This is a genomic window from Nonomuraea antri (assembly GCF_013283785.1).
Taxonomy (GTDB): Bacteria; Actinomycetota; Actinomycetes; order Streptosporangiales; family Streptosporangiaceae; genus Nonomuraea; species Nonomuraea antri.
Map to the genome: position 1 here is coordinate 1 of NZ_JABCPZ010000011.1, position 57671 is coordinate 57671.

At 70.1% G+C, this 57671-nt stretch carries 51 protein-coding genes (1 of these 51 running past the window's edge); 26 read left to right on the forward strand and 25 right to left on the reverse strand.

Going from position 1 to position 57671, the window contains the following annotated elements; all coding sequences use genetic code 11:
- Positions 1 to 932: DEAD/DEAH box helicase (locus tag HII36_RS05790; RefSeq protein ID WP_328807598.1), on the reverse strand; the 932-nt coding region annotated here is incomplete at its 3' end.
- A gap of 409 nt (positions 933 to 1341) precedes the next feature.
- Here HII36_RS05790 and HII36_RS05795 point away from each other — a divergent pair.
- From HII36_RS05795 to HII36_RS05810, 4 genes are all read left to right on the forward strand, one after another.
- A complete protein-coding gene (locus tag HII36_RS05795) occupies positions 1342 to 1692 on the forward strand; it encodes an STAS domain-containing protein (RefSeq protein WP_101786510.1) in 351 nt (116 codons plus the stop codon).
- 1 nt (position 1693) lies between these two features.
- Entirely contained in the window at positions 1694 to 2113 is a 420-nt protein-coding gene (locus tag HII36_RS05800) for an ATP-binding protein (RefSeq protein ID WP_173522008.1), read from the forward strand.
- 1766 nt (positions 2114 to 3879) lie between these two features.
- The gene (locus tag HII36_RS05805) at positions 3880 to 6264 is read left to right on the forward strand and encodes a sodium-translocating pyrophosphatase (RefSeq protein ID WP_173522009.1); all 2385 of its coding nucleotides are present in this window, start codon (positions 3880 to 3882) and stop codon (positions 6262 to 6264) included.
- A 305-nt stretch (positions 6265 to 6569) separates the two neighbouring features.
- The gene (locus tag HII36_RS05810; protein WP_217369203.1) at positions 6570 to 7046 is read left to right on the forward strand and encodes a SixA phosphatase family protein; all 477 of its coding nucleotides are present in this window, start codon (positions 6570 to 6572) and stop codon (positions 7044 to 7046) included.
- A gap of 19 nt (positions 7047 to 7065) precedes the next feature.
- Here the strand turns inward: HII36_RS05810 and serB are convergent, their stop codons facing one another.
- The 5 genes from serB to HII36_RS05835 form a co-directional block, all read right to left on the reverse strand.
- On the reverse strand, positions 7066 to 8283 hold the full coding sequence (gene serB, locus HII36_RS05815; protein ID WP_173522010.1) for a phosphoserine phosphatase SerB: 1218 nt from the start codon (positions 8281 to 8283) through the stop codon (positions 7066 to 7068).
- Positions 8284 to 8546: 263 nt separating this feature from the next.
- Positions 8547 to 9125, reverse strand: coding sequence for a DUF11 domain-containing protein (locus tag HII36_RS05820; protein ID WP_173522011.1), 579 nt, complete (start codon positions 9123 to 9125; stop codon positions 8547 to 8549).
- A gap of 27 nt (positions 9126 to 9152) precedes the next feature.
- Positions 9153 to 9689 (reverse strand): DUF11 domain-containing protein, encoded by a 537-nt coding sequence (locus HII36_RS05825; RefSeq protein ID WP_173522012.1) that lies wholly within the window; start codon positions 9687 to 9689, stop codon positions 9153 to 9155.
- 100 nt (positions 9690 to 9789) lie between these two features.
- Positions 9790 to 10857, reverse strand: a complete 1068-nt coding sequence (locus tag HII36_RS05830; RefSeq protein ID WP_173522013.1) for an S-adenosylmethionine:tRNA ribosyltransferase-isomerase — start codon at positions 10855 to 10857, stop codon at positions 9790 to 9792.
- Positions 10854 to 11510, reverse strand: a complete 657-nt coding sequence (locus HII36_RS05835) for an SDR family NAD(P)-dependent oxidoreductase (protein ID WP_173522014.1) — start codon at positions 11508 to 11510, stop codon at positions 10854 to 10856. The genes HII36_RS05830 and HII36_RS05835 overlap by 4 nt, the downstream gene beginning before the upstream one ends.
- A gap of 113 nt (positions 11511 to 11623) precedes the next feature.
- On the opposite strand from HII36_RS05835, the gene HII36_RS05840 reads away from it, so the two are divergent.
- Positions 11624 to 12742, forward strand: a complete 1119-nt coding sequence (locus tag HII36_RS05840) for a GAF domain-containing sensor histidine kinase (RefSeq protein WP_173522015.1) — start codon at positions 11624 to 11626, stop codon at positions 12740 to 12742.
- Entirely contained in the window at positions 12739 to 13374 is a 636-nt protein-coding gene (locus tag HII36_RS05845; RefSeq protein WP_173522016.1) for a response regulator, read from the forward strand. The genes HII36_RS05840 and HII36_RS05845 overlap by 4 nt, the downstream gene beginning before the upstream one ends.
- Before the next feature lie 4 nt (positions 13375 to 13378).
- On the opposite strand, the gene HII36_RS05850 is transcribed toward HII36_RS05845, so the two are convergent.
- On the reverse strand, positions 13379 to 14047 hold the full coding sequence (locus tag HII36_RS05850; RefSeq protein ID WP_173522017.1) for a hypothetical protein: 669 nt from the start codon (positions 14045 to 14047) through the stop codon (positions 13379 to 13381).
- Between the two features lie 166 nt (positions 14048 to 14213).
- Here HII36_RS05850 and HII36_RS05855 point away from each other — a divergent pair, with 166 nt between their 5' ends.
- Complete coding sequence (locus HII36_RS05855) at positions 14214 to 16967, forward strand: protein kinase domain-containing protein (RefSeq protein ID WP_173522018.1); 2754 nt, start codon at positions 14214 to 14216, stop codon at positions 16965 to 16967.
- Positions 16968 to 16971: 4 nt separating this feature from the next.
- On the opposite strand, the gene HII36_RS05860 is transcribed toward HII36_RS05855, so the two are convergent.
- Entirely contained in the window at positions 16972 to 17691 is a 720-nt protein-coding gene (locus HII36_RS05860) for a hypothetical protein (RefSeq protein ID WP_328807599.1), read from the reverse strand.
- Between the two features lie 68 nt (positions 17692 to 17759).
- Here HII36_RS05860 and HII36_RS05865 point away from each other — a divergent pair, with 68 nt between their 5' ends.
- The 4 genes from HII36_RS05865 to HII36_RS05880 all read left to right on the forward strand — a co-directional run bounded on the left by HII36_RS05865 (position 17760) and on the right by HII36_RS05880 (position 20651).
- The gene (locus HII36_RS05865; RefSeq protein ID WP_173522019.1) at positions 17760 to 18548 is read left to right on the forward strand and encodes an ABC transporter ATP-binding protein; all 789 of its coding nucleotides are present in this window, start codon (positions 17760 to 17762) and stop codon (positions 18546 to 18548) included.
- A gap of 95 nt (positions 18549 to 18643) precedes the next feature.
- Positions 18644 to 19564, forward strand: a complete 921-nt coding sequence (locus HII36_RS05870; RefSeq protein WP_173522020.1) for an SPFH domain-containing protein — start codon at positions 18644 to 18646, stop codon at positions 19562 to 19564.
- 58 nt (positions 19565 to 19622) lie between these two features.
- A complete protein-coding gene (locus HII36_RS05875) occupies positions 19623 to 20378 on the forward strand; it encodes a sulfite exporter TauE/SafE family protein (protein ID WP_173522021.1) in 756 nt (251 codons plus the stop codon).
- A gap of 30 nt (positions 20379 to 20408) precedes the next feature.
- A complete protein-coding gene (locus HII36_RS05880; protein WP_173522022.1) occupies positions 20409 to 20651 on the forward strand; it encodes a hypothetical protein in 243 nt (80 codons plus the stop codon).
- Between the two features lie 54 nt (positions 20652 to 20705).
- On the opposite strand, the gene HII36_RS05885 is transcribed toward HII36_RS05880, so the two are convergent.
- The 6 genes from HII36_RS05885 to HII36_RS05910 all read right to left on the reverse strand — a co-directional run bounded on the left by HII36_RS05885 (position 20706) and on the right by HII36_RS05910 (position 26336).
- The gene (locus HII36_RS05885) at positions 20706 to 21545 is read right to left on the reverse strand and encodes an SDR family oxidoreductase (RefSeq protein WP_173522023.1); all 840 of its coding nucleotides are present in this window, start codon (positions 21543 to 21545) and stop codon (positions 20706 to 20708) included.
- A gap of 29 nt (positions 21546 to 21574) precedes the next feature.
- The gene (locus tag HII36_RS05890; protein WP_217369204.1) at positions 21575 to 22453 is read right to left on the reverse strand and encodes a Rieske 2Fe-2S domain-containing protein; all 879 of its coding nucleotides are present in this window, start codon (positions 22451 to 22453) and stop codon (positions 21575 to 21577) included.
- 63 nt (positions 22454 to 22516) lie between these two features.
- The gene (locus tag HII36_RS05895; RefSeq protein ID WP_173522024.1) at positions 22517 to 23128 is read right to left on the reverse strand and encodes an HD domain-containing protein; all 612 of its coding nucleotides are present in this window, start codon (positions 23126 to 23128) and stop codon (positions 22517 to 22519) included.
- A gap of 1 nt (position 23129) precedes the next feature.
- On the reverse strand, positions 23130 to 25322 hold the full coding sequence (locus tag HII36_RS05900) for a molybdopterin-dependent oxidoreductase (protein WP_173522025.1): 2193 nt from the start codon (positions 25320 to 25322) through the stop codon (positions 23130 to 23132).
- A gap of 152 nt (positions 25323 to 25474) precedes the next feature.
- Complete coding sequence (locus tag HII36_RS05905) at positions 25475 to 26119, reverse strand: hypothetical protein (protein ID WP_173522026.1); 645 nt, start codon at positions 26117 to 26119, stop codon at positions 25475 to 25477.
- Position 26120: 1 nt separating this feature from the next.
- On the reverse strand, positions 26121 to 26336 hold the full coding sequence (locus HII36_RS05910) for a hypothetical protein (RefSeq protein ID WP_173522027.1): 216 nt from the start codon (positions 26334 to 26336) through the stop codon (positions 26121 to 26123).
- 673 nt (positions 26337 to 27009) lie between these two features.
- Here HII36_RS05910 and HII36_RS05915 point away from each other — a divergent pair.
- Complete coding sequence (locus HII36_RS05915) at positions 27010 to 27873, forward strand: helix-turn-helix domain-containing protein (protein ID WP_173522028.1); 864 nt, start codon at positions 27010 to 27012, stop codon at positions 27871 to 27873.
- A gap of 55 nt (positions 27874 to 27928) precedes the next feature.
- Positions 27929 to 28153 (forward strand): DUF397 domain-containing protein, encoded by a 225-nt coding sequence (locus tag HII36_RS05920; RefSeq protein WP_173522029.1) that lies wholly within the window; start codon positions 27929 to 27931, stop codon positions 28151 to 28153.
- A 343-nt stretch (positions 28154 to 28496) separates the two neighbouring features.
- Here the strand turns inward: HII36_RS05920 and HII36_RS05925 are convergent, their stop codons facing one another.
- On the reverse strand, positions 28497 to 29915 hold the full coding sequence (locus HII36_RS05925; protein WP_173522030.1) for an MFS transporter: 1419 nt from the start codon (positions 29913 to 29915) through the stop codon (positions 28497 to 28499).
- 103 nt (positions 29916 to 30018) lie between these two features.
- On the opposite strand from HII36_RS05925, the gene HII36_RS05930 reads away from it, so the two are divergent.
- The 5 genes from HII36_RS05930 to HII36_RS05950 all read left to right on the forward strand — a co-directional run bounded on the left by HII36_RS05930 (position 30019) and on the right by HII36_RS05950 (position 34870).
- Positions 30019 to 30861, forward strand: a complete 843-nt coding sequence (locus HII36_RS05930; protein ID WP_173522031.1) for a helix-turn-helix transcriptional regulator — start codon at positions 30019 to 30021, stop codon at positions 30859 to 30861.
- Positions 30862 to 30921: 60 nt separating this feature from the next.
- A complete protein-coding gene (locus HII36_RS05935; RefSeq protein WP_173522032.1) occupies positions 30922 to 32004 on the forward strand; it encodes a CapA family protein in 1083 nt (360 codons plus the stop codon).
- Between the two features lie 69 nt (positions 32005 to 32073).
- Positions 32074 to 33861: an SDR family oxidoreductase gene (locus HII36_RS05940; protein ID WP_173522033.1), complete on the forward strand. Its 1788-nt coding sequence runs from the start codon at positions 32074 to 32076 to the stop codon at positions 33859 to 33861.
- A gap of 125 nt (positions 33862 to 33986) precedes the next feature.
- On the forward strand, positions 33987 to 34553 hold the full coding sequence (locus HII36_RS05945) for a TetR/AcrR family transcriptional regulator (RefSeq protein WP_173522091.1): 567 nt from the start codon (positions 33987 to 33989) through the stop codon (positions 34551 to 34553).
- A gap of 116 nt (positions 34554 to 34669) precedes the next feature.
- Entirely contained in the window at positions 34670 to 34870 is a 201-nt protein-coding gene (locus HII36_RS05950; RefSeq protein WP_173522034.1) for a DUF5708 family protein, read from the forward strand.
- Here the strand turns inward: HII36_RS05950 and HII36_RS05955 are convergent.
- Complete coding sequence (locus HII36_RS05955) at positions 34848 to 35168, reverse strand: hypothetical protein (protein ID WP_173522035.1); 321 nt, start codon at positions 35166 to 35168, stop codon at positions 34848 to 34850. The two genes, HII36_RS05950 and HII36_RS05955, sit on opposite strands and share 23 nt — an antisense overlap.
- 165 nt (positions 35169 to 35333) lie before the next feature.
- On the opposite strand from HII36_RS05955, the gene HII36_RS05960 reads away from it, so the two are divergent.
- Complete coding sequence (locus tag HII36_RS05960) at positions 35334 to 35864, forward strand: tetratricopeptide repeat protein (protein ID WP_328807600.1); 531 nt, start codon at positions 35334 to 35336, stop codon at positions 35862 to 35864.
- 134 nt (positions 35865 to 35998) lie between these two features.
- On the opposite strand, the gene HII36_RS05965 is transcribed toward HII36_RS05960, so the two are convergent.
- The 6 genes from HII36_RS05965 to dnaK form a co-directional block, all read right to left on the reverse strand.
- Positions 35999 to 36679 carry a hypothetical protein gene (locus HII36_RS05965; protein WP_173522036.1) on the reverse strand — a complete coding sequence of 227 codons (681 nt, stop codon included), beginning with the start codon at positions 36677 to 36679 and terminating at the stop codon, positions 35999 to 36001.
- A gap of 184 nt (positions 36680 to 36863) precedes the next feature.
- Positions 36864 to 39434: an ATP-dependent chaperone ClpB gene (gene clpB / locus HII36_RS05970; protein ID WP_173522037.1), complete on the reverse strand. Its 2571-nt coding sequence runs from the start codon at positions 39432 to 39434 to the stop codon at positions 36864 to 36866.
- A 6-nt stretch (positions 39435 to 39440) separates the two neighbouring features.
- Complete coding sequence (locus HII36_RS05975) at positions 39441 to 39791, reverse strand: heat shock protein transcriptional repressor HspR (RefSeq protein WP_173522038.1); 351 nt, start codon at positions 39789 to 39791, stop codon at positions 39441 to 39443.
- Between the two features lie 4 nt (positions 39792 to 39795).
- Entirely contained in the window at positions 39796 to 40977 is a 1182-nt protein-coding gene (dnaJ, locus tag HII36_RS05980; RefSeq protein WP_173522039.1) for a molecular chaperone DnaJ, read from the reverse strand.
- Between the two features lie 15 nt (positions 40978 to 40992).
- The gene (gene grpE / locus HII36_RS05985; RefSeq protein ID WP_173522040.1) at positions 40993 to 41592 is read right to left on the reverse strand and encodes a nucleotide exchange factor GrpE; all 600 of its coding nucleotides are present in this window, start codon (positions 41590 to 41592) and stop codon (positions 40993 to 40995) included.
- Positions 41592 to 43463, reverse strand: a complete 1872-nt coding sequence (gene dnaK / locus HII36_RS05990) for a molecular chaperone DnaK (RefSeq protein ID WP_173522041.1) — start codon at positions 43461 to 43463, stop codon at positions 41592 to 41594. Before dnaK ends, grpE begins: the two co-directional genes overlap by 1 nt.
- 138 nt (positions 43464 to 43601) lie before the next feature.
- On the opposite strand from dnaK, the gene HII36_RS05995 reads away from it, so the two are divergent.
- On the forward strand, positions 43602 to 44168 hold the full coding sequence (locus tag HII36_RS05995; RefSeq protein WP_328807601.1) for an RNA polymerase sigma factor: 567 nt from the start codon (positions 43602 to 43604) through the stop codon (positions 44166 to 44168).
- Positions 44161 to 45261 (forward strand): hypothetical protein, encoded by a 1101-nt coding sequence (locus HII36_RS06000; RefSeq protein ID WP_173522043.1) that lies wholly within the window; start codon positions 44161 to 44163, stop codon positions 45259 to 45261. The genes HII36_RS05995 and HII36_RS06000 overlap by 8 nt, the downstream gene beginning before the upstream one ends.
- Positions 45262 to 45304: 43 nt before the next feature.
- Here the strand turns inward: HII36_RS06000 and HII36_RS06005 are convergent, their stop codons facing one another.
- The 3 genes from HII36_RS06005 to HII36_RS06015 form a co-directional block, all read right to left on the reverse strand.
- Complete coding sequence (locus HII36_RS06005) at positions 45305 to 49111, reverse strand: LamG-like jellyroll fold domain-containing protein (RefSeq protein ID WP_173522044.1); 3807 nt, start codon at positions 49109 to 49111, stop codon at positions 45305 to 45307.
- Between the two features lie 152 nt (positions 49112 to 49263).
- On the reverse strand, positions 49264 to 53061 hold the full coding sequence (locus HII36_RS06010) for a LamG-like jellyroll fold domain-containing protein (RefSeq protein WP_173522045.1): 3798 nt from the start codon (positions 53059 to 53061) through the stop codon (positions 49264 to 49266).
- Positions 53062 to 53176: 115 nt separating this feature from the next.
- On the reverse strand, positions 53177 to 53632 hold the full coding sequence (locus tag HII36_RS06015) for a hypothetical protein (protein ID WP_217369206.1): 456 nt from the start codon (positions 53630 to 53632) through the stop codon (positions 53177 to 53179).
- A gap of 80 nt (positions 53633 to 53712) precedes the next feature.
- Here HII36_RS06015 and HII36_RS06020 point away from each other — a divergent pair, with 80 nt between their 5' ends.
- From HII36_RS06020 to HII36_RS06040, 5 genes are all read left to right on the forward strand, one after another.
- Positions 53713 to 54603 carry a proline dehydrogenase family protein gene (locus tag HII36_RS06020; RefSeq protein ID WP_173522046.1) on the forward strand — a complete coding sequence of 297 codons (891 nt, stop codon included), beginning with the start codon at positions 53713 to 53715 and terminating at the stop codon, positions 54601 to 54603.
- Positions 54604 to 54687: 84 nt separating this feature from the next.
- Complete coding sequence (gene proC, locus HII36_RS06025) at positions 54688 to 55482, forward strand: pyrroline-5-carboxylate reductase (protein WP_173522047.1); 795 nt, start codon at positions 54688 to 54690, stop codon at positions 55480 to 55482.
- A 44-nt stretch (positions 55483 to 55526) separates the two neighbouring features.
- Positions 55527 to 56876, forward strand: coding sequence for an efflux RND transporter periplasmic adaptor subunit (locus tag HII36_RS06030; RefSeq protein WP_173522048.1), 1350 nt, complete (start codon positions 55527 to 55529; stop codon positions 56874 to 56876).
- The gene (locus HII36_RS06035; RefSeq protein ID WP_173522049.1) at positions 56873 to 57559 is read left to right on the forward strand and encodes an ABC transporter ATP-binding protein; all 687 of its coding nucleotides are present in this window, start codon (positions 56873 to 56875) and stop codon (positions 57557 to 57559) included. Before HII36_RS06030 ends, HII36_RS06035 begins: the two co-directional genes overlap by 4 nt.
- Positions 57556 to 57671: the 5' end (the start) of an ABC transporter permease gene (locus HII36_RS06040; protein ID WP_173522050.1), read on the forward strand. Its footprint extends 1069 nt past the window's final position; only the first 116 of its 1185 coding nucleotides appear in the window; it begins with the start codon at positions 57556 to 57558; its stop codon lies off the right edge, out of view. The genes HII36_RS06035 and HII36_RS06040 overlap by 4 nt, the downstream gene beginning before the upstream one ends.

Genomic DNA, 57671 nt, shown 5'->3' on the forward strand with positions numbered 1-57671 from the left:
CCCGTGGAGGGGGACGGGGCGGGGTCGGGTGAGGTTGTGGGTTCTTCTGGCGCGCTGGCCCCGTCTGGCGTGCTGGTTCCGTCTGGGGAGGTCTGGTTCTTTGCGGGGGACGAGGGTTCGTCGGAGGAAGGCAGGTCGGGCGAAAGGGGCGAGTCGGGGAGCGGGGGCTGGAAAGGGATGTTCGACAGGGGAGTGGAGAAGGCGAGGTCGGCCAGTTTGGCGCGGGCCGTGAGCGCGACCGTCTCCGCGCCGCGCCGGCTGCGTACGAAGGCCAGCGTGCGGACGTCGGCGAGCACCAGATCCGCCAGCAGGTCGGCGGCTTCCGCGGTCGCGGTGCGGCGGACGGGAGCCCCGCCCTCGCCCCGGAGATCCGTCAGGGGCGGCTCCCAGAGCGCGATGGTGGTCGAACCCTTGGGCGAGGCATCTGTGGTCACCTCGTGCATCTCAAGCCCCGTCAGACGCATGGCGAACGCGCCGGGCTCGCTCGCGGTGGCGGAGGCGAGCAGGAAAGTGGGGTTCGAGCCGTGTCTGGCGCAGACGCGGCGCAGTCGGCGCAGGATCTGGGCGACGTGCGAGCCGAAGACGCCCCGGTAGCCGTGACACTCGTCCACGACGACCAGGCGCAGCCGGCGGAAGAACGACGACCACTGCGCGTGCCTGGGCAGGAGGCTGCGGTGCAGCATGTCGGGATTGGTCAGGACGTAGTTCGCGTGCTGCCTGACCCACGTGCGTTCCTCGAACGGCGTGTCGCCGTCGAAGCACGCCGCGCGCAGCTGGGTGATGCGCAGCTCGCGCAGGCCGCGCAGCTGGTCGGCGGCCAGTGCCTTGGTGGGCGTCAGGTACAGGACGGTGCCGCCGCCGAGGCAGTGCGTGACGGCGGGAGTGAGGTACGCCAGCGACTTCCCCGAGGCGGTGCCAGTGGAAATGATCACGTTTCGGCCACGGAAAGCCAGGTCGGCGGCTTCGTACTGGTGAGGCCAGAGTCCTGTCACCCCACGGTTCGCCAAGCGCGTAACGAGGAGTTCGGGTGCCCAATCCGGCCAGCTGACTTGACCCGCCTGACGTGCTGGAACATGCTCCACATGAGTGACGCGCTCATGACGTGCGGGAACACCAAGCAGGTGGCTGAGGAGTGAGCCTGCCTGGCGTGGGGAGGAAGCGGAGGAAGTCACTGTTTCCAGTCTTGCATCCATGGGCAAAGTCGTCGGGAATCGTGATTTCGTATAGACGTAAGCCAGGCGCGTGGTTGAATGCCGCGCGTCAGGGTCAGACGGTCTGGGGCCAAGCTCCAGACTGCCAGGCCCGAAAGAGTACTTTCGCAGGCGAGGCGCTGGAGGATCTGTGGATCTGAAGTTGGATCACCGCACCGAGGACGGGCTCACCATCGTGGAGGTAGAGGGTGAGATCGACGTCTACACGGCGCCGAGATTGCGTGAGCTCCTCATCGACCTGGTGAACAAGGGCAACTTCCATCTGCTGGTGAACATGGAGAAGGTCGACTTCCTCGACTCCACCGGCCTGGGTGTCCTGGTCGGTGGGCTCAAGCGGGTTCGCGCGCACGACGGCTCCCTCGAGCTCGTGTGCACCCAGGAGCGCATCCTCAAGATCTTCCGGATCACCGGTCTGACCAAGGTCTTCGGGATCTACGCTTCGGTCGACGAAGCCAAGGAAGCTCACGGCAAAGACAAGTAGCATGGCTACCGTCGAGCTGACGTTCAGCGCTCTCCCCGCGCATGTGCGGACCGCCCGGCTGGTGGCCACGGCGATCGCTCGCCGCACCGGCGTGGAGGAGTCGCTGCTGGACGAGGTCCGGCTCGCCGTGGGTGAGGCCTGCTCCCGGGCAGTGGAGGCGCACCGCGCCCATTGTCCGGGCGAGCCCATCCGCATCGAGCTTCGTGACGATTCGGGGCGGTTCGAGGTCACGGTCAGCGATCAGGCCCCCAGTGATGAGATCAAGCAGGAGCAGCCCCTCGATCTGGGGATGCTCTCTGACTCGTTCATGTCAGGCTTCGGCATCGCCGTCATCTCCGGGCTGGCCGATGATGTCGAGGTCTTCCCCAGCCCCAAGGGCACCAACATCCGGATGAGCTGGCCCGCCAACGGGCTCCCCTAGCTCATCGTTCACCGGCGGCCGGGCTGGCCTTCCCTAGGGCCGGCCCGGGACCGTTCCAGCATGTTGGTTGGCGGGACGGCGTGTCGGGCTGCCGCGTGCCTGGGGTCTTGGGGGTTCCCGACCCTTCCCTTCGGCGTGTTCGCTGCTTGGTGGGGTCTCTTGCTTGGTGCCGTCGTTCAGGGGCGGTCCTGCGAGGGTCCTGCTCCTGCTCTTGGGCGTTAGTGATGCTCGGGGGCGGTGCTGCGGCGAGGCGAGGGTGCGGTCGGTGCGCGGCGTGGAGCGACGCTGCGCTGGGGCCTGTGGCGGTACTGCGCGGCGGCACTGATCGGGAGTCGGAGCGGGCGTGGGAGTGGGTGATGCCGCTCGGCTCGCAGAGGGTGATCTGATCTGTGGCCGTGCGGGTGGTGCCGTTCTGGGGTTGGTGCGGGCGTGGGTGATGGTCGCTTGCCTCGGAGGTGGCGAGCTGGGCTGTCGTCGTGCGAGCCGCGCCGGTTCTGTGGCTGGCTTGGTCGCGAGTACTGCGGCGGGTCTGCGGGCGCGCGGTCGTGAACGGCATGTGGTCGGAGGGCGAACGAGTCCGGGCATTGAGGGACGGACGGTAGCTTCGCGCAGGCGGACGGATGAGGCTTGCCACGAGGGGCTGACAGGCGTTGCAGTGCAGGGCGGCGGACCAGGTGTTCCCCGAGTACGGCGGCGAGATGGGCGAGGGTTTCGTCACGACGGCCTGCCAGAAACGCGCGACCAGGCGATCCGCATGGAGTGGACGCGTGATTCGCCGCGAGCGGGCTGCCCATCTGTTGGGAGCGGACGGTGGTTCTCCGGGAACGGGCCGGCCTTCCGCCTGGTGTGGACGGGGGTGTTTTCGCCGGGAACGGGCCGGCCCCGGCCGGGAACGGACGGGCGGTTCTCTGAGAACGGTTTGGCCATCGGTCGAGGACGGACGGGTGATCCGGCGAGATGGGTAAGCGCGGCGCCAAGTTGGGCAGCGTGGGTGTCTGAGGCGGTAGGGCTTGGGTGGCCTGAGGTGGTGGAGCGTAGATGGCCTTGAAACGGTGGGTGGTTTGAGGCGGTAGGGGCGGCGTGCGTGGTTTGAGGGTGTGGGTGCCGCGGGCTGGTCTCGGGTCTGGAGGGTGCTTAGCGCGGTTGGCGTCTGTCGCGCGTTCCGGGGCTCCGCGACGGTAGCCCATCGCGACCGAGGAGGTCCCAGCCGTGCCGGTGGTTGCTCGTGGCAGGAGGGGCCGCGGCTGCGCGGCGGATGCGCGTGACGGGGGAGTAGGTTGCGGCTGCGCAGGCCTGGGATGCGGGTGGCGGGAGTGAAGGCCGCCGCTGTGCAGGCCGGGAGGCGCGCGGTGGTTGCGGGTGGTGCGAAGGGTTCGAAGGGCTCACGGGTGCGCGGCGACGAACGCCGGCTTCGGCTCCGGTCGTCCAGTTGAAAATCCTATGTTTCGGTCAGCCCATTTTCCTAGCCAGTCATGACCGTAAACGCAGGGAAATTCTGCTTGTCAGAACACAAATGGGGCCGCTGTCAGCGGTTTACTAGACGCGCGCACAATTGCCCGCTCGAGAGCCTTCATATCCGACCACTGCCTGCGTAGACTCCCGGCACCGGCCAAGGTGATCCGGCGGAATGCGGATTCAACCGGAAGCGGCACCCACAACCCGGATGGTGCCGCACCGCCCGCCGTTAGAAGTTCCAGGCGCTAGAAGTTCCAGGCACCGCCCGGGCAGGACGACCGGTCTTGCCGAGGAGAACGATGATCAGGCACATGCTGGCACTGGAGCCAGCGTCCAATCTGGCCCTGAGCGGAAACAATCTCACCATCGTGATCGTGGTCGCCGCGGTCGCACTCATCGCGCTAGCCGTCGCCGGCGGGCTTGTGCGCGAAGTGCTGTCCGCCGGCCAAGGCACGGAGCGAATGCAGAACATCGCGCGTGCCGTACAAGAGGGCGCAGCCGCCTATCTGACGCGCCAGTTCCGCACGGTGGCGATCTTCGTCGTCGCGATTCCGCTCCTGCTGCTCCTGCTACCGGGCGAAACCGACGTACGCGTCGGACGCTCGATCTTCTTCGTGGTCGGAGCGGTGTTCTCCGCGCTGACCGGATTCGTGGGCATGTGGCTGGCGGTGCGCGGGAACGTGCGCGTCGCCGCGGCGGCCAGCGAATCGGGCGAGAAGCGCGCCATGCGCATCGCCTTCCGCACCGGTGGCGTGGCCGGCATGTTCACCGTCGGCCTCGGCCTGCTGGGCGCGGCCGTGGTCGTCCTGACCTACCAGGGCGACGCGCCCTACGTACTCGAAGGATTCGGGTTCGGCGCGGCGCTGCTCGCCATGTTCATGCGCGTCGGCGGCGGCATCTTCACCAAGGCCGCGGACGTCGGCGCCGACCTGGTCGGCAAGGTCGAGCAGGGCATCCCCGAGGACGACCCGCGCAACCCGGCCACCATCGCCGACAACGTGGGCGACAACGTCGGCGACTGCGCCGGCATGGCGGCCGACCTGTTCGAGTCGTACGCGGTCATGCTGGTCGCCAGCCTCATCCTGGGCCGGGCGGCCTTCGGCGAGGAAGGTCTGATCTTCCCGCTGATCGTCCCGATGATCGGTGTGATCACCGCGATCATCGGCATCTTCGTCACCGGCATGCGCGACCGCGACCGCAACGGCATGGCCGCGATCAACCGCAGCTTCTTCATCTCCGCCGGGATCTCCGCGGTGCTGGTCGCCGCCGCCGCGTTCTGGTACCTGCCGAGCAGCTTCAGCGGGCTCACCGGCACGACCGTGCAGTCCGACTCCGACCCGCGGCTCATCGCCATCGGCGCGGTGCTCATCGGCCTGGTGCTGGCCAGCGCGATCCAGCTGCTGACCGGCTACTTCACCGAGACGAACCGCCGTCCGGTGCGCGAGATCGGCGAGAGTTCCGCCACCGGCCCGGCGACCGTCATCCTGGCGGGCATCAGCGTCGGCCTGGAGTCGGCCGTCTACTCCGCGCTGATCATCGGCGGCGCGGTTTACGGCGCGTTCCTGCTCGGGTTCGGCAACGTCACGATCGCCCTGTTCGCGGTGGCGCTGGCCGGCACCGGCCTGCTCACCACGGTCGGCGTCATCGTCTCGATGGACACCTTCGGCCCCGTCTCCGACAACGCACAGGGCATCGCCGAGATGTCCGGCGATGTCGAGGGCGAGGGCGCGCGCGTCCTCACCAGTCTCGACGCGGTCGGCAACACCACCAAGGCGATCACCAAGGGCATCGCGATCGCCACGGCCGTGCTCGCCGCGACCGCGCTGTTCGGCGCGTTCCGCAACTCGGTGGAGGAGCAGCTCAACCTCGCGAGCCAGGCCGTCAAGGACACTCTGGGCACGTTCGCATCCTTCAGTCTCGGCATCGACCAGCCGAACGTGCTGGTCGGCCTCATGGTCGGCGCGGCGGTCGTGTTCCTGTTCTCCGGCCTGGCGATCAGCGCGGTCGGCCGCGCCGCCATGCGGGTGGTCTTCGAGGTACGCGACCAGTTCCGCAACAGGCCCGGCATCATGGACGGCACCGAGAAGCCCGAGTACGGCCGCGTCGTGGACATCTGCACCCGCGACTCGCTCCGCGAACTCGCCACGCCGGGCCTGCTGGCGGTCATGACCCCGATCGCGGTCGGCTTCGCGCTCGGTTACGCGCCGCTGGGCGCGTTCCTGGCGGGTGCGATCGCGGCCGGCACGCTGATGGCGGTGTTCCTGGCCAACTCCGGCGGCGCCTGGGACAACGCCAAGAAGCTGGTCGAGGACGGTCACCACGGCGGCAAGGGCTCCGAGGCGCACGCCGCCACCGTCATCGGCGACACGGTCGGCGACCCGTTCAAGGACACCGCGGGCCCGGCCATCAACCCGCTGATCAAGGTGATGAACCTGGTCGCGCTGCTGGTGGCGCCGGCCGTGGTGCTGTACGCGGACAACGCGGCGCTGCGGGTCGGCATCACGCTGGTCGCGGTGGCCGTGGTGGTCGGCGCCATCGTCGTCTCCAAGCGTCGTTCGGTGACCAGCGAGCCCACCGGCACCCCGGCCGAGATCGACGGCGGCTCGGGCGGCGACAGGGGCAGCGACACCAGCGCGGACAGCGACGACGACAACGACAACGACAGCGACCGAGACAAGGAGCCCGTCGGCTCCTGACGTCCCGGTCGCGCACGTCAGGCGTGACCGAGAGCCTCGACCGTGAAGTGAAGGGGCTCGACGGTAAGAGGGCTCGTTCGTGAAGGAGCACGGCCCGCGTGGGGCGCGGGCCGTGCTCCTTTCGCGTCTTCGGTCGTCCTGCGCTCCCCGGCTCCCGGTCGGGCGGTCGACGCCGCTGGATGGGAAACTGGGCGGATGGAAGACAAGCGGCCCACTGGCGGCAAGACGCTGGGCTTGATTCTGCTGGCGATGCTCGCCATCCTGGCTATGATCGTCGGCTTGGCCATCTGGGCCACGAACTCGGGATGACACCAGTGCGGACGTTGATCGTGCTCAGACACGCCAAAGCCGACCAGGTGCCCGGGCTGGCCGACCCGGAGCGGCCGCTGACCGGGCGCGGCGAGAACGACGCCAAGCGGGTCGGCGAGGAAATCAGGGCCGCCGGGCTCAGTCCGGAGCTGGTGCTGTGCTCGCCTGCCGTACGCACCAGGCGGACGGCCGAGCTGGCCTTCCCCGACGTCGAGGTCAGCTATGAGCGTGACATCTACGAGGCGTATCCCGACGAACTGCTCGAAGTCGTCCGCCGGGTCGATCCCGAGCTGAACACCGTGGTCCTGTGCGGGCACAACCCGGGTGCGCACGAGCTGGCGCTCGGCCTGGCCGGGGGCGACTACGTGTTCCGCCCGGGCGCGTTCGCGGTGATCCAGGTGGAGTCGGCCTGGGCGGACCTGTGGCCGGGCGAAGGACGCCTGGTGACCCACTGGGATCCCAAGGAGCACTGACCCGGCGCGCGGGCCGTGGTCAGATGGTGAGCACGCCGTCCTCGGCGTCCGCCGCCTCCACCTCGTCGCGTGAGATCCCCAGCAGGTACAGGATCGAGTCCAGGTAGGGCGTGTTCACCGCGGTGTCGGCCGCCTGGCGCACGACCGGCTTGGCGTTGAAGGCGATGCCCAGCCCGGCCGCCGCGATCATGTCGAGGTCGTTGGCGCCGTCGCCGATGGCCACGGTCTGGCTGATCGGCAGGCCGGCCTCGCGGGCGAAGCGCTCCAGCGCCCTGGCCTTGCCCGGCCGGTCGACGATCTCGCCGACGACCTTGCCGGTCAGCTTGCCGTCGATGACCTCCAGGACGTTCGCCGCCGAGTAGTCGATGCCCAGTTCGTCCACCAGACCGTCGGTGATCTGGGTGAAGCCGCCGCTGACGATGGCGAAGCGGTAGTCGAGGCGCTTGAGCGTGCGGACCAGCGTGCGCGCGCCCGGCGTGAGCACGACCTCCTGACGCACCTGCTCGAACACCTCGGCGGGCAGCCCTTCGAGCAGCGCCACCCGGCGGCGCAGGGACTCGGCGAAGTCCAGCTCGCCGCGCATGGCCTGCTCGGTCACCCTGGCCACTTCGTCGAGGCAGCCCGCGTGCGCGGCCAGCAGTTCGATGACCTCGCCCTGGATCAGGGTCGAGTCGACGTCCATGACGATGAGGCGCTTGGCCCGGCGGGACAGGCCGGTGCGCTGCACGGCGACGTCCACTTCCTGGGCGGCGGCCTCGGCGGCCAGTTCGACGCGCAGCGCGTCGGGGTCGGCGCCGGAGACCGACATCTCGATGCAGGTGACGGGCCACTGGGCGAGGCGCTCGATGCGGTCGATGTTGGCGCCGGCGGCGGCGATGCGGCCGGCGATCCCCGCGATGGCGGCCGGCTGCAGGGTGGCGCCGAGCACGCTGACCGACAGACGGCCGCGGCGGCGCTGTTCCTTGGTCTGGGATCCGGTGGAGAGCTCGACCTCCATGCCGAGGTCTTCGGCGACCCGCTCGACGGCGGTCCACATGGCGCCGAGCGTGGTGCCCGTGCCCGTGGACGGTCCGCCGGCGTAGGTCACGAGCACGCCGAGGGTGAGTCGGCCGCGGATGACGACCTGTTCGATGTCCGAGACGGTCACCGGGAATCCCGACAACACGGAGAAAAGGCGCGAGGTGACGCCGGGCCGGTCGGGGCCGGTCAGGGTGATCAGGAGGGTGCGCTGGTCCACATCGAGCCACGGTACTGCGCCGGGTCCGATGCCCGCGCAGCAGGCTCAGCATTCGGACGTGAACGCCTGCTCCGCAACCGCCCTCCGGCCGGCCACTCGCAGTGCACACATACGGCCGTACCGGCCGCCTCGGAGTGCGTCTGGGCGCACTCCGAAAGGCGGCTCGGCCGTCTGTGAGGGCTGTCGGTCCCGGCTGTCGGCCGGATGGTGTCCGTAAGCCCGACCGGGCCGGCAACCCTCACCCGGAGTCCGAAAGCCCGGAGTCAGCGGACGATCTTGGTCTTGACCTTCTTGGCGAAGAACCACGTCTGGAAGCCGCCGAGGCGGTCGATCTCTTCCTTGTCCAGGTTCTCCATGCCGGTAGGCACGTCATAGACGTCGGCACCGAGCGTCGCGGTGACCGTGCCCTTGGTGCCCGGCTTCAGGGTGACCGTGATGTCCAGCCAGTCGGTGTCACCCTTCTCCAGAACCCACGGCCCCCAGCACCAGAAGCCCTCGCGGTCGAAGAAGCACTCGGTGTCCTCTTCGGCCCGCCACGTGACGGTGGACTTGATGCCCTTCGGCAGTCGTCCGCCCAGCCAGTAGCGGTCGGCCTGGTGCGGGCCGAGGTTCTCGACGTCGATCTTGTAAGTGATCTTGCGGCCGGCCTTGACGGCCTTGGGCGCCTTCACGCTCACGGCGAATTCGGAGTAGGGGTCCTCCGCCTGAACCGCGGCGGCGGTGACGGCGGAGGCAGCGATCGGGGTCGTGGTCGTGGCGGCGGCGGCCGGGATCACCGGGACGATCAGCGCGGCGGCGGCGAGCAGAGCGCCGACGGCGGTCTTGGAGAGAGGGGTGCGCATCGAAGTTCTCCTGCGACGGTCGTCCGGCTAGCGGACGATCTTGGTCTTGATCTTCTTGCTGAAGAACCACTTCTTGAAGCCGAGGCGGTCGATCTCTTCCCTGTCCAGGTTCTCCATGCCGGTCGGCACGTCCCAGACGATGGCGCCGAGCTCGGCCGTCGCGGTGCCCCTGGTGCTCTTGTTGAGCGCCAGGTGGATCGTCAGCCAGTCGCTGTCGCCCTTCTCCAGAACCCAGGGGCCCCAGCACCAGAACTGGCGGGAGGAGTACTCACACTGGGTGCCCTTGGGCGCGTTGTAGTAGACCTTGCTCTTGATGCCCTTGGGCAGGATGCCGCCGACCCAGTAGTAGTCGGCGGTGTGCGGGCCGGTGTTCGTGATCTTCAGGTTGTACCGGATCTTGTCACCGGCCATCACCTTCTTGGGGCCCTTGACGCTGACCGCCATCACGGAGAAGGGGTCGTCGAGCTTGGCGGCCGGGGCCGCGGCGGCGGCGGGGGCGGCCGGGATGGCCAGCGCGCCGGCGAACAGCGCGAGGGCCGCGGCCTTCGCGAAGGAGTTGCGCATTCAAACGTCTCCGGGGAGGAAGTGGACGGGGACGTAAGCGAACCAGCCCCCGCAAATGTCGGCTTTTCCTATCACGAAGGCAAAATGATTGCAAAGAACTTTAATCCAGGACCAAATGCGTGTCGCCGAACTCGTGCCACAGATATCCCGCCCGCAACGCCTCCTCGTAGGCCAGGGCCAGGGCGTGCTCGCCCGCGATCGCGGTCAGCATCAGCAGGTGGCTGGACCTGGGCTCGTGCAGTCCGGTGATCAACCCGGTCACCGCGCGGACGCCGGACTCGGGCGTCACGATGTGCCTGGTCCAGCCGGTGGCGGCGGCCACGCGCCCGTCCCGGCCGACCGCCGATTCCAGCGCACGGACGACCGTCGTGCCCGCCGCGATCACCCGGTTGCCGCTCCGCCTGGCCAGGTTCACCAGCCGGGCGGTCGAGTGCGGGACGTCGTAGCGTTCGGCGTACGGGGGCTCGTCCTTTTCCGGTGAGGCCACGCCGGTGTGCAACGTGATCGGCGCGATCGTCACGCCGCGGGCGACCAGTGCCGTCACAAGATCGGCGCTGAACGGCCGGCCCGCGCTGGGCATCTCCGCACTGCCCGGCACGGTGCCGAAAATCGTCTGATACGCCGAGATCGGCCAATCTTGATCGACATAGGAGTAGCGAATCGGCACGCCGTACTCGTTCAGGTACGCCTCCACGTCCCGGTCGAGCGCCGCCCGCCACAACCGGGGCGTCTCGCGGTCGATGAGCCGCAGCGTCGCCCGTCCCGGCAGCGGCAGCCACTCGCCGGGCTCGCCACCCCGGTAGGGCTCCGACGACTTCGCGGTACGGCGGCGCAGCTCCACCAGCCACGTGCCGTCCTCGCGGGCGGTCGAGAAGTGCACCGCGAGCCGATCCAGCCGGACGGCGGCGGGCAGCGTCGCCGAGTTGTTGACCACGACCAGGTCCCCGGGGTTCAGCAGCCCGGGCAGGTCGGCGAAGCGGTGATGCTCGGGCGGCAGGTCGCCGCTGGAGACGAGCATCCTGACGCCGTCCCTGGCCAGGCCCCTGGCCTCGGGCGGCTCGTGCGCCGACAGCGCGGCCGGCAACACGAACTCGAGTCCACCCGCCAGCCTCTCGGACAGTCCCCCCGACAGGCCGCCCGACAGGCCGCCCGACACCGCCGCGGTCATTGGAGGCTCACTCTGCCGCTGGCCGGCCTGGCCTGGACCAGGTCGTGCAGGGCCGCGGCCACCTTGGCCGGGTCGGTCGCGCCGGCCGCCTCCGCCGCCCCGACCGCGTCGGCCAGCATGCGGGTGTTCATCTCGCCCGGATCGGCCCACCAGACGCGCAGCCCGGGCTCCTCCACGGACAACACGTTCGACAACTGCTCCAGCGCCGCCTTGGTCGCGCCGTAGCCGCCCCAGCCCTCGTACGCGCCGGTGGCGGCGTCCGACGTGATGTTGATCACGGCCCCGGAACGGGCGCGCAGGGCGGGCAGCGTGGCCTGGATGAGCGCCAGCGGCGCGGTCACGTTCGTCTCCAGCAGGACCCTGAACGCCTCCAGCGGGTAGCCGGCCAGCGGCGGCAGCGGCGTCACGCCGAGCCCGCTCGCGTTGTTGACCAGCAGGTCCAGCTCGGGCGCCGCCTGGGCGAGCCGTGCCACGTGCGCCGGATCGGCCACGTCACCAGGGACGGCGACGGCGTCCAGCTCGGCGGCCACGCGCTCCAGGTCGGCCGCGCCGCGGGCGGTCAGGACGAGATTCCAGCCCGCACCTGCCAGCGACCTGGCCAGAGCCAGGCCGAGACCGCGGGAAGCGCCGGTGATGAGTGCGGTGTTCGTCATGTCTCGACGGTAGGAACGCCACGCGCGCCGCACATCGGACCGAAGGTCCGGCCGGCCTGGGCACATCGACCTAGGACCCCGGCCAACGAATCGCCGGCCCATAGAGTGGACCCGTGACTGCCCCCGACCGAGACGAGATCCTGCAGGCGGTGAGCTCCGCCGTGCTCGCGGTCACCCGCCACCTGTCGGTGCGCGAGGTGCTCCAGGTCATCGTCCGCTCGGCGCAGCGCCTGCTCGACGCCAGATACGCCGCGCTCGGCGTGCCCGACGACGACGGCTCGTTCGCCGAGTTCGTCGCGGAAGGGCTGACCGACAAGCAGTGGGACGCCATCGGCCCGCTGCCGAGACAGCATGGCATGCTCGGCGCGATGCTCCGCGACGGGGCCCCGGCCAGGCTGCCCGACCTGCGCGAAGACCCCAGGTTCGAGTGGTGGCCCAAGGCGCACCCGGTGATGAAGGACTTCCTCGGCGTCCCCATCCGCGACGGCGACCAGGTGCTCGGCATCATCTTCCTGGCCAACAAGCGCACCCCGGGCGGGTTCACCCAGGAGGACCAGGACCTGCTCACGCTGTTCGCCGCGCACGCCGCCATCGCGCTGGCCAACGCCAGGCTCTACGAGCGCGGCCGCGAGCTGGCCATGCTGGAGGAACGCAACAGGATGGCCCGCGAGCTGCACGACGCGGTCACCCAGAAGCTGTTCTCGCTCCGGCTCACCGCGCAGGCCGCCGCGACCATGCTGGAGAGCGCGCCGGAGCGGGCCGCCGTCGAGCTCGAACGCGTCCAGCGCCTGGCCGGCGAGGCCCTGGCCGAGCTGCGCGCGGTGATCGTGGAGCTGCGCCCGGCCGAGCTCGACCGCCACGGGCTGGCCGAGACGCTGCGCAAGCACGTGCGCCTGCTCGACCGGCTGCATCAGGCGCGGGTCACGTTCGAGGGCGAGGAGCTGCCGCCGGTCGAGTCCGCGGTGGAGGTGGCCGTGCTGAGAGTGGCCCAGGAGGCGCTGCACAACGCGCTGAGGCACTCGGGCGCCGCGAACGTGTCGGTGCGCCTGGCCTACGCGGGCGGCAAGCTGGTGCTGACCGTCCACGACGACGGCGGCGGCTTCGAGCAGACGGAGTCACGCGGGCTCGGCCTGGTGTCGATGAGTGACAGGGCCGAATCGGTGGGCGGCGTCATGACCGTCGCCTCGGCCCCCGGCGAAGGGACCACGGTGAGCGTGGAGGTGGGCGTGTGATCCGGGTGCTGATCGCCGACGATCATCCGATCGTCCGGCAGGGCCTGCGGACGTTCCTCGACCTGCAGGACGACATCACGGTCGTCGGCGAGGCCGCCGACGGCGCGCAGGCGGTGGAGCTGGTCGGCGAGCTGGCCCCCGACGTGCTGCTGCTGGATCTGAAGATGCCGGTGCTCGACGGGCTGGGCGCGCTCGGCCGCCTGACCGGGACGCCCACCCGCGTGGTCGTGCTGACCTCGGTGAGCGACCCGTCGGACGTGGGCCCGGCGATGCGGGCCGGCGCCGCCGGATTCCTGTACAAGGACGTCGATCCGCCGGCGTTGGTGCAGGCTGTCCGTGCCGTGCACGGGGGGCAGGTGCTACTGGCGCCCGAAGCCGCGGAGGCCATGATGACCTCTGGGCCGGCCTCGGGAAACGGCTCGTCGCCCGCACCGGCGCCGGTCCCGCTGACCGAGCGCGAACGCGAAGTGCTCGCGCTGATCGCGGCCGGCCGGTCCAACAGGGAGATCGCCAGGAGCCTGGCCGTCGCGGAGAAGACGGTCAAGACCCACGTGTCGAACGTGCTGATGAAACTCGGCGTGCAGGACCGGACCCAGGCCGCGCTCTACGCTGTGAAACACGGCCTGGGCTGAAGGATCAGGTGTCCTTCTTCTTGTTCGATTCCTCGTGGCTGGACGGCGGGTTGAAGTTCTGGACCGGCGGCGGCGGGGTCCAGGTGCTGGTGGGCTTGCGCGGCGGCGTGACGATCTTCGTCTTCACCGTCTTGAGCCAGGAGTAGCCCTTGATGCCCAGGCGCTCCAGCTCCTCCTTGTCGATGTTCTCCATGCCCTGGTCGACGTCGTAGGAGATGATGCCGAGCTTGGCCGTGGCCACGCCCTTGGTGCCGGGCTTGAGCGTCACCTGGAAGTTGAGCCAGTCGGTGTCGCCCTTCTCCAGGGCGTACTGTCCCCAGCACCAGAACATCCGGCCTTCCCAGGTGCACTTGGTGCCCTTGGGGCCGCCCCAGCGCAGCTTGGACACCACGCCGGTGGGCACCTGGCCGCCGATCCAGTAGTAGTCGGCGTAGTGCGGGCCGAGGTTTTTGGCCTTGAGGTAATACGTGATCTTTCCGCCGCGCTTGGTGGCCTTGGTGTGCTTCACGCTGATCTTGAAGCGCGAGTACGGATCCTTGGCGGCCACGGCCTTGGCCTGCGCAACCGGCGCCGCGGCGAGCGGCGCGGCGGCGGCCGCACCACTCTGTGTGGCGGCCACCAGCGGCGTGGCGATGAGAGCGCTCGTTAAGAGCGAGGTGAAGCTTCTACGCATGTGACGGCTCCCCGTGCTGGAAATCCCCGATCATCTCCACGATTATTGCGTAGGGCAAATATTTCGCAAAAGAGCGTTGATCTTTCGTGACCTGGGGTGGCTTGCGCCGGTCGGCGCGAGCCGACCACGCTTGCTACGGGGGTCTAGCGTTGAGGGGGAGGACGAGGTGCCGGACACGCACCCCTTACAGCAGGGTGATCCGCGGTCACTCGGCAACTATCGGTTGCTCGGCCGCCTGGGCAAGGGGGCGCAGGGGATCGTCTTCAAGGGCGAGGCGCCCGACGGGCGGCTCGTCGCGATCAAGCTGCTGAGCACCAGGATCGACGGCGCGGGCGTCGACGGCGAGCGGTTCCTGCGCGAGGTCGCCGCCGCGCGGGCGGTGGCCCAGTTCTGCACGGCCCAGGTGCTCGACGCGAACATGGACGGCGAGACCCCGTACATCGTCAGCGAGCTGGTCGACGGCGTCTCGTTGCAGCACGTGGTGCAGACCGAGGGCCCGCGGGTGGGCGGGGGCCTCTACCGGCTCGCGGTCGGCACGGTCACCGCGCTGGCCGCCATCCATCGGGCCGGGATCGTGCACAGGGACTTTAAGCCGAGCAACGTCATGCTCGGCCACGACGGCCCGCGAGTGATCGACTTCGGCATCGCCAGGGCACTGGACTCGGCGATGACGATCAGCAGCGGGGTGGTGGGCACGCCCGCGTACATGTCGCCCGAGCAGATCGCCGGAGAGCGGGTCGGGCCCGCGAGCGACATGTTCAGCTGGGCGCTGACCATGGTGTACGCGGCGACCGGGCGTCCCGCGTTCGGCCAGGACAGCCTGCCCGCCGTCATCTACCGGGTGATGCACGACGAGGCCGACCTGTCGGCGCTGCCCGACAACCTGCGGCCGATCGTGCACGCCTGCCTGAGCAAGCGGGCCGACGAGCGGCCGTCGGCGGCCGAGACGCTGTTCGCGCTGCTGGAGAACCAGGGCGAGGCGCCGGAGATCGCCGACGAGCTGGCGCTGACCACCGGCTCGCAGGTGGCGGCCGAGCTCGCCCAGGGAACGCCGTACGGGCCGCCGCATCCCGGGGCGGGTCAGGCAGGACCGGGTGCGTCGGGGCCCAACGCGTCGGGGTCCGGTATGCCGGGGTCCAGCACTGCGGGGTCCGGTACGCCGGGGTCCGGTACGTCGGGGACGGGCGCGTCGGGTGCGTGGGCGAATCCGTCGGGCCTGATCCCCAGGCCGCCCGGGTTCACGCCCCCACCGGCCGCCGCGCCTCCGTCTGCGCCCGTGCCGCCGTCCGGATTCGTGTCGCCGTCCGGGCCGGTGCCGCCGCGGAGCGGGCCGCCCATGCCGCCGCCGTACCCCATGGGACCCCAGGGGCAGGCCGCGCCTCCCGCCGCGCCGTGGGCGCCCGGCCAGGGACCCGTTCCTGGTCAGGGGCCGGTTTCCGGCGGCTGGCCGGGCGGGCAGCAACCGCCGCAGGGGCTGCCGCCACAGGGACAGTTGCCGCCGCAGGGGCAGCAGCCGGTGACGCCGCACGCTCAGGGGCCGGCCTCGGTCGGCAGGTTCGTCCCCAAGCCGCCCAAGCCGCCCAAGTCGGGCAAGCCCGGCCAGGACGACCCGCGCGGCCCGGACGACAACGACGCCTTCTTCCGCCACGTCCCGCCGGAGGAGCGGACCACGGAGGACAAGGGCAGGCGCCGGCGTGCCGCCCTGGTGGCCAGCGCGCTGGCGGTGGCGCTGGCGCTGGCCGGCGGCGTGCTGGTGCTCGGGCCCAAGCTGTTCGCCGGCGACCCGGTCCCCACCGCCCAGGCGGGCCCGACGAACTCGGCCGGCACGACCGCCGGCCCGTCGGGCAGCGCCACCACGGGGCCGTCGGGCAGCGCGAGCCCGACCGCGGGCACGCCCACGCCCACCACCACCGCGACGACCCCGCCCACGACGCCCCCGCAGACGACGATCCCGGTCCTGGGCAAACAGGACGGCAAGTCGCTCAAGGGCCACAGCAGCGGCGTGCAGACGTTCTCGGCGTTGTCCGTGGGCGACGACAAGACCTGGCTGGTCTCGGGCGGCCAGGACGGCCGGCTGCGGGTCTGGGACCTGGACCGGCACAAGTCGCTGCGCACGCTGAAGGGCCACAGCGAGGAGGTCTACGCCGTCGCCGGCGCGATGGTCGGCAAGACCCCGATGGCCGTGTCAGGCGGCTACGACGGCAGCGTCCGCCTGTGGAACCTCAAGACGGGCAAGCACAAGGTGCTCGGCAGGCACGGCGACGCCGTGTACTCGGCCGCGGTGACCAAGGCCGGCGGCAAGTGGATCGCGATCACCGGTGACGCCGACGGCTGGCTGAAGTTCTGGGACCTGGACAAGCGCAAGGCCACCGGCAAGAGCATCAGGGCGCACCGCAAGTCGGTGAACTGGCTCAGCGTCGCCAAGGTGGGCGACCGCACGACGGTCATCTCGGCCAGCGAGGACGAGACGCTGCGGCTGTGGGACCTGGCCAAGCGCAAGCAGTACGGCAAGACGTACAAGGGGCATTCGCTGGGCGTCTACGCGGTCGCGATCGGCAAGTTCGGCGACCGGACGGTCGTCGCGTCCGGCGGCAAGGACCGGAAGATCCGGATCTGGGACCCGAAGACCGGCAAGACGATCGAGTCCTACGAATCCGGCCACAAGAAGATCATCTACTCGCTGGCCTTCTGGACGGTGGGCGACAAGTCCGTCCTGCTGTCCGGCAGCACCGACGGGACGATCAAGCTCTGGGACCCGGAGACCCACAAGGCGCTCGGCAAGCCGGTCAAGGCGCACAAGGGCGGCGTCTACGCGGTGGCCGCCGTCACGGTGGACGGCAAGCCCTCGGTCGTCTCCGCGGGCAAGGACAAGGTGATCAAGATGTGGAAGGTGGAGGACCCGGCCACGACCGGCTCGTGAGCGGTCACTGGTTCCTGAGCGGCTCGAAGATCGCGTGGTGTGCGGCCACGAGCGCCCGGCGCACCGCGCGGTCCAGCTCGCGCAGCGCCGAGCCGCGCACCGCGATCTGCCCGGTGGTCAGCCCGCGCTCGTCGGCCAGCTCCAGCACCGCCGACAGCCGGGTGGCCAGGGTCGACACCCGGTGCGCGCGGGCCGGGTAGCCGGGCGCGAGCTCGCCGCCGAGCCGTCCGAGCCGCTCCGGACGCTCTTGCGACGGCCCGTCGACCGAGGTCAGCGCCTCGGTCGCGGCCCGCATCGCCATCGTCAGCTCCCGTTCGGCCTCGGCCAGCGAGGGCAGGTCGTGGCGTACCGGGCCGCATTCCTGCACGGACAGGCGTATTCCGACGTAGGAGGAGCCGCGCAGGTCGAGCCCGGGCACCAGCCCGAGACAACGGTCGGGCAGGACGGCGATCACGGCCTGACCGGCGTCGACCGCGGCCGAGTTGAACGGCGGCGGCCCGGACAGCCCGAGCGGGTCGCCGGGCGCGGGCAGGGCAAGTCTCAGCTCACGCAGGCCGTCGGCGCGCAGCTCGGCCAGATATCTCCGCAAGGGCAGCTCGCCGGCCACGACGGGCCCGCCGACGGCCTCGACGCGGTCGGCGGCCTCGTCGAGACCGACATGACCGGCCAGCCAGGCGTTGCCCCAGGCGACCAGCGGGGGACAGACAGGCGATTCAGGGCGCACCGATCCACGATAAGCGCTCGCGCTGCAATAGGTTTGTTCCCAGCGATGCTCTCGGAAGGGGAACGGGGATGGGTGGTCAGGTGCTGCGGCTCCAGGACGTCGCCGTCAGGCGCGACGGGGCGGCTCTGCTACGCGGCATCGACTGGACGGTGAACGAGGACGAGCGGTGGGTCGTCATCGGTCCCAACGGCGCGGGCAAGACCACGTTGTTGCAGGTCGCGGCCACTTTGTTGTACCCGAGCGAGGGCCTGGTGGAAGTGCTGGGCGAACGGCTGGGGCAGGCCGACGTGTTCGACCTGCGCCCGCGCATCGGGCTGGCGAGCGCCGCGCTGGCCGAGCGCATCCCGCCGGAGGAGAAGGTCATCGACCTGGTGCTGACCGCCTCGTACGCCATCATGGGCCGCTGGACGGAGGAGTACGACTCCAACGACGTCACCAGGGCGGTCGAGCTGATCGACATGATGGGCGCGGCGCACCTGATCAGGCGCAGGTTCGGCACGCTGTCGGAAGGCGAGCGCAAGCGCGTGCAGATCGCCCGCGCGCTCATGCCCGACCCGGAGATGCTCCTGCTCGACGAGCCGGCCGCCGGCCTCGACCTGGGCGGCAGGGAGGACCTGGTGCGGCGCATGTCGATCCTGGCCGGTGACTATCGCGCGCCGACGATGGTGCTGGTGACGCACCACGTCGAGGAGGTGCCGACCGGTTTCACCCACGGCCTGCTGCTGCGGCACGGTTCGGTGGTGGCGCAGGGGCCGCTGGAACACGTCATGACGGCCGACAACCTGTCGCGGACGTTCGGCGTGCCGCTGACGCTGGAGCGCAGCGCCGAGGGCCGCTGGTACGCCCGCGCCCACTGAATCACGCTAGATCGCGATTTGGTCGATATCGGCCGCTAAAAGCAGAAACGAAATATCATCGGCGAAGTCGGTCCCCTCGGCTTCGGAGCGTCGGCATGTCCACGGAACAGCTCATCCTCGTCCTCGTCGTGGTCGCGGTGGTGGGCTTCGGACTGGCACGCACGATCCGCATCATCCCCCAGGCCACGGCTGCGATCATCGAACGTCTCGGCCGTTACCACCGCACGCTGACGCCGGGGCTGAACCTGGTGGTGCCGTTCATCGACCGCATCAAGGACATGATCGACCTGCGTGAGCAGGTGGTCTCGTTCCCGCCGCAGCCGGTGATCACCTCCGACAACCTGGTCGTGTCCATCGACACGGTCATCTACTTCCAGGTCACCAACCCCAAGGCGGCCACGTACGAGATCGCGAACTTCCTGGTCGGCGTCGAGCAGTTGACCGTCACCACGCTGCGCAACGTGGTGGGCGGCATGGACCTGGAACGCACGCTCACCTCGCGCGAGGACATCAACACCGCGCTGCGCGGCGTGCTGGACGAGGCCACCGGCAAGTGGGGCATCCGGGTCAACCGGGTCGAGCTCAAGGCCATCGACCCGCCGGCCTCCATCCAGGACTCGATGGAGAAGCAGATGCGCGCCGACCGCGACAAGCGGGCCGCGGTGCTCACCGCCGAGGGCCAGCGGCAGGCGGCCATCCTGGCGGCGGAGGGCGAGAAGCAGGCGTCGGTGCTGCGGGCCAGGGGCGAGGCGGAGGCCGCCGTGCTGCGGGCCCAGGCCGAGGCCGAGGCGCAGGCCATGCGCGCCAAGGGCCAGGCGGACGCCATCGGCATGGTGTTCAAGGCCATCCACGAGGGCAAGCCGGACCAGCACCTGCTGGCCTACCAGTACCTGCAGACCCTGCCCGAGATCGCCAAGGGCGACGCGAACAAGGTGTGGATCGTGCCCTCGGAACTGAGCAAGATCATCGAAAGTCTGGGCGGTCTGTTCCCGCCACCCAAGCCCCCGGCTGGCTGACCATTGAGTACACCCGTCTAGGCTGCCCGGGAAATGGGTTCCGCGGGAGGAGTGCTCGGTGACCGGGTGGGAGTTGGTCGGTGTCTGCGCGGCCGGAGTGGCGGCTGGAGGTATCAACGCGGTCGTCGGGTCCGGCTCGCTGATCACCTTTCCCTCGCTGGTGGCCGTGGGGATCGACCCGGTGGTGGCCAACGTCTCGAACAGCATCGGCCTGGTGCCGGGCTCGTTCACCGGCGCGTACGGCTACCGCGCCGAGCTCAAGGGCCAGCGTGACCGCCTGATCCGCCTGGGCATGGCCTCGGCGCTCGGCTCGCTCGTCGGCGGCGTGCTGCTGCTGTACCTGGACCCGGACGTCTTCCAGGTGGTCGTGCCGATCCTCATCGGGCTGGCCTGCGTGCTGGTGGTCGTCCAGCCCAAGCTGAACGGCTGGCTGGCGGCCAGGCGCGAGCACGCGCACCCGCACGGCGGCCTGGGACTGTGGCTGGGCGTGCTGGCGGCGGGCATCTACGGCGGCTACTTCGGCGCCGCCCAGGGCGTGCTGCTGATCGGCCTGCTCGGCAGCTTCCTGGACGACGGCCTGCAACGCGTGAACGCGGCCAAGAACGTGTTGTCCCTGATCGTCAACGGCGTGGCGGCCGTGCTGTTCATCGCGATCGCCGAGGTCGACTGGTGGGCGGTGCTGGCGGTGGCGCTGGGCGCGATGGCGGGCGGGTTCATCGGCGCGAAGGTGGGCCGCCGCATCCCGGCGCCGGTGCTGCGTGGCGTCATCGTGGTGGTGGGAATCGCGGCGATAATCAAACTGGTGTACGGATAAATATCGCCCCAAGAGGGTATGAATCTGTACATGAAGGGTGACCGGGTGGAGATCGTCATCGATGCGGGCAACGGCTCCCCGCGCACCTACGAGATCAGCGCGACGCGGGCGGGCCGCCGCGTCGAGGTGGCCAACCGGCGCGGGCTGGTCGAGGTCAGCGAGGTGACCCGGAGCGGCACGGCGGTCCGCACCGCCCGGTTCATGTCCAGCCGGATCCTCGCCCTCGTGGAGCACCCGGCTGACGAACCGGACGACACGGACGCCACCGGCTGACGCACCGAGCGACGCGGACGACACCAGTTGACCTCCGCGCCGCGCGACGAAGGGTCAGCGGAAGTCCGCCGCGTGGTCGAGCGCCCACTGGCGGAACGTCAGCGCGGGCCGGCCGAGCAGCCGCGCCACCGTGTCCGTGCCCTTCTCCGGGCTGGCCACGAACTCGCCCCAGGCCCGCAGCGCCCCGTCGACGAACTTCTCGTCACCCCAGGCGGCCAGCAGCAGGGGCCGCGCCTCCTCGACGGGCAGTTCCTCCCAGCGCACCTCGCGGCCGACCGCCTCGCCGATCACTCGTACCTGCTCGGCCTGCGTGAGCTGCTCGGGCCCGCTGAGCACGTGGACGGCCCCGGCCTGTCCCGCGCTGGTGAGCGCGTGGACGGCCACCGCCGCGATGTCCTTCTCGTGGATCAGCGGCCGCGACGCCGCGCCGAACGGCCAGCGCACCACGCCCTGCTTGATCTGATCCGCCCACATGAGGGTGTTGGCCGCGAAGCCGCCGGGCCGCAACATCGTCCAGCTGATGCCGCTCTGCCTGATCAGCCGCTCCACCGCCTGATGGAAGATGGTCGGCTCCTCGCCGTCGGCCAGGTCGGCGCCGTTGGCCGACAGGTACACCAGCCGCCGCGCGTGCTGGGCGATCGCCTTGATCACGGGTTCGGCCGTCTCGGCGGCGAAACCCGGCCAGACGAGGAACACGCTCTCGACGTCGTCGAGCGCGGCCTCCAGCGTCTCGGGACGGGTCAGATCCCCCCGCACCACCTCGACCCCCTCGGGCAGCCGCGCCTTCGACGGGTCGCGCACCAGCGCGCGCACCTCGATGCCGGCCTCGGCCAGCTCGGTCACGACATGCCTGCCCACATTGCCGGTAGCCCCGGTCACCAGAATCTTGCTCATGGGTTCGACGGTAGAACCTCAAGCAAGGTTCAGGTCAACCCCGGCCGCACCTGGATCGTCCCGTCACGCCTGATGCGCGTCTCGAACCTGGGCGCGGGCGCGGTGGCCGGCCCGTGCTTGACCGAGCCGTCGTCGAGCCTGAACGTGCTGCCGTGCCAGGGGCACACCACGCACGCCTCGCCGTTCTCCATCACCAGCCTGCCCTGGTGCAGCGGGCCCGCCAGATGCGGGCAGCGGTCGGCCAGCACGGTCACCGCGTCGCCCCTGCGCAGCACGAACAGCTGGATGTAGCCGAGCCTGCGGGCCACCGGACGGCCGTCGGGCAGGTCCTTCAGCGGGCACAGATCGTGCCAGCCCAGCGGCACCAGATGCGTCACCTCGGGCGCGTGGTTGGCCCCGGCCGCCTGCCGGTAGGCCATGTGACCGCCCAGGTAGCCGCCCAGCCCGCCGAGGCCGACCCCGGCGTAGCACAGCGCGCGCCCGGTGCTCTCGCGGCCGCGCAGCCTGGCCACCAGCGAGGCGGAGAACAGGCCGAGCGCGGCCACGTTCGCGGCCATGTGGACCAGGCCGACCCGCTGCTGCTCGCGGTGCAGAGAGGACCAGTCAGTCAGCCCGGCCGCGGCCGTGGGCAGCGCGTTGACGATGCCGGTGACCAGCAGCAGCCTGGACGCCCGCGGATCGGCGTCGGCCAGGTCGAGCAGGGCGGCCGACAGCCAGCAGCCCAGGCTGACCGTGGCCAGCGGCGGGTGCAGCGGCTTGCCCGTGGGCACGCCGTGCAGCAGGTCGCGGAGCAGGCCCGGCTTGATGCGGTCGCGTACGGCCTTGGCCAGCACCCTGATCGGTTTGTCCATGGCCCTCGACTTCTCGAGCCGCTCGGCCAGGTCCACCGGTCCCACGAAACCCCGCAACTGCCGGCGCCTCGGGCGTACTGTCTCTTTCACGACAAGTCCCCTACCCCGGCGGTTGGGGGATCACTCGGCCAGGTGACCCCGGGCCACGGAGAGTTCGACCAGCTCCAGGGCGTACGCGCCCAGCGAGGGCGAGCCTTCCTGGATGATCCGCACCTTCTCGCGCACCTGGCCGGCCTTCACCTTGAACAGCGGCCAGGTGCCGCCTTCCGTGTGGTGATTGGCCAGGATCGGGGCGAAACGGTCGAGCGCCTTGGCGAATCTGGCCTCGGGCGTCTCCCTGGCCTCGAACTCGTCCCACAACGCCCGTATCCGCGCGCCCTGCTCTCTGGGGAGCAGGGCGAAGATCCGGTCGGCGGCGGTGCGCTCGGCCGCGGCCTGGGCGGCCACGGCGACCTGGTCGTAGACGAAGGTGTCGCCGGCGTCGATCTCGACCAGGTCGTGCACCAGCAGCATGGCCACGACCCGATGCAGGTCCGTGCCGGGTGGCGCGTGCTCGCCGAGGACCATCGCCAGCATGCCCACGTACCAGGAGTGCTCGGCGTCGTTCTCCCGGCGCGAGCCGTCGATGAGGAGGTTGCGGCGGACGATCCGCTTCAACTTGTCGATTTCGACGGCGAAGGCGATCTGGGCGTTCAGGCGGTCCTCTTCTGGCGCGATAGTCACGCGCGACACCCTAATGTGCGGTGATCACCCCGGTTGGCAAAATCGTGACCGGAACGCCGTTGAAGACCGCATTACCTGAGGGAACGTCGATCGAGGTCTCATCGGTCAACGTATTGACACTGACGCCGGGATTCCCGGCCGCCACCGACTGTGTGCTGCCGGCGTGCCCCCAGCCGTGCGGCAGGCTGACGACGCCCGGCATGATCGTGTCGGTGGGTTCGAGCGGCACCGTGAGCCGGCCCGCGGCCGAGCGGATCACCGCCTCGTCGCCGAGCCCGAGCCTGGCCACGTCGGCCGGGTTGATCTGCAGCGTGCAGGTGTTGCTGCCGCCGACCAGCGGGGCCACGTTGTGCAGCCAGCTGTTGTTCGAGCGCAGGTGCCGCCGCCCGATCAGGACGATCTCCGGCGGCTCCTCGTCCAGCCTGCCGCGCAGCCGGTCGACGTCCTCGATGAGCTGGGGCGGGGCGAGCTCGATCACGCCCGACACGGTCTTGAGCACCTCGGGCAGCCGCGGCTCCAGCGGGCCGAGGTCCAGGCCGTGCGGGTGCTCCAGCAGCTTGCGCAGCGACAGGTCGCCCTTGCCCGACCATTCGCCGTAGGGGCCGAGCCGCAGCATCAGGTCGAGCCTGCGCTCGCCGCCGTTGCGGCCGTCCAGGGCGGCGCTCAGCTCGGCCGCGTCGCGGCCCTCGACGCCCGATCCCGGCGTGTCGATCGCCTTGCGCAGCTGCTCGCCGATGACGAACTCGTCCAGGTCGCCGCCGTCCAGCCCGGACGCGATCAACGCCAGCCTGGTCAGGATCTGCGACTCGGACTGCTGCCCGTCGAGCGGTAGCAGCGGCGGCGAGTAACGGGCGTAGTTCCTGACCGCGAACCCGAGCAGCGCGAAGTCGAAGTGCCCCGACTGCAACATGCGCGGCGGCGGCAGGATGACGTGCGCGTGCCTGGTCGTCTCGTTCAGGTACGGGTCGACGCTCACCATGAAGTCCAGCCCGGCGAACGCCTCGTCGAGCCTGGAGCCGTGCGGCGCCGACAGCACCGGGTTGCCGGCGATCGTGAGCAGGAACCTGATCTGGCCCTCGCCCGGCGTCTCGATCTCGTCGGCGAGCGTGGCCACCGGCAGCTCGCCGTTGGCCTCGGGCAGGCCCCTGACCCGGCTCTTCCACCGGCCCATCGTGTACGACCTGCGCCTGGCCGCGAACTCGGTGGCGGGCTTGGGGAACATGGCGCCGCCGGGCCGGTCGAGGTTGCCCGTCAGCACGTTCAGCACGTCCACCAGCCATTGGGCGAGCGTGCCGAACTCGGCGGTGCAGGTGCCGATCCTGGCGTACACGGCCGCGGTGCGCGCCGCCGCCAGCTCCCTGGCCAGCCGGACGATCACCTCGGCGGGCACCCCGGTGCGCCGCGCGACCGCCTCAGGCGGGAAGTGCTTGGCCGCCTCGCGGACCTCGGCCAGCCCGTTGACCTGGTGCGTGACGGCGACCAGATCCTCGGCGAACAACGTGTGCACCAGCCCGAACAGCAGGTACGCGTCGGTGCCCGGCCGGACGAACACGTGCTCGTCGGCCAGGTCCGCGGTCCTGGTGCGGCGCGGGTCGACCACGACCAGCCGGCCGCCGCGGGCACGCAGGGCCTTGAGCCTGCCGGGGAAGTCGGGCGCGGTGCACAGCGAGCCGTTGGACTCCAGCGGGTTCGCGCCCAGCATCAGCAGGTGGTCGGTGCGGTCGAGGTCGGGGACCGGGATGGCCAGCGGGTGGCCGAACATCAGGCCGCTGGCCACGTGCTTGGGCATCTGGTCGGCGGTGCTGGCGGTGAAGACGTTGCGGGTGCCCAGGGCCTTGATCAGCGGCGTGGCGTAGAGCGCGCCGGCCATGCTGTGCGCGCTCGGGTTGCCGAGGTAGACGCCGACGGCCTGGCGGCCGTGCCGCTCGGTGACCTGGCCGAGGCCCCAGGCGACGGCGTCGAACGCCTCCTCCCAGCTCACCTCGCGCCACAGGTCGCCGTCCCTGATCAGCGGCCTGCTCAGCCGGTCAGGGTCCTCGTCGAGCCGGCCGAGGCTGGCGCCCTTGGGGCAGATGAACCCCTTGCTGAACGGATCGTCCTTGTCGCCGCGCACGCTGGTCACGTGCCCGCCCTGGTCGAGCGTGAGTGTCAGGCCGCAGACGGCTTCGCAGAGGGGACAGGTCCTGTGGACGGTCGACGTCATCACGACTCCTGGGTTCGTCAGATGAACTCATCCATCTTGTCCCGCCTTGCCGACATGGGGAAGCCCCGGAGCCCCCGCGGTCTCCGGGGCTTTGCGCCAGGACGTGCCCCGCCCCATGCGTGGGGCACGTCCTGGTGTTCAGCCGGGCTCTTTCAGCTCGCCTGCGGCAGGGCCAGGCCACGCAGATCAGGCGGCTCCTCGAGGTCGGGCCGCAGCGAGATCCACGCGTTGCGGCCGTACAGTCTGGCCAGTCCGGGGGAGATGGCGCCGGGCGTCTCCTCGCGGCGGACGATCTCCACGATCACCAGGTGCGCCCACCTGCGGTGCCGGTACACCTTGGCGCTCCTGGCCCAGCAGGCCGCCGCGATCTCCTCGTTGTACGCCTCGAACTCCTCGGCGCAGATGCCGGCCCTGGTCAGCATCAGCGCCTTCTCGCCGGTACGGGTCGGCGTGATCCACAGCACCAGCGGGATCCGGCCGGCCCTGGTGTGCATGGTGGTCTCCATGCACACCCGCTGCAGCCGGTGCCTGGAGACCACGCACCAGAAGTGCGCGACCAGCCAGTTGCGCCCCATCCTGGTGGCCGCGGGCACCGAGACCGCGGCGGTCAGCACGATGAACGGCACCCACCTGCCCTGCTGGGTGGCGCCCAGCAGGGTCAGGGTGAACAGTGCGAGAGCAGCCATGAACAGCAGTTCGCTGCGCGAGCGCCAGAGCCTGACCAGCAGGCCGCCGCCGCCGGAGGCCGGGAGGTCCTCGTTGGCCGGGAAGATCTGGTTGCGCGGGTTCCTCGACACGTCAGGACACCTCCTCTGGTACGCGCGGACCCACCTTGAGCTGGTCGAAGCGTGGGTCGCGGTAGCACCGGGCGCCGAAGCCAGTCCTGGTGACCGTCCAGCCCCTGTGCAGGGCGAACTCGTCGGGTTCCATGCAGATCTCGCGGTCCGCCCAGGCGACCAGTTCCCGGATCCGGGACTTGATTCGGCTGATTCCCTTGGTACCTTGTGAGTACATAGAAGACCCCTTTCGCGGCATTTCTAGAGGTGGCTTCTTGCGCCGGACCGCAGGCTGACGACCGGTTTCATCGCAGGGTGGCAGCCCGTGTGCGATGGACGGGGGGTCGGCCTCGGTTCGGCATTTCTCGTGCTCGAATGAGCGACAGGCGCGCGTTTCTTCAGCTGATTGCGAAGTCCTTCCGGCAAGCGTCCTCCCTGGGGCAGAGATTCATATCCGGGACGGCGACGTTGCCGGTGAGGCGCCCCTGGGCGGGGCGCGCGAGCGTGAGCGAAAGCCCCGACGTGCTCGGCCGTGTAGTCATCTCGGCCTCCCTCGTCCGGCGGGAAACTTCCTGGCTCGATCGTGCGCCTGAGAAGGCGCTGCTGCAATACCTCGCAGAAGAAAGATTGGCATTTCTTCCGTGGCTTGCTAGTTGGCTTGCCGCGCATGAACGTGTGCAACTTGCACGGGGCTGGTGGGAGGTCTGGTGATGTCGATGACCATCGTCCACCTCCCTCGCCTTGCAAGAACTTTCCTTGCTCTTACGCTCCTCCGATGAAAGCCTGCTGGCAAGTCTGTTCGGCAGTGCACATGCAAGTTGCAGTGTAAGATTGGGTGAACGGCTCGAATGGCAGGGCCCCTAAACGACCCCTTCCGGCTACACCTTCATTCCCGACAAGGAGAGTGGACGGTGCCATCGCAGCAGGGCAGCCCGACAGTTCGCAGACTCCGCCTCGGCCAGGAGCTGCGCCTTCTTCGCGAACGGCGAATGCTCACCGGGGCCAAGGCCGCCCACGAGCTCGGGTGGAGCGCCAGCAAGATCAGCCGTATCGAAGCCGCCAAGACCATGCCCAGCACCGACGACATCAAGGCCATGGCCAAGCTGTACCGGGTCGACGGCGGCAAGCTCGACGAACTGTTCGGCCTGTTACGCGACGCCGAGCAGCGCGGCTGGTGGGAAGACTACGAAGACGCGCTCCCGGAGGAATACACCCGCTTCCTCGGCCTCGAGGCGGAGGCCACCTATCAGCGCAACTGGGAGCCTCAGGTGGTGCCCGGCCTGTTACAGACCGAGGACTACGCCAGGGAGGTCATCCTGGCGACCCGGGGCATCGCCCGCATCACGCACAGCGGCGTGCGCAGCCGGGTGGGCGCCCGTCTCGACCGGCAGCGGCGGGTCATGCATCGCAACGACCCCTGCACCCTCGTCATCGTCCTGGACGAGTCGGCGCTGATGCGCAGGTTCGGCGAGCCGTCGGTGATGCGCGAGCAGATGGAGCACTTGCTCGAGGTCTCCATGCTGCCTCATGTCAGCGTGCACGTGCTGCCGCTCGAGTCCCTGCACCCGGTCAACACCGGGGCTTTTATTCATCTCAACTTCACGGCGTTCGATGACGTGGTGTATCTGGAACAGCTATATTCTGCTCACTTCGTCGAAGACCTCGGACGAGTAGCTGGATATGAGACAGCCTTCGACCACATCCGGTCAGAAGCGCTAGATGAGGACGAATCACGCGTACTCATACAACGCAAGGCCATGCTATGGCGTCGTTAAGGGGCGAAAGCCACATCGAGGGGCAATGGCGCCCCTTTGCCCATTTGGGGAGAAAATGTACATCCAACCTACCAAGGCGGCTTGGCGGAAGAGTTCTTTCTGCAACGGCGCGGCCGCCTGCGTCGAAGTCGCACCCTTGCCTGACGGGAGCGTCGCGCTCCGTGACAGCAAGGACCAGGACGGTCCCGTCCTGGTCTTCACTCCGGCCGAGTGGGCGGCTTTCACCGCAGGTGTACGCGATGGCGAGTTCGATGTGACCTCGCTGGCGGCACCGGCATGAGAAACGGCCCTGGCGAGTTGCTGGCACAACCTTTCAGGGCCGTTCGAGTGAGGCGAAGAACGCCTCGGATGTACTCCGGCAACCTTGCGAGCAGCACAGAAGACTTGGATATCTTGTCACATCCCCCTATGTGTTGATCAAGCTCCCACGCGGCCTTTGTGCGCCTGGTCGACCCGGGTGTCCGCCCGGCTGGCACGCACGCCGCCGTGCGAGATTTTCCAGCCGAGGCTTCATCGGCGGGAGATGGTTCGTTCGTCCGGCCGTCTGTCGGGAAAATAGCCTTACCCGATGCGGAATGGCGACGACGAGGGGGCCTTTCGGCCGCGAAAGGCCCCGCGGAGAATTATTGCGGTGTGACCGCCGCCGCGCGCCGGCCGACCAAGAACAGTGAGCACACTCCCGCGAGCACGGCCAGGCCCGCCATGGCGATCGCGGAGATCAGCGACGCCGAGGCCGCGCCCTCGCCCTGGCTCAGCGAGATGAACACCGTGCCCACCGTCGAGATGCCGATGACCTGGCCGAGCTGCATGACCGTGAGGAGCGCGCCGCTGGCGTCGGCGGCGTAGGCGTCGTCCACGCGGGCCGTGGCGAGGTTGGTGACCGCGATCTGCACGCCGAGTCCGGCGCCGATGAGCGCGCTCATGATCGCGTAGGGGATGCCGCCGCCGGAGGCCAGGCCGAGCCCGATGTAGGCGGGCGCGGCCACCACGTAGCCGAAGGGCACCAGCGTGCGTTGCCTGCGGGCGGGCAGGCGCGGCCAGGCGAGGCCGACCACCGCGAAGGCCAGCGCGCACGGGACCATCATCATGCCCGAGGCCAGCGGCGACAGGTGCAGCTCGCCCTGGAGGTGCAGGGCCGAGGTGAACAGGAACGCGCCCCAGGTGGCCGGGCCGAGCAGCAGGATGCCGAGCCCGGGCCGCATGCCCGGCGCGCGCAGGACCCGGGCGTCGATCAGCGGCCGGCCGCCCCGGCCCGTCACCCAGCGCTCCACCCGGACGAACACCACGAACATCACCACGCTGGCCGCCATCGAGATCCAGCCCCACAGCGGCCAGCCCAGCTCGCGGCCGAGCACCAGCGGCACCACGAACAGCAGCACCGCCGCAGACAGCGTCACCAGCCCGAGCGGGTCGAGGCCGGTGCGCCCGCCGCCCTGGTCGGCGGGCAGCACCCGGATCCCGGCGATCAGCAACAGCGCGCCGATGGGCACCAGCACCAGGAACACGATGCGCCAGCCCACGCCCAGCCCCAGCAGGATCCCGCCGAGCGCCTGGCCGACCACGATGCCGCCGCTCACCACCGCCGACCACAGTCCCAGCGCCCGGCCCCGGGCCGGGCCGTGGTAGTTGCGCTGGATCAAGGTGAGCACCTGCGGCATCATCATCGCGGCCCCGGCGCCCTGGGCGAGCCTGGCGGCCACCAGCCAGCCGGTGGACGGCGCGAGCCCGGCCGCGAGCGTGGTCAACGTGAACACCGCCAGCCCCCACAGGAAGGCCCGGCGGTAGCCGAACAGGTCACCCAGACGGGCACCGGTGATCAACAGGACGGCATAGACAATGGTGTAACCGGCGACGATCATCTGCAGCCCGGCCCCGGACGAGCGCAGGTCGGCCTCGACGGTGGGGGTCGCCACGTTGACGATGTTGACGTTCAAGATGGCCAGGAACTGCCCCACGAGGATGACCGTCAGGAGCAGTCCGTTGCCCTTGGCTCGCTCTGGTTTTGTGGGCAGAGCAGCAGAAATGGACACGGATTGGGTCATGTAATCGAGTGTGTACGGTCAGCAGTACCAGTAACGAGAGCCCATTTATACTGGTATTGGCGGCACCTGGATAAGTTCTCGGACATGTCGTCATAGTGGGGGGATGACGGTGGCCGAGGCGAAGCGTACCGATCTGGCGGCGTTCCTCCGTACCCGCCGGGAGCGGATCACGCCCGAGATGGTGGACCTGCCGCCCGGCCCCCGCCGCCGCACGCCGGGGCTGCGCCGCGAGGAGGTCGCTCAGCTCGCCGGGGTGGGCGTGACCTGGTACACGTGGCTGGAGCAGGGCCGGCCGATCAACGTCAGCAGCCAGGTGCTCGACGCCGTCTCGCGCACGCTCATGCTCGACAGTGCCGAGAGGCAGCACCTCTACCGGCTGGCCGGCCAGCCGGAGAGCCCGCCGGCGGTCGACTCCGGCCAGGTCACGCCGGAGATGCAGGACATTCTCGACCAGCTCGGCGAGCTGCCCGCGGTGATCGCGAACAGCCGCTGCGACGCGCTGGCCTGGAACGCGGCCTATGCCCGGCTGTTCCCCGAGATCGTCGACGCGCCGGAGGGCGAGCGCAACTCGCTCTGGCAGAGCTGTGTCAGGCAGTCGGCCGAGACCATGCTGCTCAACCGGGCCCAGGAGCTGCCGCGCGCGGTGGCCATCTTCAGAGGCGCCTACAGCAGGCACGCCGACGACCCGTGCTGGCAGGACTTCGTGCGCAGGCTCTCCGCGGAGAGCGCCGAGTTCGCCCAGCTGTGGGCCAGCCAGGACGTGGCCGACCCCGGCCCCAGGGTGAAGGCGTTCAAGCATCGGACGCTGGGCGAGCTCCACTTCAGCACGACCAGCTTCAACTCCTCCGTCGCCCCGGAGACCCGGCTCATCGTCTACACGTCGATAGATGACTGGACTCGTACGGCTATGACGTGGTTGATGACACATGGAGAGATAGCGTCCTAATTTGCCGTTACATGGGATGCTCGGTCCCTGAAAGTCAGGATCGAGCGGAAGTGGCGGCAGATGAGACTCCCCCATGCCCTCCCCTTGCTGGCCGTTGCCGTCAGCCTGGTCGCGTGCACGGCGGCGGACGCGGAGCCGGAACGCGAACCGCAGTCCAAGAAGGTCGCCACCTCCCCGGCGCCCAAGCCGAAGCCGGAGCGGCGGCCGTACACGATCTCGTTCGGCGGGGACGTGCACTTCGAGGGCATGCTGCGGGGCAGGCTGGCCAACCCGCGCACGGCGCTCGGCCCGATCGCGCAGGTGCTGAAGAAGTCCGACCTGGCCATGGTGAACCTGGAGACGGCGATCACCACCGGGGGCACGCCCGCGCCGGCCAAGCAGTACACCTTCCGCGCCCCGGCCAGCGCGCTGACCGCGCTCAAGGCGGCCGGGGTGGACGTGGCCTCGCTGGCCAACAACCACGGCATGGACTACATGGAGACCGGCCTGGCCGACTCCCTGACGACGATCAAGAAGAGCAAGTTCCCGGTGGTCGGGGTGGGGAAGAACGCGGCGGAGGCGTACCGGCCTTACCGCACGACCGTGAACGGGAACCGGGTGGCGATCATCGGGGCCACGCAGGTGCTCGACGACCACCTCATCCAGGCGTGGACGGCCACGGCGGACAAGGGCGGGCTCGCCTCGGCCAAGGAGGAGGCCGCCCTGCTGCGGGCCGTGCGGCAGGCGCGTAAGAACTCCGACACGGTGATCGTCCACCTGCACTGGGGCACGGAGATGCAGGCCTGCCCGAACCCGGCGCAGCGCTCGCTGGCGCCCAAGCTGGTGCAGGCCGGGGCCGACGTGGTGGTCGGCGGGCACGCGCACATCCTGCTCGGCTCCGGATACCTGGACAACGCCTACGTCAACTACGGGATGGGCAACTTCGTCTTCTACAGCTTCCGGCCGGGCAGCACCGGGCGTACCGGGGTGCTCACGCTGACCATCAACGGGCGGAAGGTGCTCAAGGACAGCTGGACGCCGGCCGAGATCCAGGGCGGCATCCCGATCCCGCTGACCGGGACGGCCAAGACGCAGGCGGTCAAGAGCTGGCAGGCGCTGCGCGGCTGCACCGGGCTGACGGCGCGGCCCTCCGGGGGCGAGTAGCGAGACGGGTCTGGCCCGGCGGGCCGGGGCGAACTATATTCTGGACAGTTCGTCCAATAGGAGGTCGCCATGCGGTGGGTCGAGTCCGGTGACGTGCGGCTGGCGGTCTTCGCTGAAGGCGATCCGGCTCACCCGACGGTCCTGCTGCTGCACGGCTATCCGGACACGCATCGCGTCTGGGACGAGCTGGCCGCGCTGTTACGCGACCGCTTCCACGTGGTGCGCTACGACGTACGCGGGGCCGGGCGTTCCAGCGCGCCGCGCGACCGGCGCGACTACGGCTTCGACCACCTGGTGTCCGACCTCGTCGCGGTGCTCGACGCGGTGCGCGGCACGGCGGGTGAGCGGCGGGTGCACCTCGTCGGGCACGACTGGGGGTCGCTGCAGGGGTGGGAGGCGCTGGCGCGGCCCGAGGTCGCCGCGCGGGTGGCGTCGTTCACGAGCTTCGGCGGGCCCGGACTGCGGCAGGCGGCGCGGTTCGTCCGCGACGGGCGGCGCGCTGACGTGCTCAAACAGTTGATCAGATCCTGGTACATCGCGGCGTTCCAGGCGCCGGTGTTACCCGAGCTGGCCTGGCGCACGGTGCTGCCGACGGCCGTCGAGCGCACCTTGCGGGTGGGGGAGGGCGTGGCCCCGCGTCCCGGGCATCCGGCCGAGACTCTGGTGCGTGACGGGCGCAACGGCCTGTGGCTCTACCGCGTGAACATGCTCGGCACGCTGCGCCGATCCGGCGGCGATCCGTACGTGCGGGTGCCGGTGCAGCTCATCGAGACCACCGGGGACGTGTTCGTGGCCCCCGGACTCCTCGCCTCGCTCGCCCGGTGGGCGCCCGGCTTCTGGCATCGCCGGATCACCGCCGGGCACTGGGTGCAGCGCAGCCACCCCGAGGTGGTCGCGCGGATGGTCGGCGAGTTCGTCACACACGTGGAAGGCGCACCGCCGGCGAGGACGTTGCGCCGATCCCGGGTATCTCCCGGTCGGGAATCAGATGATCGAGAAGGGAGTGGGATGAACGGTCAGCAGGGCACCGGCCGGGCCTTCGGCGATCGGCTCGTGGTGATCACCGGCGCGGGCAGCGGCATCGGGCGGGCGACGGCGCGGGCGTTCGCGGCGCACGGGGCCGAGGTGGTCTGCGCGGACCTCGATCTCGACGCGGCCACCCGGGTCGCGGACGACATCGCCAAGGACCTCGGCGGCACGGCGCACGCCGTCCAGGTCGATGTCGCCGACGCCACACAAATGGAAGATTTTTCGCGAAATATCAAGGCTCAATATGGCGTGCCGGACATTGTGGTGAACAATGCCGGGATCGCGGTCGCCGGTCCTTTCCTCGATCACACACCGGACGACTGGCGCAGAACCATTGATGTCAACCTGTGGGGCGTGATCCACGGTTGCCGCCTGTTCGCCGCGCAGATGGTCGAACGCGGTGAAGGCGGCCATATCGTGAACATCGCCTCGCTGGCCGCTTTCGCGCCGTCCACGGTGCTGCCCGCGTACTCGGTCTCGAAGGCAGCGGTCAAGTCGCTCAGCGACTGTCTCAGGGCCGAACTGGCTGGTCACGGCATCGGGGTCAGCGTGATCTGCCCGGGATTCGTGTCCACGTCCATCGCGAGCAACGCCACGTACGTGGGGCGGGACCTGCGCCAGGACGCCGAGCGCGGGCTCGCCCGGAGGGGTTATCCGCCCGAGCGCGTGGCCGCCCATATTCTCCGCGCCGTGCACAGAAATCAGGCCGTGGTGCCGGTCAACGCCGAAGCGAGAATCGGGTACGCGCTGCCCAGAATTTCCCCCGCCGCGATGCGCGGACTGGCCAGGCTCAGCGGTGTCACGAGAAATCGCCGAATCGGCAGGTAATGATCGAGCAGTCGGGAGAAGATGATGGCGTGTCTTCGCCCCAGATAGAAGATGACGACTGCAGCCGGCCCCAAGCCCTCAGGCGCCGTCCCGCCCAGCGCCGCAGCGCCCGCCGCGTCGAACGCATGCTCGACGCGTGCGCGGAACTGCTCGACGAGACCGGCTACGAAGCCCTGTCGACCACTCGGATCGCCGAGCGCGCCGACGTCGCGATCGGCTCGGTCTACCAGTTCTTCCCCGACAAGCGCGCCATCACCCAGGAGCTCACCAGGCGCAACGTGGAGCAGTTCGTCTCGCGCGTCGGGCGCAGATTCCTGGAGGAGGACTACCGCGGCTGGTGGGAGGCGGTCGACGCGATCATCGACGAGTACGTCGACATGCACAGGACGGTCCCGGGATTCCGCAGCCTGCACTTCGGCGACGTCGTCGACCTCAACCTGCTCGACTCCGACTCCGACAACAACACGGTCATCGCCGGCCGCCTGCGCGGGCTGCTCCTGGCGGAGTTCGGCCTCGCCGACAGCCACGAGCTCGACGTGGCGGTGCTGGTCGCGGTGGAGGCCGGCGACGCGGTGCTGAAACTGGCCTTCAGACGCGACCAGAACGGCTCGCAGGAGATCATCGAGGCGGCCAAGCACCTGGTCAGGGGTTTCCTGTCCCGCCAGTTGAAATCCTGGTCGCCGCGCGACTGACGGCGCGGGTCCGCCGAAAGATGTAGCCGATCTCGTCAGCGCGCAGGAAGCCCGTTCGTCCTGCTTTCACTAGCGTTGTTCCAGGTAAACGACCCTTCGCGAGTGAAAGAGATCCGATGGCCTCTGCCAGAAAGACGCTGCTGACCGGGCTGGTGACGTTCGTGGCCGGGCTGTTGTTGTGGCGGTACGGACTCGACGAGGAGATCGTCGTGTTCGTGCCGTCGAAGATCGGCCTGATCATGATGGTCGTCGGCGGGCTGGAAACGCTCTACGGCGTGTACAAGGTCGTCCGGGCTAACGGGGAAGACCCTGTTTGATCAGGTCGGGCAGCCAGGCCGGCAGGTGGCGGTGCCAGTGTTTCCGGTGTTGCGCCGTCGCCGGGAAGCGGTTGAACCGGGGGGTGGCGGGAATGCGCGTGCACGGCGCGGGGAACGACACCGGGCGCGCGTCTCTCGCCTCCCTGGCGTGCAGTCTCAGTTCGAGCGCGCGCAGGTTGCGTTCGGCCGATTCGATGGCTTCCATCCGGGCCGAAAGGTAGCCGGCCACCCCAGGCACGAGCGCCGACAGTACGACGGCACAGGCTAGCGTGAAGGTCATCTGCTTGGACCTGCCCATCACAGCCCCCTTGCTCGCGGGATGCAAAGCACCTGCTATATGCCCCATGAGCTGCGAAGACACGCCGAGAGTAATCAGGCTTGGACGGGAAGTTGCCGAATTTGTGCCAGTACCGCCATGTGGATTGACCAGGCAAAGGCGGGGGTGGCTCGGTAGTCTCGCGGTGTGGCGCATGTGACCCGTGAGCACCTTGATCGTCTGCTTGAGCAGGCCCTTCTGGCCGACGACCACAGTTCCTTGGCCAGTCGGCTTTACGATGTCGCGCTCAACTACTCCTCCGGCGATGTTTCCAGGGCATCGATCCTGGTCCTCGCGGCGGAGGAGTGGCGGGCGGCGGGCCAGCCCGCGCGTGCGATGGAGTGTTTCCAGCGCGCGGTCGAGGACGGTGGCGAATCGCTCATCGATCCCCGTGCCGGCATCGCCGACACGCTGTTCGAGCTCGACCGGCCCGACGAGGCCAGGGAGGTCATCGAGACCATACGCGCGGAAGGCGAGGTGACGACCGCGACCGCGCACACGATCGCCGAGACGCTGGTCGCCTATGGCGACCTGCGTGCCGGGCTCGAGTGGGCGACCCAGGCCGTGCTCGCCTGCGACGAGGACGACCCCGAGCACGTGGCGCTGCTGCGTACCCGCTACCGCATCAGGGTGGACCTGGGGCTGCCGGAAGACGACCTGGACGCCCTCGTCTCCTGAGCCGTCCTCCGAGGGCGGTCCCCGGCCCCCCGCTGATGCGGCGGGGGGCGAAGGGGCCGCGGCCGGTGGCGCGGCCCCTTCGCCATGGGAAGCCGGGCGCGGGAGGCACGGACCCGCGTCCGGCACGGGGGTGGCTACCGCGGGTTCAGGCCCTGCAGGAGGCCGGTGACGCCGTCCAGCGCGGGCTGTCCCACGGGCAGCCTGGTGGCCTCGCCGAGGCCGCGGAGGGTCTTCGGCACGTCGGACAGCGTCCTGCCGAAGACCTGGTCGCCGATCTCGGCGAGCGGCTCACGCAGGTTCATCGGCGCGCGCAGCGAGTCGTCCGCGACGCGGCCGGCGTCGGCGGCGTCGCCGAACGACACCCCGACGGGCAGGCTCCCGGTTCCTGGGAACTGCGGCAGCGCGGGCAGGGTGGGCACCCTGGCCATGGTGGTCAGGTCCCGCATGAGCGGCAGGCCGGCCAGCGCGGCCGGGCTGGAGCCGGACAGCGAGGGCATGCCCCAGGTCGCGGTCACGCCGCCGAGGTCGGCCATGCCGGTCCCGGGCATCGCGAGCCCGCTCAGCCCGATGCGCCTGGCCATCTCGCCGGCCGCCATCGCCAGCGCGTTGCCGCCCTCGGCCAGCCGACCGGCGCTGCCGGTGTAGTCGATCACTCCGACGTTGGTGGTCTCGCCGCACTCGCCGGTCAGCGGCGCGGCCGGCAGCAACCCGGGATCCGCGCAGGAATCGGCTGCCGCGGGGCTCGCGGTCGCCGTGCACAGGCCCGTGGTCAGAGCGGCCAGCGCGACGATGCCGCGGATGTTCCGAGATGACACTGCACGTCCCCCTGATCGGTTTCGGTGATCCGACGAACGCTGAAACTAGCCGGGCACGTGCCCGCCGACGGGCGGCTTGCCCCAAGGATGGGCCAGCCCTTACCCAACGCAAAATGCGATGATCTTGCCATGACATGGTGGAGCCCGAAGACCGACCGGTCTTCGGGCTCCACGAAAGGGCAGGTCAGCCGCGTTTGACGGCCAGCTCGTCGTCGCCCAGGTCCACCAGGACCCGGTCGCCGTCGACGACCTCGCCGGACAGCACGGCCTTGGCCAGCTTGTCACCGATGGCCGACTGAACCAGGCGGCGCAGCGGCCGGGCGCCGTACATCGGGTCGTAGCCGGTCAGCGCCAGCCACTCGCGGGCGGCGGGCGTGACCTCCAGCGTGAGCCTGCGGTCGGCCAGCCGCCTGGCCAGGCGGTCGACCTGCAGATCGACGATCTGGGCCAGCTCCTCCGAGCCCAGCGCGTCGAACAGGATCACGTCGTCGAGCCGGTTCAGGAACTCCGGCTTGAACGCGTTGCGCACCGCGCCCATCACCGCTTCGCGTCTGGCCCCGTTCTCCAGCTTCGGGTCGACCAGGAACTGCGAGCCGATGTTGGAGGTGAGGATCAGGATCGTGTTGCGGAAGTCGACGGTGCGGCCCTGGCCGTCGGTCAGCCGGCCGTCGTCGAGCACCTGCAGCAGGACGTCGAAGACCTCCGGATGGGCCTTCTCCACCTCGTCCAGCAGCACCACCGTGTACGGGCGCCGCCGGACGGCCTCGGTGAGCTGGCCGCCCTCCTCGTAGCCGACGTAGCCGGGCGGCGCGCCGACGAGCCTGGCCACGCTGTGCTTCTCGGCGTATTCGCTCATGTCGATGCGGGTCATCGCCCGCTCGTCGTCGAACAGGAACTCCGCCAGCGCCTTGGCCAGCTCGGTCTTGCCGACACCGGTGGGGCCGAGGAACAGGAACGAGCCCGTCGGCCGGTCGGGGTCGGCGATGCCGGCCCGGCTGCGGCGCACCGCGTCGGAGACCGCCTGGACGGCCTTGCGCTGCCCGATGAGGCGCCTGCCCAGCTCCTCCTCCATGCGCAGCAGCTTGGTCGTCTCCGCCTCCAGCAGCCGCCCGGCCGGGATGCCCGTCCAGGACGAGATGACCTCGGCGATGTCGTCGGGGCCGACCTCCTCCTTGACCATGGCGTGGTCGGGCGGCGCGGCCTCGGAGGCGGCCTTGAGCGCCTGCTCCAGGCGCGGCACCTCGGCGTACATGAGCCGGGACGCGGCCTCGAAGTCGCCGTCGCGCTGGGCCCGCTCGGCCGCGCTCCTGGCCTCGTCGAGCTGCTTCTTCAGCTCACCGACCTTGTTCAGGCCCGCCTTCTCGTGCTCCCAGCGGCCGACCAGGGCGTTCAGCTCCTCCTGGCGGTCGGCCAGCTCCTTGCGCAGGCGTTCGAGCCGCTGGACGGAGGCCTCGTCGGTCTCCTTGGACAGCGCCAGCTCCTCCATCTTCATCCGGTCGACGTTGCGCTGGAGCTGGTCGATCTCCACCGGACGGGAGTCGATCTCCATGCGCAGCCGCGACGCGGACTCGTCGACCAGGTCGATGGCCTTGTCGGGGAGGAACCTGTTCGTGATGTAGCGGTCGGACAGCGCGGCGGCGGCCACCAGCGCGCTGTCGGCGATCTGCACCTGGTGGTGCGCCTCGTAGCGGCCCTTGAGCCCGCGCAGGATCGCGATCGTGTCCTCGACGGTCGGCTCGCCCACGTAGACCTGCTGGAAGCGGCGCTCCAGCGCGGGGTCCTTCTCGATGCGCTCGCGGTACTCGTCGAGGGTGGTCGCGCCGATCATGCGCAGCTCGCCGCGGGCCAGCATGGGCTTGAGCATGTTGCCCGCGTCCATGGCCCCCTCGGCGGCCCCGGCGCCCACGACCGTGTGCAGCTCGTCGATGAACGTGACGATCTGCCCGTTGCTCTCCTTGATCTCGGAGAGCACGGCCTTGAGCCGCTCTTCGAACTCGCCGCGGTACTTCGCGCCGGCCACCATCGCGCCCAGGTCGAGCGAGATCAGCCGCTTGTTGCGCAGCGACTCGGGCACGTCGCCGGCCACGATGCGCTGCGCCAGGCCCTCGACCACGGCGGTCTTGCCGACGCCTGGCTCGCCGATCAGCACCGGGTTGTTCTTGGTGCGGCGGCTGAGCACCTGCACCACCCGGCGGATCTCGGAGTCGCGGCCGATGACCGGGTCGAGCCGGCCGCCGCGGGCCCGCTCGGTCAGGTCGACGCCGTACTTCTCCAGCGCCTGGTAGGTGTCTTCAGGGGTCTCGCTGGTGACGCGGGCGTGGCCGCGCACCTTCTCGAAGGCGTCGAGCAGCGCCTGCGGGGTCGCGCCCTGCGCGCGCAGCAGCTCGGCCGCCTGCCCGCCGTCGGCGGCCAGGCCGACCAGCAGGTGCTCGGTGGAGACGTACTGGTCTTCAAGGCGGTTGGCGTGCTGGGCCGCGGTGTTCATCACGGTCAGCAGCTGCCGCGAGCTCGACGGCGCGCCCACCGTGGCGCCCTGCGCCCTGGGCAGCGCCGCCAGCGCCTCCTCCGCCCTGGCCCGCAGCGTGCGCCAGTCGGCGCCGACGGCCTCCAGCAGGGGTACGGCCGTGCCGCCCGTCTGCGACAGCAGCGTGGTGAGCAGATGAACCGGCGCGATCTCCGGGTTGCCCTCCGCGGCGGCCCGCCGCATGGCGCCCGACAGCGCTTCCTGGCTCTTCTGCGTGAGTTTGTAGTCCATGTTCGGTCAGGCCCCCGGTGGCAGTTCGTAGCGGATCAGCGCCTTGACCATCTGCATCTCGGCGCGCAGCCGGTGAACCTCTTCACGCAGCCGCAGAGCCTCGTTCTCCAGTTCGAGTATCCGCTTGATGCCCGCGAGGTTGATGCCCTCCTCCTGGGAGAGGCGCTGAACCTCGCGGAGCATGACGATGTCACGAGTTGAGTAGAGGCGGCCACGTCCCGCCGTACGACCAGGACAGACCAGCCCGAGCCGGTCGTACTGCCGCAGCGTCTGCGGGTGGAGCCCCGACAGTTGCGCGGCCACCGAGATCACATAGACCGGCGTGTCGTCGGACAGGTCGAAATAGTTGGCGTCCATCGGCTTACTCGCTTCTGGCTCGCTGAATCAGCTCAGCCCGCGGGTCTTCACCCGCGATCGCGGTGTTGAACTCGGTGAGAAGCTCACGAGACTTGTCATCGAGTGTCTTGGGGACGACCACCTCGACAGTGGCGAGCAGGTCGCCCTTGGTGCCGTCCTTGCGCGCCACGCCGCGGCCGCGCACGCGGAACGTGCGGCCGTTGGGCGTGCCCGCCGGGATGCGCAGCGTGACCGGCATGCCCTTGAGGATCGGCACCTTGATCTCCGCGCCCAGCGCGGCCTCGGTGAACGTCACCGGCACCGTGATCGTCAGGTTCTCCCCCTGCCGGCCGAACACGACGTGCGGCTTGACGTTCGTCTGGATGTACAGGTCGCCCGCCGGGCCGCCGTTCTCGCCCGGGGCGCCCTTGCCCTTGAGCTTGACCCGCTGGCCGTCGGCCACCCCGGCCGGGATGCGCGCCTGGATGGTGCGGGTGCTCTTGGCCCGGCCGCTGCCCTCGCACACGGGGCAGGGGTCGTCCACGATCAGCCCGCGGCCCTTGCAGTCGCGGCAGGGCTCGGAGAAGGCGAAGTTGCCCAGGTTGCGGCTGGCCGCGCCGGTGCCTTCGCAGGTCGGGCAGACCCTGGGGGTCGTGCCCGCCTTGGCGCCGGTGCCGGTGCAGGCCGTGCACGCGGCCGAACTGGTCAGCCGCAGCGAGACCGTGGTGCCCTCGACCGCCTCGGTGAAGGTGAGCGAGACCTCCGACTCGACGTCCTGGCCCCGTCGTGGCCTGGTCGTCCGGGTGGTGCGGGTGGACGCGCCACCGGCACCGCCCCGGTTGAACAGGCCGCCGAACAGGTCGCCGAGCCGTTCGCCCGCGCCGCCCTGACCCTGCTGCGTGCCGCCGAACAGATCACCGAAGTCGAACGGGAAGCCGCCGCCCCCCGGACGGCCGGCGCCCACCCCGGACCCGAACAGCGCGCGCGCCTCGTCGTACTCCTTGCGGCGCTTGCTGTCGGACAGGACGTCGTAGGCCTCGGAGACCTCCTTGAACTTGGTCTCCTTGGTGGCGTCGCCCTGGTTGGTGTCGGGGTGGTACTGCCTGGCCAGCTTCCGATACGCCTTCTTGATCTCTTCGGCTGTGGCGGTCTTGGGCACACCAAGGACGGCGTAGTAATCCTTCTCCAGGTAGTCCTTGGTGCTCATCTACGGCCCTTCGTCTCAGTCTTCTTCGTCGATGGCGGACGCGGGAGGGGCGTCCTCTGGCTCGGCGACGGCCACCCGCGCCGGGCGCAGCACCCTGTCACCCATCCGGTATCCAGGCTGCAACACTTCGACCGCGGTCGGCTCGGTAACGTCCGGCGAATAGCTGTGCATCAGCGCCTCGTGGACGGTCGGGTCGAACGGGTCGCCCTTCTGCCCGTAGGCGGTGAGGCCGAGCTTGGTGAGCGCCGCTTCCAGTGACTCTGCCACCTTCGCGAAGCCCCCGGTCAGCTCGCCGTGATCGCGGGCCCGGCCGATGTCGTCGAGCACGGGGAGCAGTTCGGTCAGCGCGCCGGCCACGGCCTGCTCGCGGACCGCGACCCGGTCACGCTCGACCCGCCTGCGGTAGTTCGTGTACTCCGCCTGGAGCCGCTGCAGGTCCGAGGTGCGCTCGGCGAGCTGGGCGGCGAGTTCGCCGTCGTGCGCGGCGACCGGCGCCTCGGCGGCGGCCGCCTCCTGCTCGCTGAGCTTGGCCTCGCGGGCCTGCCCCGTCTCCGGGTCGATCTTGCGGTTGTCGCGGATCACCGGCTCCTCATGCCCGTTGTCACGCGCCGGCATCACTGGTCCTTCTTCGGCTGGTCTTCGTCGACGATCTCGGCTTCGACCACGTCATCGTCGGCCTTGTCCTGCTGGCCGGCGTCGGCGTCCTGCGGGGCGCCCTCGCCACCGGCCTGCTGACCCTGGCTCTGGGCGTAGATCGCCGAGCCCATCTTCTGGCTGACCGTGGCGAGCTTCTCCGCCGAGTTGCGGATGACGTCGGTGTCGGTGCCTTCGAGGGCCTTCTTCAGCTCCGACAGGGCGTCGTTGACCTCGGTCTTGATGTCGCCGGGGACCTTGTCGTCGTTCTCGCGGAGGAACTTCTCCGTCTGGTAGGCCAGGCCGTCGGCGTTGTTGCGGACCTCGGCTTCCTCGCGGCGCTTCTTGTCCTCCTCGGCGTACGACTCGGCCTCGCGCATCATGCGCTCGATGTCGTCCTTCGGCAGCGCGGAGCCGCCGGTGATCGTCATCGTCTGCTCCTTGCCCGTGCCCAGGTCCTTGGCGGAGACGTTGACGATGCCGTTGGCGTCGATGTCGAAGGTGACCTCGATCTGCGGGATGCCGCGCGGCGCCGGGGCGATGCCGGTCAGCTCGAAGGTGGCCAGCTTCTTGTTGTACGAGGCGATCTCGCGCTCGCCCTGGTAGACCTGGATCTGCACCGACGGCTGGTTGTCCTCGGCCGTGGTGAAGACCTCCGAGCGCTTGGTCGGGATCGTGGTATTGCGCTCGATGATCTTGGTGAAGATGCCGCCCTTGGTCTCGATGCCCAGCGACAGCGGGGTCACGTCGAGCAGCAGGACGTCCTTGACCTCGCCCTTGAGCACACCGGCCTGCAGCGCGGCGCCGATGGCGACGACCTCGTCGGGGTTGACGCCCTTGTTGGGCTCCTTGCCGCCGGTCAGCTCGCGGACGAGCTCGGTGACGGCGGGCATCCGGGTCGAGCCGCCGACCAGCACCACGTGCGCGATGTCGGAGACCTTGATGCCGGCGTCCTTGATGACCTGGTGGAACGGGCCCTTGGTCCGCTCGAGCAGGTCGGCCGTCAGCCGCTGGAACTCACTGCGGGTGAGCTTCTCGTCGAGGTGCAGCGGGCCCTCGGAGGAGGCGGTGATGTAGGGCAGGTTGATGTTTGTCTCGGACTGGCTGGACAGCTCGATCTTGGCCTTCTCGGCGGCCTCACGCAGACGCTGAAGCGCCATCTTGTCCTTGGCCAGGTCGACGCCGTGGGCGTTCTGGAAGCGCTTGACGAGCTCGTCGACGACGCGCTGGTCCCAGTCGTCGCCACCGAGGTGGTTGTCACCGGAGGTGGCCTTGACCTCGACGAAGCCGTGACCGTCTTCCTGGCCGACGTCGAGCAGGGACACGTCGAAGGTGCCGCCGCCGAGGTCGAAGACCAGGATCGTCTGGTCCTGGTCTTTGTCGAGCCCGTAGGCGAGGGCCGCCGCGGTGGGCTCGTTGATGATGCGCAGCACGTTGAGGCCCGCGATCGTGCCGGCCTCCTTGGTGGCCTGGCGCTGGGCGTCGTTGAAGTAGGCGGGGACCGTGATGACCGCGTCGGTGATCTTCTCGCCCAGGTACGCCTCGGCGTCCTGCTTCAGCTTCTGCAGCACGAAGGCGCTGATCTGCTGCGGGGAGAACTTCTTGCCGTCGATCTCCTGGGACCAGTTGGTGCCCATCTCTCGCTTGACCGAGCGGATCGTCCGGTCCACATTGGTGACGGCCTGCCGCTTGGCGACCTCGCCGACCAGGACTTCGCCGTTCTTCGCGAAGGCGACCACGGACGGCGTGGTCCGCGAGCCCTGAGCGTTGGCGATGACGGTGGGCTCACCGCCCTCGAGGATCGAGACGACGGAGTTGGTCGTCCCAAGGTCGATACCTACCGCACGTGCCATGAGTACGTCCTTGTAGTCAAAGTTGAGTCGGTCAGACTCAACCTACGAATGCTGGTCGTCTTTGTCAAACGAGTTGAGCCTACCCGACTCAACCCTCGTGAGCGTGAAAGCATTCCGGGATACCGGGAAAGAACGGGCGTGATCCTCTACAACACACGTAACGGGGACGAACGGGTGACGGTTCCACCTGATCTTTTCGACGAGTACTTCGCCGAGATCCACCGGTACATCGCCCGCCGCCTGTCCGAGGACGTGGCCGACGACCTGGCCGCGGACGTCTTCGTGGCGGCACTGCGCGGCAGCGGCTACGACCCCGCCATGGGCGCGGTCAGGCCGTGGCTGTACGGCATCGCCACCAACCTCGTCGCCAAGCACCGGCGCGGCGAGATCAGGCGCTGGAAGGCGCTGGCCAGGGCGGCGGAACGCGACGGCGAGAGCCACGAGGACGCCGTGCTCGACCGGGTGGACGCCGCCCGCTTCACCGGCCCGCTGGCGGGGGCGCTGGCCGGGTTGAAGCAGCGCGACCGCGACGTGGTGCTGCTGATCGCGCTGGGCGGCCTGTCGCACGCCGAGGTCGCCGAGGCGCTGGACATCCCGTACGGGACCGTGGCGTCCCGGCTCAACCGCGCGCGCAAGCAGCTGCGCGCCGCGATCGGCCCGCTCAGGAAGGACGTCGATGGACGCCAGGGGGAATCCGATGGATGAGCTCGACCTGCTCGCTCGCGCGCTCCCCGATGCCGCGCCGCCGTCCGCCGAGGTCGTGGCCAGGGCGCGGGCCCGCGTGGCCGAGGCGGGGACGCGAACCCCGCGCCGGCGGCCACGCCGGCTGTGGGCCTGGAGCGTGGGCGCGGCGCTGGCCACCGCGACCGTGGTGCTGCTGATCTTCTCGCTGGTCTCGGTGCTGACCCCGGCCCCGGTCCTGGTCAAGCCGGCCAGGCCCAACCAGGAGCTGCTCGACCTGGCCGACAGGATCGAGAAGCTGCCGCAGGAGAGCGGCGCGTACTGGCATCGGTCGCGGACCGACGGCTTCTGGGGCGCCGTGGAGGGCGGTTACAACGTCTGGATGACCATGCGCTGGGAGTCCTGGGCGGCCAGGGACGGCGCCTCCCCGCGCGTCACGCACGCCTGGAAGCCCGCCGCCCGCCCGGACACACCCGCCGACGAGGCCGCCTGGCGGGCGGCGGGATCGCCGAAGCAGGTGCGGGCCATCTGCCCGAAGGACAATCGCAACGACGACTGCGAACCGGTCCGCGTCGCCGACGCCCCCTACGACTGCGAGCGGACCTCGGCCAAGGAGCGGAACGGAGCCCTGATCGACGCCACGCTCAAGCCGCTCGCCCTGGCCGACCTGCCCGCCATTCCCGCCGACCCGGCCGGGCTGCGCGAGTGGATGCTCGAAGCACACCGGAGCTGGGACGGCAGAGGCTTCGGAGAGCCCTTTGAGGAGTTCCTGCCCATGGCGGCCAACCTGCTGGGGCTGCCGATCAGCCCGGCCCAGCGCGCGGCGGTGCTGCGCCTGCTGGCGGAGCTGCCGGACACCCGGGTGCACAGGACCGTCACCGACCCGCTGGGCCGGTCGGGCCTGGAGGTGACGTTCACCACGAAACTGAGCTACGCCTACCGGGCCGACCTGGGCAAGGAGGCGCCGCTCTACTCCCGTACCGTCCTCGACCCGGGAACGGGCGAGGAACTGGCCGCCATCACCTACGCCGACCAGGCAGGCACGGGGCAGATGTTGCGCTACTTCGCCTACGACCCGGAGTCTGGCTGGACCGACGAGCCGCCGCGGGGCTGCTGAGGAAAAGGCTCGGCCCCCGAGGTGCGGGGGCCGAGCCGGTCTGTCAGCTGATGGGGGTGTTCATGTCGGTCTGGATCTGGGTGGCGGTGAGTGCCTTGTCGTAGACGCGGACTTCGTCGATCTGGCCGGCGAAGTATTCGCCCCACAGGCTGTTGCCGCCGATGCGCAGGACGCCGTTGTCGGTGCGGATCGGGCCTCCCGCGGTGCGCTGGGCGACCTGGGTGCCGTTGACGTAGAGGCGCAGGGTGGTGCCGTCGTAGGTGGTGGCCAGGTGGCTCCAGGTGTTGAGCGGGAGTGAGGCGGTGCCGCCGATGTCGGCGTCGGAAGTGGTGTGGATGGCGGTGTGTGGCCGGTTGCTGTCGCTGCCGGCCAGCAGCACGTAGGCCAGACCGCTCGCGTGTTGTTTCATGACGACCGTGCGCCAGCTGGTGACCGTGCTCGGCCGCACCCACGCCTCGACGGTCATGCCGTTGGTCAGCCGCAGGCTCGCCGCGTCGGGCACGGTGACCCAGCTCGACGAGCCGTCGAACGACAGCGCCGAACCGTACTTGCCGCCGCTGGTCCACGTCGTGGCGGTGGTCGTGCCGGTGTTGCCGAAGCCCGAGGCGTCGGCGACGGTGACGCCGGTGCCCTGGTTCATGCCGTACGCGGCCACCAGGCCCTCCGTGGCCGGCGGCTGGGTGGCCGTGGCCGAGGACTCGGCCGAGGAGGCGCTGACGTTGCCCGCCGCGTCGAAGGCCCGCACCCGGTAGTAGTACGTGCCCGCGACCAGTCCGGAGTCGGCGAACGAGGTGCTCTCGGTCGACCCGACCTGGTTCGCGCCCGAAGGCGTGAAACCGGGCGTGGTGGAGCGGTGGACCATGTAGCCGGACACGCCGACGTTGTCGGTCGAGGCCGTCCACGAGAGCTGGGCCGAGCCGGGGCCGCCGGTGGCCGCCGGCGCTCCCGGCGCGGTCGGCGCCTGGGTGTCGGGCGGCTGCGGCGTGCCGACGGGGGTGTTCATGTCGGTCTGGATCTGGGTGGCGGTGAGTGCCTTGTCGTAGACGCGGACCTCGTCGATCTGGCCGGCGAAGTATTCGCCCCACAGGCTGTTGCCGCCGATGCGCAGGACGCCGTTGTCGGTGCGGATCGGGCCGCCCGCGGTGCGTTGCGCGACCTGGGTGCCGTTGACGTAGAGGCGGAGTGTGGTGCCGTCGTAGGTGGTGGCCAGGTGGCTCCAGGTGTTGAGTGGCAGTGAGGCGGTGCCGCCGATGTCGGCGTCGGAAGTGGTGTGGATGGCGGTGTGCGGGCGGTTGCTGTCGCTGCCGGCCAGCAGCACGTAGGCCAGGCCGCTCGCGTGCTGTTTCATGACGACCGTGCGCCAGCTGGTGACCGTGCTGGGCCGCACCCAGGCTTCGACGGTCATGCCGTTGGTCAGGCGCAGGCTCGCGGCGTCGGGCACGGTGACCCAGCTCGACGAGCCGTTGAACGACAGCGCGGAGCCGTACTTGCCGGTCGCCGTCCAGGTGGTGGCCGTGGTGGTGCCGGTGTTGCCCAGGCCGGACGCGTCGCCGACGGAGGTGCCGGCGCCCTCGTCCATGGCGTAGCCGGCCACCAACCCAGGCACGGACGTGGTCGGCGTGTAGCCCGCCGTGTACGTGGTCGCCGTGGCGGGGGCGGTGATCTGGTGGGTGGCCGCGCCGCCGTCCGACCACGACCCGAACGACACGCTCTGGCCGCCGGAGGTCTGCGGCGACGGCGCGGAGATCGAGTTGCTGGAGCCGACGATCACCGTGCGGGTGAACGGCGTCAGCGTCTGCTCGCCGTTGAAGCCCAGCTGCAGCCCGGACGGCGTGCTGGCGAACGTCAGATTCACCGTCTTGGGCTGCAGCAGGACGCTGTCGGTGTCGGTCAGCCCGTGCGCGTCGGTGACGGTGAGCCGCAGCTCCAGATGCGACGGGTACTCGTGGTCGGGCGCCTGGAACGAGCCCGACGACCCGGTGTAGGTGGTGATCTGGTGCTCGTGGCAGGTGCTCGGGCAGTGATGCATGATCAGCGCCCAGGACATCCTGGAGCCGGGGATCGTCCCGTCCTGGGCGTCGGTTCCGGTGCCGGAGAAGGTGACGTTCTGGCCGACCGCCCAGGTGAGCGCGGTGGTGGGCGAGTCGATGGTGGCCGATGGCGGGGTGTTGTTCACGTTGATCGTGACCGTGGCGTCGCCCTGACCGCCGCGGCCGTCACTGACCCGGAGCCGCACCACGTACGAGCCCGGCTGGGTGTAGGTGCGCGACGGCGTGGCCGCGGTGGAGTCGTCGAGCTCGCCGTCGCCGTCCAGGTCCCAGGCGTAGGTGAGCGGGTCGCCGTCGGCGTCGGACGACGACGTGCCGGAGAAGGAGACGGCCAGCGGCGCGCTGCCCGAGGTGGCCGAGGCGTTGATCACCGCGACCGGCGGCGTGTTGTCGTAGATGTAGCGGATGATCTTGCCGGAGAAGTCCACCGCGAACAGGTCGCCGCCAGGGCCGGTCTCCAGCTCGACCACCGGGATGCCCGAGTCGAACGTGGCCGTGGTCGTCTGGTCGGGCAGCCCGTTGGCGCCCTTGGTCATCACCCAGATGCACGAGCGGCTGTAGTCGGAGAAGAACAGCGCGCCGTCGTAGGCGGCCGGGTACGGCCCGCCCGCGTAGAAGGCCACCCCGCTGGACGACGAGCCGCCGGACGGGCACGGGTCGTTCGGCGCCGGCTTGGTGGCGTGGTTCCAGGCGAAGTACGGCTGCGTGTGCGCGGCGGCCCCGGCGGCGTAGAAGTTCTCGCACAGGGTCAGGTTGAGGTTGTCGTAGCCGCCCTGCCGGTTGCCGCCCTCGTAGCACGGCCAGCCGAAGTTGGTCACGCCGGAGGTGGGCGAGACGACCCGGTTGATCTCCTCCCAGGTGCCCCAGCCGACCTCGCCCGACCAGATCTCGGAGGTGCCCGGCCTGCTGGTGATGCGGAACGGGTTGCGCAGGCCGTTGGCGACGATCCTGGCCACGTTCTGGTCGGCGTTGCCGGCGTTGGGGTTGCCCGCGGCGGCCGCGCCGGTGTCCGGGTCGATGCGGATCAGGGTGCCGTCGAGCCCGGCCGGGTCGCCGGAGGTCCTGACGTCCTGGGCGCGCAGCGCGCCGCCCTCGGCGCTGGGCGGCGACAGCGCGGTGCCCACCGCGTTCGGCGGGTCGCCGCACGGGTTGTCCGGGGTGATGTCCGAGCTGGGCAGGTTGTCCTGGCCGTAGTCGGCGAAGTTGAAGCTGGCGCCGTCGCCGGCCGAGGCGTAGAGCGCGCCGTCGGCGCCGAACTGCAGGTCGCCGGTGGAGTGGCTGGGGTGCTGCTGGCACCAGTCGGTGATCAGCGGCGTCTCGGCGCCGGAGGGCGAGATGACCGACAGGCGGCCGGTGACGAGACAGCCGTCGTTCGTCGCGCCGGGCGGTGACGGGCAGGGATCGGCTGTGGCGCCCGCGGTGCCCCAGCGTGGCGCCGAGCCGCCCGGTACGGCGTCATAGGCGTACAGGACGTACACGCGCGGATCGGCCGGATAGTCGGGATGCAGGGCCAGGCCGAGCAGCCCGCGGTCCCAGAAGTTGTGCACCTGTGTGCGTAAGTCCGCGTACACGGTGGGTGTGGTGTCGGAGAGCGAGTCGAAGACCTTGATCAGTCCGCTCTTCTCGGCCACGAAGACCTGGCCGTTCGGGGCGAACTCGATGTTGGTCGGCTGGGTCAGCCCGCTGAAGACCGTCTGTTTCTGAAAGGAGGCGGGCAGGGCCTGCGCGGCCGGGGCCGACACGGCGACCAGGCCGACGACGATGAGCAGGATGCAGGACAGGGCGCTGGCAAGGCGTTTCACGTGACCCCCACGGAGAGTGCGGCACGAGTCGTGGCGCCCCCGCACGCCGGTGTGCCTTGATCGATGTATCGCAATAAATCAGCCGATTGTCACCGGAAGTGTCCACAAGCGGACAATCCGGCGAGCGGGGTTTCCCGCTCGCCGGTGCTCGGTTATGAGATGGGCGTGTTCATGTCCGTCTGCAGCTCGGTCGCGTTGAGCGCCCGGTTGTAGATCCGGACCTCGTCGATCTGGCCGGCGAAGTATTCACCCCACAGGCTGTTGCCGCCGATGCGCAGCACCCCGCTGTCGGTGCGCATCGAGCCGCCGACCGTACGCTGGGCGGCCTGCGTGCCGTTGACGTACAGGCGCAGCGTGGTGCCGTCGTAGGTGACCGCCAGATGGCTCCAGGTGTTGAGCGGGAGCGAGGCGGTGCCGCCCACGTCGGCATCGGAGGTGGTGTGGACGACCGTGTGCGGCCTGTTGCTGTCGCTGCCTCCCATCAGCCCGTACGCCAGCCCGCTCGCGTGCTGCTTCATCAGGACCGTGCGCCAGCCGGTGACCGTGCTCGGCCGCACCCACGCCTCGACCGTCATGCCGTTGGTCAGCCGCAGGCTCGCCGCGTCGGCGACCGTCACCCAGCTCGACGAGCCGTCGAACGACAGCGCCGCGCCGTACTTGCCGCCGTTCGTCCAGGACGCCGAGGTCAGGGTGCCGGAGTTGCCGCCGCCAGAGACGTCGGCGATCGTCGTGCCGCCGCCCTCGTTCATCCCGTACGCGGCCACCAGCCCGGGATTGGCCGGCGGCGCGGTGACGACGGCCGGGACCTCGTTCGACGACGGGCTGACGTTGCCCGCCGCGTCGAAGGCGCGCACCCGGTAGTGGTAGGTGCCCGCGGCCAGCCCCGCGTCGGTGAACGTGGCGGCCTGCGAGGAGCCGACCTGGTTGGCGCCCGACGGGGTGAAACCGGGCGTGGTCGAGCGGTGGATCATGTACCCGGACACCCCGGCGTTGTCGGTGGAGGCCGTCCACGACAGCTGGGCCGAGCCGGGGCCGCCGGTCGCGGCGAGCGAGCCCGGCGCGGTCGGCGCCTGCGTGTCGGGCGGCGGCTCCTCGCCGATCGGCACGGTCATGTCCGCCTGGATCTGGGCGGCCGACAGCGCCCGGTTGTAGATCCGCACCTCGTCGATGAGCCCGTGGAAGTACTCGCCCCACAGGCTGTTGCCGCCGATGCGCAGCACCCCGTTGTCGGTGCGCATCGGGCCGCCTGCGGTGCGCTGGCCCACCTGGGCGCCGTTGACGTACAGGCGCAGCGTGGTGCCGTCGTAGGTGGTGGCCAGGTGGCTCCAGGTGTTCAGCGACAGCGCGGCCGCGCTGCCGATGTCGGCCTCGCCGGTGGTGTGGATGACGGCGTGCGGCCTGTTGCTGTCGCTGCTGGCCGTCAGCACGTACGCGAAGCCGCCCGCGTGCTGCTTCATGACCAGTGTGCGCCAGCTCGCCAGCGTCGTCGGCCGCACCCACGCCTCGACCGTCATGCCTTCGGTCAGCCGCAGACTGGCCGAGTCGGGCACGGTGACCCAGCTCGACGAGCCGTCGAACGACAGCGCCTTGCCGTACTTGCCGGTCGCCGCCCAGGTGGTGGCGGTGGCCGTGCCGGGGTTGCCGGCCGAGGACGAGTCGCCCACGCCGACGCCCGTGCCCTCGTTCATCCCGTACGCCGCGACCAGCCCGGGCGACGTGGTCGTCTTGTAGGTGGCCGTGTAGGTGGTGGCGTTCGCCGGGGCGACGAAGTTGTGCGTCGCCGCGCCGCCGTCCGACCAGGCGTCGAAGACCCGGTCGTCCTGCGGCGACGGCGCCGAGATCGAGACGCTGGAGCCGACGATCACGGTCCTGGTGAACGGCGCGACGGTCTGCTCCTGGTTGAAGCCGAGCAGGAGGCCGGACGGGCTGGTGCCGAAGGTCAGGTTCACCGTCTTGGGCTGGAGCATCACGCTCTTGGTGTCGGTCAGCCCGTACTGGTCGGCGACCGTCAGGCGCAACTCCAGATGCGACGGGTACTCGTGGTCGGGCGCCTGGAACGACCCGGACGTCCCGGTGAATCTGGTGATCTCGTGCTCGTGGCAGGCGCCGGGGCAGTGGTGCATGATCAGCGACCAGGTCATGCGGGAGCCGGGGATCGCGCCCTCCTCCGGGTCCGCGCCGGAGCCGGAGAAGCCGATCGTGTCGCCGACCGCCCAGGTGACCGTGGCCACCGGAATGGCGATGGCGGCCGCGGGCGCGGTGTTGCCGACGTTCACGGTCACCGTGGCGTCGCCGTGGGCGCCCTTGTCGTCGGTCGCGCGCAGCTTCACGAAGTACGAGCCGACCTGCGTGTACGTGCGTGACGGCGTGGCCGAGGTGGAGTCGTCGAGCTCGCCGTCGCCGTCCAGGTCCCAGGCGTAGGTGACCGGGTCGCCGTCGGCGTCGATGGAGCCGGTGGCGGAGAAGTTCACCGTCAGCGGCGGCCCTGTCGACGAGGTGGCCGAGGCGTCGATCACCGCCGTCGGCGCGGCGTTGTCGTAGACGTAACGCACGACCGCGCCGGCGTCGTAGTCGACGGCGAACAGGTCGCCGCCGGGGCCGAGCTGCAGCTCGACCGAGCCGATGCCGGTGTCGAACGAGGTGACCGTGGCCGGGTCGGGCAGGCCGTTCGCGCCCTTGGTCATCACCCAGACGCACTTGCGGCTGTAGTCGGAGAAGAACAACGCGCCGTCGTAGGCGTTCGGGTACGAGCCGCCGGCGTAGAAGGAGATGCCGGTCGAGGACGACTGGTTGCCCGGGTCGCACGGGTCGCCCGGGTAGAGACGCTCGCCGTGGTGCCATTCGTAGTAGGGCTTCGCGTGCCCGGCGGTGCCTTCCGCGTACAGGTTCTCGCAGATGGTGAGGTTCAGCGCGTCGTAGCCGTCCTCCCTGCCGCTGCCCTCGTAGCAGGGCCAGCCGAAGTTCGGCACGGCGCCGACGGGGTTGGGGATCCGGTTGATCTCCTCCCAGGCGCCCCAGCCGACCTCGCCGGTCCAGATCTCGTCCGTGCCGGGGCGCTGGGTGATGCGCATCGGGTTGCGCAGGCCGTAGGCGACGACGCGGCGCACGTTCGCGTCCGGGCTGGCGGCGTTGGGGTTGCCCGGGGCGGCCGCGCCGGTGTCGGGGTCGATGCGGATGACGGTGCCGTCCAGGCCGGCCGGGTCGCCGTTGGTGCGCAGGTCCTGCGAGCGCAGCGTGCCGCCTTCCGCGCTGGGCGGGGTCAGCGCGGTGCCCACCGCGTTCGGCGGGTCGCCGCACGGGTTGTCGGGGACGACGTCCGAGCCCGGCAGGTTGTCCTGGCCGTAGTCGGGGAACTCGAAGCTGGCGCCGTCGCCCGAGGAGGCGTAGAGCATGCCGTCGCGGCCGAACTTCAGGTCGCCGATGGAGTGGCTGGGGTACTGGTTGCACCAGTCGGTGATCAGTGGGGTCTCGGCGCCGGAGGGCGAGATGACCGACAGCCGGCCCGTGATGCGGCAGCCGTCGCCGGTCGGCCCCGGCGGCGACTCGCACTCGTCGTAGTCCTCGTCGACCTCGCCCCAGCGCGGCGCGGCGCCGCCGGGCTCGGCGTCGTAGGAGTAGAGGACGTAGATGCGCGGGTCGGTGGGGAAGTCCGGGTGCAGCGCCATGCCGAGCAGGCCGCGGTCCCAGAAGTCGTGCACGTTGGTGCGCAGGTCGGCGTAGATCGTGGGGGTGGTGTCGGTGAGCGAGTCGAAGACCTTGATGTAGCCGCCCTTCTCGGCCACGAAGACCCGGCCGTCGGCGGCGAACTCCACGTTGGTGGGGCTGATCAGCCCGGTGAAGATGGTCTGCTTCTGAAAGCGCGGGGGCAGGGCGGCGGCCTGGGGCGCCAGCGCGACCAGGCCGGTCAGTATCAGGACAGCGGATAAGAGGGCGCGGTAGAGCCGTCTCACGGATTCCCCCAGTGGAACGTGCCATCACCGGTACTGGCTCCCCGCTGCCACGGTGCTCACCGATGTATCGTCACTGATCCATCAAATGTCACTGGGGTGTCCGGATGCGGACATATCAGGGTTTGGCGCCGTCCACTATCTTCCGCTTGCCGAGCGGCCTCTTGAGCTTGACCGTGGTCGTCTTCTCGACCGCGATCATGATGCAGGAGACGTTCTTGGCCTTGGGCGAGGTGCCCTCGTACAGGGTGATCGCGACCCGCTTGCGGGTCTCCTTGACCTTCACCTTGTGCAGCACCGTGCACGGCGCGACGCCCGACCACCAGGTGAGCTTGACCGCCTTGCCCTTGGACACCGGCTTGGCCTTCGACCAGCGGATCTTGTGCGGGTTGACGGCGTCGCCGGTCGGCTTGACGGGCTCCGGCGCCTTGGTGGGCGTGGTCGTGGGCGTCGTGGTGGCCGGGCTCGCCACCACCGGCGCGTCGGGAGTCGTGGAGCCGGCCTGGCGGGCAGGGGCGTCCGTGCCGCAACTCGTCACCAGCGCCAGGCATCCGGCCAGGACGGTCGCTGTCATAGTGCGCATACCTACTAGGACGAATCCGGCCCACGGCTGGTTCATCGCCATGCGGACAAGGTGGAAGTTAGGGTTGTTACGTGCTCCGTCAGGCCCTGCTCGCCGTCTCCAAGAGCGAACGCGCGGAACGCGTCGTCGCCACCTCGCCCCTGACCAGGGACGTGGTCAGACGCTACGTCGCCGGCGACATCGGCGCCGTGGTCGGCGAGCTGAGCCGCAAGGGCCTGCTCGTCAGCGTCGACCACCTCGGCGAGGAGGTGACCGACCGGGAACAGGCCGATCGGGAGGTCGGCGAATACCTGCGGCTGCTCGGCCTGCTGCCCGCGGGCGCCGACGTGTCGGTCAAGCTCACCGCGCTGGGGCTGCGGCTGTCGGAGCGACTCGCGCTCGACAACGCGGCGAGCGTCTGCGAGGCCGCGGCGGGCAGGGGGATCACCGTCACCCTCGACGCCGAGGAGCACGACACGATCGACGCGCTGCACTCCGTGCACGCCACGCTGCGCGAGGAACACCCCGGCCTGGGCGTGGTGGTGCAGGCGTACCTGCCGCGGGCGCGCGAGCGCTGCGCCAGGCTCGCCGAGCTCGACGGGGCCCGGGTACGCCTGTGCAAGGGCGCCTACACCGCCCCCGCGGCCTACACCTCGGCCGCCGACATCGACCGGTCCTTCGTGCGCTGCCTGAAGACGCTGATGGCCGGCGCCGGCTACCCGATGGTCGCCACGCACGACCCCCGGCTGCTCCCGATCGCCTCGACCCTGGCCGTGCTCGACGGACGTGACCCCACCGGCTTCGAGTACCAGATGTTGTACGGCGTGCGCCCGGCCGCCCAGGAACGCCTGGCCGCCGAGGGCGCCCGGATGCGGGTGTACGTGCCGTACGGGGACGACTGGTACGCCTACCTCATGCGCCGCCTCGCCGAACGGCCGCGCAACCTCGCCTTCTTCGCCCGTTCGCTGCTGTCCCGGCACTGACGCTCTCACCAGGCGGACGATCACGTCTCAACGGCCGGTCCGCCGGTAGGCTGCGGCCAGCGTCTACATCCTTGAGGGGCCGAAATGATCGCGATTCTGGGCACGGGCAAGATGGGCGAGGCCCTGCTGTCCGGGCTGCTGCGGGCGGGGTTCAAGCCGGGCGACATCATGGCCACGGTCCGGCGTCCCGAGCGGGCGCAGGCGCTGCGCGAGACGTACGGCGTGCGCACCGTGTCGAACACCGAGGCGGCCAAGTCGGCCGACACGCTGATCCTGGCCGTCAAGCCGCAGGACATGGCCACGCTGCTGAACGAGATCGCCCCGTACGTGCCCGCCGACCGCCTGGTCATCAGCGCCGCGGCCGGCATCACCACCGCGTTCGTCGAGCAGCGGCTCGGCGTCGAGGTGCCGGTGGTCAGGGTCATGTCGAACACGCCGATCCGCTTCGACGAGGCGATGAGCGTGATCTCGGCCGGGGCGCACGCCGGCGAGGAACACCTGCGCCACACCGAAGACCTGCTCAAGCCGGTCGGCAAGGTGCTGCGCATCCCGGAATCCCAGCAGGACGCCGCCACCGCGCTGTCCGGCAGCGGCCCGGCGTACTTCTTCTACCTGGTCGAGGCCATGGTCGACGCGGGCATCCTGCTCGGCATGCCGCGCGCGGCCGCGCTCGACATGGTCACCCAGTCCATCGTCGGCGCCGCCGTGATGCTCAGGGACTCCGGCGAGCACCCGGTGATCCTGCGCGAGGCCGTGACGTCCCCGGGAGGCACGACGATCTCGGCCATCGCCGAGCTGGAGCGGCACAGCGTCCGCGCCGCGTTCCTGGCCGCCATCGAGGCCGCCCGCGACCGCGGCCGCGAACTCGCCTCCGGCTGACCCCTGCGCCCGGGGGGAGCCGCCCGGCTCCTACGATGGGCCGGGTGACGATTCGTCGCGGCTTACTCCCGCTGCTCGTCCTGCTGTCATTAGCCGGTTGCACCACCGACGAACCACCTCCCGTGCAGCTCGCCGAGGTCCGGCGGGCACCCGTCACCGAGGTCGTCGAGGCGCCCGCCACCGTCGGCGCGCGGGCGAGCGCCACGTTGCGCTCACCGGCCCAGGGCACGGTCGCCAAGCTGTACGTCAAGGACGGCGACCAGGTCAAGAAGGGCGAGATCCTCGCCAAGATCCGTTCACCGCAGGCCCAGGACCAGCTCAGACAGGCCCGGCAGGCGTCCAGGATGGCGCGTCCCGCCCCGGTGTCCATGCCCGGCGTGAACCTGGCCGCCTTCGACACCGGCGCGCTCGACCGCAAGGTGGCCGCGCACTTCGCCAAGGCGCGCAAGGAGGCCGGGAAGGTCGACGACGCCCGGGTGCGCAGGCAGCTGCTGAACGCCATCGACCTGGCCCAGGCGCAGCACCGGGCGCAGACCAAGGCGCTGGCCGCCATCACCGCCCAGCTCAACCGGACGATCAACGGCGCGCTGCGCGGCATGACCAGCGGGCTGAGCTCGTCCATGGCCTCGTTGCAGGCCGCCTCGCGCACCCAGGTCAAGGCGGCGGTCGAGGCGGCGGAGAACACCGTCGAATCGCTCTCCGTCAAGGCCCCGTTCGCGGGCGTGGTCACGCTCGGCCGGGCCTCGGGCGGCGGCACCGGCGGCGGCCTGGACGGGCTGCTCGGCCAGCTCCCCGGCGCCGGGCAGCAGCTTCCCGCGCTGCCGTCCACCGGCTCCACGTCCGGCAGCCCGGTGGCGGTCGGGGTGCCGGTCTCGATGGGCGACTCGATCGTCACCGTCACCGACGTCTCGAAGCTCACCCTGTCGGCCGACATCGACGAGACGGACGTCCTGCTGGTCGAGAAGGGCACCGCGGCGGCCGTCGAGCTCGACGCCGTGCCCGGCGCCACCTACCGCGCGACGGTCACCGGCGTCGGCGTCACGCCGAAGGAGGCCTCGACCGGCGGGGTCAGCTACCCGGTGCAGCTCACGCTCGGCACGGGCACGTTCGACGACGGCACGCCCGCGCCCACGCCCAAGCCCGGCATGAGCGCGGTGACCAGGCTGACCGTGCGCGAGTCCGCGTCGGCGATCGCCGCGCCCGCCGCGGCCGTGGTCACCAGCGGGCGCGACAGCGTGGTCTGGGTGTCCAGGAACGGCGTCGCCGAGCGGCGCGTGGTCAAGCTGGGCGCGCAGGGCGAGGCGGTGGTGGAGGTGCTCAGCGGCCTGTCGGTGGGCGACAGGATCGTGGTCAAGGGCGCCGACTCCGTGCGGGAGGGCCAGGAGCTGCCGTGATCCCCGCACTGGAGGCCGTGGACCTCGTCCGGCGCTACCAACTGGAAGGCGTGGCGGTGGAGGCGCTGCGCGGCGTCTCGCTGCGGATCGACCCCGGCGAGTTCGCCGCCATCGTCGGCCCGTCGGGCTCGGGCAAGTCCACGCTCATGCACCTGCTGGGCTGCCTGGACCGGCCGACGTCCGGGGTGCTCAAGGTGAACGGCGTGGAGATGTCCGGCCTGTCGGACACCGAGCTGGCCGAGCTGCGCAACCGGACGATCGGGTTCGTGTTCCAGTCCTTCCACCTGCTGGCCAGGACGTCGGCGCTGGAGAACGTCGCGCTGCCGCTGGTCTACCGGGGCGTCGGCAAGGCGGAGCGGCTGTCCAGGGCCGGGCAGGCGCTGGAGTCGGTGGGGCTGGGGCACCGGATGGGGCATCGGCCGTCCCAGATGTCCGGGGGCGAGCAGCAGCGCGTGGCCATCGCCAGGGCGCTGGTCGGCGAGCCCAAGGTGCTGCTGGCCGACGAGCCCACGGGCAACCTCGACACGCGCAACGGCGCGGAGGTCATGGCCATACTCGACCGGCTCAACGGCGATCGCGGCGTGGCGGTGGTGCTCGTCACGCACGAGCAGGAGGTCGCCGCGCACGCCAGGAGGCAGATCCACGTGCGCGACGGGCTGATCGAGAAGGACATCTTGGCATGAGGGGGCGCGAGTCGTTCGCGATGGCGCTGGAGGCGCTGCGGGTCAACCGGCTGCGTACCGTGCTGACCATGCTCGGCGTGATCATCGGGGTGCTCGCCGTGGTGATCCTGGT

Coding starts and splice junctions, on each gene's coding strand:
- HII36_RS05805 (WP_173522009.1), top strand. CDS start 3,880: ATGCTGGCACTGGAGCCAGCGTCCAATCTGGCCCTGAGCGGAAACAAT.
- HII36_RS06015 (WP_217369206.1), bottom strand. CDS start 53,632: ATGACAGCGACCGTCCTGGCCGGATGCCTGGCGCTGGTGACGAGTTGC.
- HII36_RS05835 (WP_173522014.1), bottom strand. CDS start 11,510: ATGACGAACACCGCACTCATCACCGGCGCTTCCCGCGGTCTCGGCCTG.
- grpE (WP_173522040.1), bottom strand. CDS start 41,592: ATGCCGGCGCGTGACAACGGGCATGAGGAGCCGGTGATCCGCGACAAC.
- HII36_RS05880 (WP_173522022.1), top strand. CDS start 20,409: ATGAAGGGTGACCGGGTGGAGATCGTCATCGATGCGGGCAACGGCTCC.
- HII36_RS05925 (WP_173522030.1), bottom strand. CDS start 29,915: ATGACCCAATCCGTGTCCATTTCTGCTGCTCTGCCCACAAAACCAGAG.
- HII36_RS05865 (WP_173522019.1), top strand. CDS start 17,760: ATGGGTGGTCAGGTGCTGCGGCTCCAGGACGTCGCCGTCAGGCGCGAC.
- HII36_RS05975 (WP_173522038.1), bottom strand. CDS start 39,791: ATGGACGCCAACTATTTCGACCTGTCCGACGACACGCCGGTCTATGTG.
- HII36_RS05930 (WP_173522031.1), top strand. CDS start 30,019: ATGACGGTGGCCGAGGCGAAGCGTACCGATCTGGCGGCGTTCCTCCGT.
- HII36_RS05955 (WP_173522035.1), bottom strand. CDS start 35,168: ATGGGCAGGTCCAAGCAGATGACCTTCACGCTAGCCTGTGCCGTCGTA.
- HII36_RS05885 (WP_173522023.1), bottom strand. CDS start 21,545: ATGAGCAAGATTCTGGTGACCGGGGCTACCGGCAATGTGGGCAGGCAT.
- HII36_RS05870 (WP_173522020.1), top strand. CDS start 18,644: ATGTCCACGGAACAGCTCATCCTCGTCCTCGTCGTGGTCGCGGTGGTG.
- HII36_RS05900 (WP_173522025.1), bottom strand. CDS start 25,322: ATGACGTCGACCGTCCACAGGACCTGTCCCCTCTGCGAAGCCGTCTGC.
- HII36_RS05950 (WP_173522034.1), top strand. CDS start 34,670: ATGGCCTCTGCCAGAAAGACGCTGCTGACCGGGCTGGTGACGTTCGTG.
- HII36_RS05940 (WP_173522033.1), top strand. CDS start 32,074: ATGCGGTGGGTCGAGTCCGGTGACGTGCGGCTGGCGGTCTTCGCTGAA.
- dnaK (WP_173522041.1), bottom strand. CDS start 43,463: ATGGCACGTGCGGTAGGTATCGACCTTGGGACGACCAACTCCGTCGTC.
- HII36_RS05945 (WP_173522091.1), top strand. CDS start 33,987: ATGCTCGACGCGTGCGCGGAACTGCTCGACGAGACCGGCTACGAAGCC.
- clpB (WP_173522037.1), bottom strand. CDS start 39,434: ATGGACTACAAACTCACGCAGAAGAGCCAGGAAGCGCTGTCGGGCGCC.
- HII36_RS05820 (WP_173522011.1), bottom strand. CDS start 9,125: ATGCGCACCCCTCTCTCCAAGACCGCCGTCGGCGCTCTGCTCGCCGCC.
- HII36_RS05810 (WP_217369203.1), top strand. CDS start 6,570: ATGACACCAGTGCGGACGTTGATCGTGCTCAGACACGCCAAAGCCGAC.
- HII36_RS05920 (WP_173522029.1), top strand. CDS start 27,929: ATGTACATCCAACCTACCAAGGCGGCTTGGCGGAAGAGTTCTTTCTGC.
- dnaJ (WP_173522039.1), bottom strand. CDS start 40,977: ATGAGCACCAAGGACTACCTGGAGAAGGATTACTACGCCGTCCTTGGT.
- HII36_RS05800 (WP_173522008.1), top strand. CDS start 1,694: ATGGCTACCGTCGAGCTGACGTTCAGCGCTCTCCCCGCGCATGTGCGG.
- HII36_RS05910 (WP_173522027.1), bottom strand. CDS start 26,336: ATGTACTCACAAGGTACCAAGGGAATCAGCCGAATCAAGTCCCGGATC.
- HII36_RS06000 (WP_173522043.1), top strand. CDS start 44,161: ATGGATGAGCTCGACCTGCTCGCTCGCGCGCTCCCCGATGCCGCGCCG.
- HII36_RS05935 (WP_173522032.1), top strand. CDS start 30,922: ATGAGACTCCCCCATGCCCTCCCCTTGCTGGCCGTTGCCGTCAGCCTG.
- HII36_RS05850 (WP_173522017.1), bottom strand. CDS start 14,047: ATGCGTAGAAGCTTCACCTCGCTCTTAACGAGCGCTCTCATCGCCACG.
- HII36_RS05830 (WP_173522013.1), bottom strand. CDS start 10,857: ATGACCGCGGCGGTGTCGGGCGGCCTGTCGGGCGGCCTGTCGGGGGGA.
- HII36_RS05825 (WP_173522012.1), bottom strand. CDS start 9,689: ATGCGCAACTCCTTCGCGAAGGCCGCGGCCCTCGCGCTGTTCGCCGGC.
- proC (WP_173522047.1), top strand. CDS start 54,688: ATGATCGCGATTCTGGGCACGGGCAAGATGGGCGAGGCCCTGCTGTCC.